Origin of the sequence: Archangium sp., assembly GCF_036277355.1 — a bacterium.
Lineage (GTDB): Bacteria > Myxococcota > Myxococcia > Myxococcales > Myxococcaceae > Archangium.
This window is the reverse complement of sequence record NZ_DASUNC010000145.1, coordinates 1-53,465: the sequence shown is the minus strand read 5'-3', so window position 1 is coordinate 53,465 and position 53,465 is coordinate 1. Positions and strand designations below refer to the sequence as shown.

Below are 53,465 nucleotides of genomic sequence, written 5' to 3'. Positions count from 1 at the left end.
CAGAGCGGCCGCCCAGTCTCTTTCTCTGTCTGCTCGCAAGTGGGGCCTCAAGCCGCGCGCGAGCGCCGCCTGCTCCGCCTGCTCCAAGTAGCGGAACACTGCAAGCTACCCGTCCCCGCCTCATTCGGCGTTTGGTGCTAGAGCAGCACCCCCGAGCGGACTTCAACCTGCGCTACCTGATCACCAGCGTGGGACATCATGGACACCAACCCCAGGTGCTGGAGGAGGAGGCGCAAGGGGGAGCCTTCAGCTACGGCAACTCCTTCACGTGCATGTCGGCCCAGGTTCCCTTCCGGCCGCCGAGGACGACGAACCGGCCCGTCGTGCGCGGAGTTCAGACAGCCACCGTCGTGGGCCCCGCAGGCGAGGAGATCCACGTCGACGAGCATGGGCGGGTGAAGGTGCAGTTCCACTGGGATCGGGAGGGCAAGCACGATGACAAGAGCTCATGCTGGGTGCGCGTGAGCCAGCCCTGGGGCGGCGAGATGTGGGGCGCCATGTTCATTCCGCGCATCGGCCAGGAGGTTGTTGTCGACTTCATCGAGGGAGACCCGGACCGGCCACTCATCACCGGGCGGGTATACAACGGGCTCAATCCCACGCCCTACCCTCTTCCCGAAGAGAAGACCAAGAGCACCTTCAGGACGAACACCTCCCCGGGTGGTGAGGGCTTCAACGAGCTGCGCTTCGAGGACAAGAAGAGCCAGGAGCAGGTCTTCATCCACGCGCAGCGCAACATGGATGTCCACGTCAAGAATGACTCCATGGAGAACATCCTGCACAACCGCCACCAGACCATCGGAAGCAACGGGAAGGATGGGAAGGTGGGTGACCAGAACGAGCTGATCTATCGGGACAAGAGCCTCAAGGTACACCGTCACAGCCAGGAGCACATTGGCGGGGATCTGAAGCTGCATGTGGGCGGTATCGACGGTGAGGGCAATCAGGACGTCATCATCGAGGCCGTGCGCAAGGAGAAGGTGGGTGCGGACAGCCACCTCACGGTGGGCGCCAACCGCAATGAGAAGGTTGGAGAGACCTGGTCCATCACCGTCGGGCAGGATCTCCAGGTGAAGGCGGGTGCCAACCATGCGCTGGAGGCGGGACAGGAGATCCACCTCAAGTCGATGAACATCATCATCGAGGCGGGCGCGGGACTGACGCTCAAAGGGCCAGGCGGCTTCATCACCATCGACGCGGCGGGGATCTCCGTCTCCGGGACGATCATCAACCTCAACAGCGGAGGCGCGGCCCTGAGCGGCAGCGGAGCCTCCCCCACCGAACCGGCGCTGCCCGCGGAGGCGCAACCCGTCGAGCCGACCCCCGCCGACAAGGGGCGTCCGTAAAACCCGGGAGGAGGCACGACAATGGCGAGGAAGAACGCGGTGGAGCGGCGGCTCGAGCTGCTGCACGACCAGTGGACGGAATTCGCCCAGCAACCCGAGGCACGCCTGCTGCGCTGGGTGGTGGAGCCGGACGAGGTGCGGATGGTGGAGGCCTTTGTCCGCAAGGAAGAGGATGAACGGACGGGGGAGTGTCCGGACCTCTTCATGCGATTTGACGAGCCCTTCGAGGACGCGGAGCGGTACGGGCACTCGCTGCGTGAGGCGATGGTGAAGCGGCTAGAGGAGAGCCGGGCCGGGTTGGAGAAGGAAGGGGCCGTGTGGCAATGCCCACCGGTGGTGGAGCGCGACACAGGCCTGGAGTCCTTCCTGCGGGCATGCGGCTCGCTGCGCCACCACTACGAAGGGGTGTGCGAGCATCTGGTGGCGGTACTGGTGCCGGCGCGGGTGGAGGAGGCGAATGCCTGGCGGAAGTGGCTCGGCGGCGCAGTGCAGCAGCTCCAGGGTCCGCACGTGCGACTGGTGGTGCTGGACGATGCGCGCACGCGGGAGCTGGAACCGCTGGCGAAGGACCTGCCGGGCAAGATCGTGACAGTGGCGGCGAGGCTGGACATGGCTCGGGCGATGGAGGAGCTGTCACAAGAAGCGGGACACCTGGACACGCCAGGAGGGCGCTTCCGCGACCTCCTCGTGCGCATGAGCACCGCGGCCACCAAGGGGGACGTGGGCAAGGTGGAGCGGCTGGGAGAGCAGGCCGTGGCACTGGCCAGGGAGCAGGGCTGGCACCCCCTCGCGGTGGCTGCGCACTTCGTGGTGGGCGGCGCGCTGCTGGGCACGAAGCGGCACCAGGAGGCGCTTGCCCACTACCAGAAGGCAGAGGATGCGGCGACCGAGGCCCAGAGCCAGGGAGACACGCAGGGAGCCATCCTCCGGCTCAAGTCGCGCATGGGGCGGGGCTGCGTGCAGGTCACGGCGGAGCAGTACCCACAGGCCGCCGTGCTGTACGAGGAATCGGCCCCCCTGGCGTGCGAGCTGAAGGATGCGCTCATGGAGCTGGAGTGCTGGCGCATGGCCAGCTGGTGCTGGGAGATGAGCAAGGAGTGGGAGCAGGCATGGGCCTGCGGAAGACGGGCCTGGGAGGTGGGCCTGGGCATGGAAGCGCGGGCTCGCGCGGGCTCGACGCTGCCCTTCCTGGGTGAGGCGCTGGTGAGGTTGAGCCAGCAGCGACAGGGAGAGAGCACCGCACGGCAGATGGAGTCGGAGGTGGTGTCGGTGCTGGGCGAGGACTGGCGGCCGAAGACGTCCGCCGTGGGAGGACAGCACGCATGATGCCCGCGGTGAAGCACCTGGATCCGGTGCTGGGAATCGATATCCACCTCATCATCACCCCGCCAGGCCCGGTGGTGCCCATTCCCCACCCCCACATCGGCCTCGTCTTCGATCCGTTCGACTACCTCCCGCTCATCGGCTCCACGGTCAACGTGAATGGCCTGCCGCGAGCGCAGGCGGGCACGGGAGGCGTCGCACTTCCGCCGCACTTCCCCATCGGTGGCGTCTTCGCCAGGCCTCCGGGCAACGAGAACGAAACCTTCATGGGGAGCTCCACGGTCGTCGTGGACGAGGAGCCCTTCACCTACATGATGCTGCCGGTGCTGAGCTGCCAGGACATCGGCATGCCCTCGCCGCCGCGCAAGAAGGGACCCGGGGCCAAGACGCTGCTGCTGCCCACGTCCATCGCGTTGTCCATTCCCGCGGGGCCACCGGTCATCGTGGGGGGACCGCCTACCATTTCCATGGCGGGCCTGCTCTCTCAGCTGGCGATCGGCGTACTGCTCAAAGGGCTGAAGAAGCTGCGCAAGTTGCAGAAGGCCAGCCGGAAGATGAAGGCCTTGTCCGAGCGCATCCACAAGGCGGCGGACAAGGTGATGGACAAGCTGGGGCTGGGTGAGCGCGCGCGCAATCGCGTTCACCGGGCCGTCTGTTCCTTGACGGGCCACCCGGTGGACATCGCCACGGGCAAGGTCCTGACGGAAGACACCGATTTCGTGCTCCCGGGGCCATTGCCCCTGGTCTGGCGCCGCGTCTGGTACAGCACCTCCACCCATACCGGCGAGCTGGGCCACGGCTGGCACCATTCCTACGATCTGGCGGTATTTCCCAGCGCGGAAGCCATCGTGGTGAGGCTCGATGACGGCCGGCACGTGCCCTTCGCGCCTCCGCTTCCGGGCGGCTCCAGCTGGAATCCGCAGGAGCGCCTCACCTTGAGGCTGGGGCCCTCCGGCTACGTGCTCCAGACCGACACGGGAGTCCGGTTCCATTTCCAATCCCCCTCCCCGAAACCACCAGAACTGGCGCCCTGGCCGCTCGTCCGCATCGAGGACCCTTGCGGCAATGCCATTTCCATCGAGCGCCAGTATGGCCGTATCTCGCAAATCATCGACAGCGCCGGACGAAGGTTGTCCTTTCAATGGGATGCCTCGTGGCGGATCTCCGCGATCCATGGCCCGGATCCCGCGAACCCGCAGCAACGCCAACCCCTGGTGCGCTACGATTACGACAAGGTCGGCGATCTCGTCGCCGTCCATGACGCGACCGGCGCCGCGCAGCGGTTCTCCTATCTCCATCACCTCCTGATCCAGGAGACCGGCCGGGACGGCATCTCGTTCTACTTCGAATACGATCGCCATGATCCCAGTGGTCGATGCATCCATACCTGGGGGGATGGGGGGGTCCTCGAGCGATGGCTCACCTATGATCTGCCGGGCCGGACCACGACCGTCCAGGACAGCCGGGGCGCGCGCACGACCTACGAATGGAACGAGCTGGGCCTCGTCACCCACCAGCTCGACGCGCTCGGAAACGAGCTCCGGTACACGTACGACCATGCCGGCGCCCACCTATCGCAGGTCAACGCCCTGGGTGAGCACACACACTACATCCGTGATGAGCACGGGCGGGTGGTCTGCATCGAGGAGCCTGCGGGAGTCACGACCCGCTTCACCTACGACGCACGCGGTGGCTTGACGGAGGTTCTCTCCCCGGACGGAAGCAAGAGGTGCCGCGCCTACGACGAACGCGGAAACCTGGTGGAGGAGAAGGAACCCGGAGGCGCCGTCTGGCGTTACGAGGTGGATGCACGCGGACTGCGCACCAAGGAGGTGGATCCCAACGGAAACACCTTCACCTACTCCTGGGACGCCGCGGGGGATCTGACTGTCATCCAGGACCCGCTCGGCCAGCGGACCGTGAGACACCACGATGCCCTGGGACGGCTCGTCAGCAGGAAGGATGCACTCGGCCAGGAGACGCGGTTCGAGTACGACGCGGCCGGCCGGCTGACACGCCTCGTGGAGCCAGGCGGCACGGTGCGGCTGTTCAGCCATGACGCCGCCGGACGCATCATCAAGCAGACGGACGCGCTGGGACACACCCGGCATCACCTGTATGGACCCCTGGGCCGGTGTGTCGCGACGCTGGACGAGACGGGCGCCCATACCCGGTTCGAGTACGACAAGGAGCTGGAACTCATTGGCATCCGCAACCCGGCCAATCACGAGTACCGGCTGCAACGGGACATCCTCGGCCGCATCGTCGAGGAGGACGCCTTCGGCCGGCGCCATCGCTACACGTACGATGGAGCCAACCGGCTCGTCTCCAGGACGGACGCGCGCGGCCTGAGTACCCGCTACGAACATGATCAGCTCGGGCGCTGCACGAAGCGGGTCCGCGACGACGGTCAGGAGGAGACCTTCAAGTACGATCTGGCCGGGCGCTTGCTCGAGGCCAGGAACTCCGCGACCCGGGTGTTGAGGAAATATGATGGAGCGGGCCGCCTCGTGGCCGAGCGCATCAACGGCGAGGAGGTCCGCTTCGAGTACGATGCGGCCGGCAACCGGGTTGCGCGTGGGTCATCGCTGGGTCACCGCCTGAAGCTGACCTATGACGCCTGTGGCCAGCTCGCCGAGGTCGCGGAAGCCAGTGGTCCCCTGCTCCGGATGCGGCATGACGCGCTCGGCCGGGAGAGCGAGCTGCGGTACCAGGGAGGAGCGGTCCGGCGCCGGGAGTACACCCCCGCGGGCCGGTTGCGCACCAGTGTCATCAGCCGGGAGAGCGAGCCGCTCACCTACTCCGCCTATTCCTATGACGCCGCCTCCCAACTCAAGGCCTTCGGGGATGAGGCCTCCGGAGGCATCCAGCTCACTCACGATGACACCGGCCGTCTGGTCCGCGCCCGCTACGCGGACCAGACCGAGGAGCTCTATTCCTACGATACCGCCGGCAACAGGCTCGGGGCGCCCGAGGGCAAGCTCCTCGCCGAGGGCCCCTGTGAGCTCACCCAGGAGGTCTTCCAGCTCCGGTATGACGAGGACGGAAACCTGACGGAGAAGCAGACGCCGAAGAGCAGGCTTTCCCATGACTACAATGCGGCGGGCCAGCTCAGCCGCACCGTGGTCACCCCTGCCTCCGGTAACAAGACGCAGGTGGAGTACAGCTACGATCCATTCGGGCGTCGTGTGCTCAAGCGCGTGCGGGAGGGCACCCAGGTCGAGGAGGTCGTGTTCCTCTGGGACGGGGACGTCCTGCTCGGCGAGAAGCGAACCGCCTGGCGTGAGGAGACGGAAGGTCCGGCGACGGGCTCCCCCCCGGCGGGAGGAACCCTCTCCCGGAGCACGCGGGAGTTCCTGTCACAACCCGGGAGCTTCGAGCCCCTGGCAGTCTTCGAAGCGAAGCAGTGCTACTTCATCGAGTCCGATGCGAATGCGACGCCGAAGCTGGCGATCGACACGGCGGGCCGCGTTGCCTGGCGGGCCGAGTTGTCTGGCTTTGGGATGGTACGCAGGCGCACGGAGCTCTCGGTGGATGTGCCGCTGCGCTTCCCTGGACAGTACGAGGATCGGGAGACGGGACTCTTCTACAACCGCTTCCGCTATTACGACCCGGCCCTGGCGATGTACATCAGCGCCGATCCGCTGGGCTACCAGGGGGGCTTGAACCTCTGGAACTATGTCCCAAGCCCGGCGGACGGCCTCGACCCGTACGGGCTGGTCCACGAGAGCACTCCCGGGTATTCCGTCTACGGCCTGTACGATCCACCCGGACCTCCCACGGAAAAGCCCTACTACATCGGCATCAGCAATGATGCCAACCGGCGATTGGATGAGCACATCGCCGACGGCCGGTTAGACCCCACGGCGCAGCAACGGGGCGGCGGACTCATCGAACTCGATGGCGGCGTCTCCTATGGTACCGCCCGTGGCTACGAGCAGGCCTATATCGATCACCATGGAACCCGGACGGGCGAGATCGGAGAACCTGTCTCCGCGAAGAACCGGGGCAACAAGCTCAATTCGTTCGTGGACAACCCAAACCGTCCTCCCGCCAGGCAGGCGCACTTCGAGCGCGCCCGCCAGGAGAAGATGGACAAGCTGGCGAAGAGCAGCACGGTGTGCAGTTGAGGAAAGGAGAGGAGTGACGATGGGATGGTTCGACTCCGCTGGACACGAAGGTGCCGTGCTGGGTGACGAGGTGCTGGATGAGACCTACGCATTCCTGCGCAAGCTGTCGCGGATGTACGAGGGGGCCCTTGGGCGGAAGATGACCTGCGAGGAGTTGCAGGTGCTCTTGGAGACGAGTCTGCGGGCCAATGCCGATGACACCCTCTTCTCGGGGTTCGAGGAGCGCAAGGTCGCCTCGGTCCAGATCAAGACCGCCAAACGTCCGAAGCGGCAGACGTACAAAGCCGGAGACGTGTTCGCCATTCCCCTGAAGGACGGGCGCTTCGCGTTCGGACGCATCATGGAGGCCGGAGGCTCCCACGGCGAGATCGTGGAGGTCTTCAAGGCCACCTCGCGCAGTGCCGTTCCCACCTCGACCATCCTTGAATCCGGACGGCTCTTCCACCCCGTCCATGCCAATGGCACACGGGCCTTCCGGGATCTGGCCTACCCGATTGTCAGCTCGGACCCGGACTATGCACCGGAGGACCTGGACAAGCTCGAGTTCCTACTGGGGGTTCCGGGTGACTACAAGATCAGGACCGGCTCCAAGTACCGCCCCGTCAGCAACGAGGAAGCAAAAGGAGTGGAGCGAGCGGGCCTCTGGACCCACGAATCCTTGACGGCGCGTGTGGAGGAGGCCCTGGACAGGAAGTGAACGGCGACTACCGGCCGCGAGCGGCGGGCAGCGCCGAGGCCCCACGCACCTGGGCCGCACCCGCCTCCAGCGCTTCAATCCGCTTGCGCTGACGGTGACGGAGGATCTTCTCGTAGGCCAGGTTCAGCTCGCGCATCTTGGCCTCGGAGCCACCGCGGTCCGGGTGGCGCTCGAGCGCCAGCTCGCGGAAGCGGGCCCGCACCACCTCGGGCGAGTCCGAGGGCGACACCCCCAGCACCCGGTACGGATCCTGGTCGTCGATGGCCGCCAGCCACGCCTCCAGCCGGTCCTTCACGGCCAGGAACTGGGCGTCCCCGTCCGTCTTCTCCTTCACCGGGTGGGTGCGCATCTTCGCGTCCGCGCGGAAGACGTCCGTGTAGACGCTGGAGACCCAGCGGTGGCACGAGCCGCAACGGAAGTACTTGACCCGTGGCCCCGAGTGGCCCGTCATGCGCACACCGCAGTGGGTGCACTCGACCTCCACGTTCTCCAGGGTCCGCCAGTTCCAGCTCGTCGCAGCCGCCGCGCTCATGGTGCTCTCGACCTCTCCGTTCAGGCGCTACAGGCCTGTAGTGGGTGTCAAGGTCCCACGATCCGATCTCCCGTCAAGAAATCTGCAACCAGACGGTCGCGCTGGTAGAAGCCGGGGGATGCTCGACAAGACGATCGCCTTCCTCGGCGCCGGCAACATGGCCGAGGCGCTCATCAAGGGGCTGCTGCGCGCCGGCAACGCGAAGCCCGAGTCCCTCATCGCCACCGGGCGCCGGGGGGATCGGCTGGAGACGCTCCAGCGCACCTACGGGGTGCGGACCACGACGGACAACCTGTCCGCGGTGCGCGAGGCGGACGTGGTGGTGCTCTCCGTGAAGCCGCAGGCGCTGGACAAGGTGCTCATCCAGGTGGCCACGGCGGTGGATCCGGGCAAGCTCATCATCTCCGTGGCGGCCGGCGTGCCCATCGCGGCCATGGAGCGGCGGCTGGGGGCCGGGGCGCGCATCATCCGCACCATGCCCAACACCCCGTCCCTGGTGGGCATGGGCGCCTGCGCGCTGTCCCCGGGCGAGCACGCCAGCGAGGCGGACCTGGCGGTGGCCACCCGCATCTTCCAGTCCGTGGGCACCACCACCGTGGTGGACGAGAACCTCCTGGACGCCGTCACCGGCCTGTCCGGCAGCGGCCCCGCCTACATCTTCCTCATCATCGAGGCCCTGTCGGACGCGGGCGTGAAGGTGGGCCTCCCCCGCTACACCGCGCTCAAGCTGGCCGCGCAGACGGTGTTGGGCAGTGCACAGCTGCTCATCGAGACGGGCGCCCACCCCGGGCAGCTCAAGGACCAGGTGACGAGCCCCGGGGGTACGGCCATCGCCGGCCTGCATACCCTGGAGGCAGGCGGGCTGCGCACCACCCTCATCAACGCGGTGGAGGCCGCCACCCGGCGGGCCAGGGAGCTGGGGGAGCAGTTCCTGGAGAAGTCCTAGGGCTGGCTTATACTGGGGGGCATGAAGATCACCCCGCTCGACATCCGGCAGAAGCGCTTCGAGACGGCCCTGCGCGGCTTCTCGAAGCGGGAGGTGGAAGCGTTCCTGGAGCTCATCGCCGGCGAGTTCGAGGAGGTGGTGAAGGAGAACATCGGCCTGAAGGAGGAGCTCAAGCGCACCCAGCTCAAGCTGGAGCAGCACCTGGAGCGCGAGCGCACCCTGCAGGAGACGATGGTCACCGCGCAGCGCATCAGCGAGGACATGAAGGCCGCGGCCAAGAAGGAAGCGGAGATCATCCTCGCGGACGCCGAGCACCAGGCGGAGAAGATCGTCCACGGCGCGCACCAGCGGCTGGTGCAGGTGGTGGAGGACATCAACGAGCTGAAGCGCCAGCGCGCCCAGTTCGAGTCCCAGGTGAAGTCGGTGGTGGAGGCGCACCAGAAGCTGCTGGAGACGTTCAGCGGCCGCACCTTCGCCGACAAGGACTACGCCCGCGTGGAGGACAACGTGGCGTACCTCACGCAGAAGAAGGCGCAGAACGCCGATTGACCCATGGGTGCTCCCTGGGTGAAGGAAGTGCCCGGCGCGGTGGAGCTGGCCGTGGTGGTGCAGCCGAGGGCCTCGCGCACGCGCGTGGTGGGCGAGCACGACGGCCTGCTGAAGATTCAGCTCGCCGCCCCACCGGTGGATGGCGAGGCCAACGCGGCGCTGCTGGAGTTCCTGGCGAAGCAGCTGGGGGTACCCAAGCGGCAGGTGAGCCTGGTGTCGGGTGACACCTCGCGTCGTAAACGGGTGCGAGTCGAGGGGCTTGGCGCGGCACACGCCGAGGCTGTTATGTCTGGAGCCACGTGAGGCTCCCATGCGCCACCTGCTCCTGCTCCTGATGCTGTTGCTGGCCCCGCTCGCGCGGGCGCAGGAGCTCACCCTCCCCACGCCGGAGGCCGGCCACGCCAATGGAGGCGTGGAGCCGGCGATGGTGCCCCTGCCCCGCCCGGCGCTGGTGGTGGGCGAGGTGGCCACGCCGCGCTTCCGGCTGCTCTACACCGTGAAGTCCGAGGGCTCCGCGCGCCAGCTGGCCGGCGGCATCGAGTCCATCCGGGACGGCTTCGTGAGCGTGCTGGGGCGGGACTGGCCGGGGGTGACGGAGATTCGGGTGGGCGTGGGCCGCGAGGAGTTCGAGGCGCTGGCGCTGCCCGGGGGAGCGCCTCCGGGCTGGGCGGTGGCGCTGGCGTACCCGTCGCACCGGATCGTCCTGCTCAACGCGCTGACGATGGCGGGCCCCGAGGGCATGGTGACGCTGCGGCACGAGCTGGCGCACGTGGCGCTGGGACAGCTGGCGCGCGGCTGGCCCCGGTGGTTCCAGGAGGGCCTGGCGCAGAACCTGACGGGCGAGAACTGGTCCATGACGCACTACGCGACGCTCTTCCGGGCGGTGAAGCAGGAGAAGGTGTTCCGCTTCGAGCACCTGTACGACGCGTGGCCGGACCTGCCGTCGGACGTGGAGATAGCGTACGCGCAGAGCGCGGCCTTCGTGGCGTGGCTGTCGGCGAAGTACGGCCCGGAGGGCATGGGCCGGCTGGTGGACGAGGTGGCCACGGGCCAGCCCTTCGAGCAGGCCTTCGGCAAGGCCTTCAAGTCGTCGCTGTGGGTGGAGGAGATGGCGTGGCGCGAGGGGCTGGCGGCGCGCTATGGCTGGCTGCCGCTGACGACGAGCTCCTCGCTGCTGTGGCTGGGGATGACGGGGCTGGTGGTGGCGGCGTACGTGCGGCGGCGCAAGCAGAAGGAAGAGCACCTGGCCGAGATGGAGGCGCGGGACGAGGCCGAGGAGGCGGAGCTGCGCGCGGCCCTCGAGGCGGAGCTGGCCCAGCAGCGCGCCCTGCAGATGCCCCCGCCGCCACAGCCGGTGGACGGGGTGGAGGGTGCGGACGCGCCGAAGCCGGCGGACGCCCTGGCCCCCGAGTGGAACGAGCCCGTGGAGCCGAGCGTGACGAACGGCCAGGAATTCGAGGACGACGAGGAAGGCGAGCCGCGTCCGCCCAAGCCGACAGTGCATTGAAACGGGGGCCGCGCCGTGTCCTTCCGGTGGGAAAAAACCTGCCCACGGAAGAGACCGCGCGCCCCACGGCCCTGCCCTTTGCGCGGGCTCGGCGAAAAAACTACAGCCCGCCGGGACTCCCGGCGCCCAGGAGCTGAGCCAAACGGCTGATTTCACTGTCCACGCGCGACGAGCGGTCGTTGGCAACCGGCTTGCTTTAGACGGCGCCACGAGAGCGGAGGGCAGCGGAATGGTGGAGCGGGCACGGCGGGGAGCAGGGGTGGCGAGGGTGTTCGCGGGGCAGCCGGAGCGGCTGGCCGCGGCATGGCGCCGGGTGCGCTTCGCCGAGGCGCGCAAGGACGGGGGGCCGCCGCGCAACCAGTTGGACAGCGTGGTGGAGCCGTTCATCCGCGAGGTGGGGAAGAAGCTGGAGGGCAAGGAAGGCAGCCCGTGGAGCCGGACGCGCGCGGTGCTGAGGCTGGCGCCGGGGCGTGGGGTGCGCGCGCTGCACGAGGAGTTCGCGGCGCTGCGCCGCTGCCTGGTGGACGCGGTGGAGGCGCTGGGGGGAGGCGACACGGAGCGGGCGGTGGTGAACCAGGCGCTGGACGAGGCGGTGGACTCGTCGGTGGCGCTGATGGAGCGCCTGGGCAATCCGCTGGCGCCGAGGCCGAGGGTGCCCTTCGCGGGCCTGGTGGTGCAGATCTTCGAGAAGCAGCCGGTGGCGATTCGCGAGCGGCCCTCGGTGAGCGAGGAGCACGAGCGGGTGGCGATGCATTGAGTTGAGGGGGGTGCCGACCCGTCCGGCTTGACTGCTCCAATGCTGGGAGGAGTCCGAGGGCCGACGGTTGAAGGGGGCGCGCTGACGGGCCAATTGGGGGGCCCGAGGCGCGAAAAGGGGGCGTGTTCCCGCGCGGGGGTGCGGTGAGCGCGCAAGGAGTGGCCGTTGGAAGCCGCGTGAATGGGGGTTCACGCGCCTCGACGGCCGGACGGGTCGGCGTTGTTCTCCGGGCGGACGCGTACGTCGGTATGCGTCCGCCCGAGTCTTTTCAGACTTCGCGGACGTCAGGCTTCACGGAGCCGGAGGCCAGTCATGCCCGCGCGCTCCATGGCCAGCTTGACGCGCTCGGTGAGGATGATGGCTCCCGTCCATCCCCAGGGACGGCAGATGCTGAGGTCTCCCATCCTGGCCGGGTCCACCTTCAATCCACTGACATTCTGATACTTGCCGACCAGTTCTGGCTCTCCATCCTCGGGCCTCCAGTACGACACCTCCTCGCATCGGGCGTCATCGATGCAACGGATGACGTTCAAGACATTGAGAATGAAGTAAGGCTCCGTGTGCCCTTCCACTTGAGCTGGAATGAATTGGACCTCGTTTCCAAGCTCCAGCTGCTCGAAGAGTGAGACGAAACGCTCGGTCACCACGGGCGTGGCAAGCTCGGTCAGACTGAAATCCAGCGGAACGCCGGGATGGGCGATGCCGAGAACGGGCCGCCCATCCAGATGAAGCAGTGTCCCTCTCTTGAATTGCCAGGGGTCCAACTTCCGCCCATGGTCATCAATGTCTGTCTGATACAACACCCAACGGCACGGCACACTCATTTCGTCCCACAGCTCGAAATAACGCGGAGGAGCGCCCATGGCTTGATCCTGACCGCTCAAACTCCCGTGAACCTGGTGCCGGTAATGGCCGCATCTTCCATCGCCAGTTTGATGCGTTCGGAAACAATGAGGGTAACCGTCCACCCCCATGGACGGAAGATGTTGGAATCTCCCACTTTCGTCGGATCCACTCTTAAACCTCTTATATTTCGATACTGGCCCAATTTGTCCGGGCGGTTGTCCTTGGGCAGCCAGTAGAGAACCTCCTCGCAGCGAGCATCGTCAATGCAGCGGATCACACGGAGGGCATTGAGCAGAAAGTAAGGCTCGGTGAAGCCATCCACTCGAGCCGGTATGAATTGCACCTCCTGCGCAAGACCCAGGTGCTCGAAAAGAGAAACGACGCGGCTATTGACCAACGGCACCGTCAAGCCAGTCAGACTGAAATCGAGAGGAGCTCCTGGGCGGACCATTCGCAGCACTGGCGCAGCCTCCAGCTTGATGACCTCTCCATCCTTGAATTGCCATGGATCTATCTCTCGCCCATGCTCATCTACGTCGGGAGCGCTCAAGTGCCACCGCCCAGGGACGTACAGGTCATCCCACAAATCGAAATATTGCATCGGAGAATTCATGGCTTTTTTGTGAGAAGCTTATTGAGCACCGATCCTGGCTTGCAGATGTCAGCTGCAATCTGATCGAGTTCCTCTACGATTTTGGCCCGGCACTCAACCTTGCCTCGGCATCTCCCAAGCGCAGTCTCCAAGCGAGTGTAGATTTCTTGGTGGTATGCCTCGGGATGTGGACCCTGATGGGCGATGAGATAAACGATATTCGCCGGGTCATCCAGGCTCATGGCAGCACGAGCGAAGAGAATCTCGAAGCGAGGCGTCCAAGGACCGCCGCTGACATCTGATATATCGTTCTTATTCGTGGCGAGGTGATGTGCCTTGGCCTCGCCTTTGTCCGAGGCATCCCGGCAGGCACCTGACGTCCGAGCGGAAGTGACTGCAGCAGAGACAGCGGTGGCCGCCGTATTCGCGGACACGCCCATGAGGACCACCGTGCCGTTCGCCACGTTCACCTGGGCACGGGTCCCCCCCCCTACTGAGAAACCGCCCCGAGCGCCCCCTCCCGCGAAAGCGAAGCGTGGAGGTGAAAAGCGTGCCCACATCCCGCCCTTTGGCACCTCCGGCAACCCCTTGGCCAGCTTCGCCCCGGCCACCGTCACCAGCACGCGCAACCCTACTCCCCCGATTGCCCTACCAAAGCGCTCGGCGGCGGCCTCGAGTTGCTCCTGCGTCCTCGCCGCCTCCGCCTCCCGGTAGAGGTTCAGGCATGCCAGACCCACGGTGTAGAGCTCCGCCGCGCTGTAAGTCAGCAGCAGGCCCAACGTGATGGCTCCAGCCAATGCCTTGCTGAACACTGGCTCGGGCGCGGCCCACGCCGCCATGTACAGCATCATGGACAACGCCATGGAATACGCGACGGTCGGTGAGCTGAGCAGTTCCACGGCCGCCGCGCGCACGCCCTCGTCCATGTAGCGAGGTGAGAGTTTGAGTGCATGGAACCACCGGCTGCTCTCGAGGGAAGACAGCAGCGGCATGGACGGAGGACCGTATAGCTGCGCGTATGCCTCACGCACACGTCTCTCCAGATCAGACAAACGTGCGCCTGGCGATGGTTCCGAGAAAAGGTCCACCGTCACCGTGGCCCGAGGACGTCCCGACTCAAAGGACCTGACCGACCGTGGCATGGGCATCTGGAATGCCGTCTCCAGGGCCTCCACGAATGCCCGTGCATCCTCCACTGCGAGCCGTGCCAGGGCCGGGTCCGGCCCGAGCGGCTTGAAGGTGAGCTCGAGCCCATGGCCATACGTGGGGCTGTGGTGTCCGCTGACCGCCACGCCCTCCAGCACGGAAAGGCGTGACTCGGATTCAGGTGAAGCGGCCCGGGCCCACCGCGGCACCAGCAACAGCAGACCCAGAGCGAGAACCAAACGCGGAGACATCAGTGCGCGTCCGCCCACGTCTTCCCCGCCCCCACCTCCACCTTGAGGGGCACCTTGAGCTGCATCACCGCGTTCATGCACCGGCGCGCCAGCTCCTTCACCTGCTCCACCTCGGCCTCCGGCGCCTCGAAGAGCAATTCGTCGTGCACCTGCAGCAGCATCTGCGTGCGCAAGCCCTGCTTCCGCAGTTCCTCGTCCACCGCCAGCATCGCCTTCTTGATGAGGTCCGCCGCCGTGCCCTGGATCGGCATGTTGATGGCGGCGCGCTCGGCCGCCTGCACCACCTGCCGGTTCTTCGCGCGCAGGTCCGCCATCGGCCGGCGCCGCCCGAAGAGCGTCTCCACGTACCCCCGCTCCCGCGCCACCCGCACCGTCTCCTCCAGGTAGCGTTTGATGCCCGCGTAGCGTTTGAAGTAGCGCTCGATGATGTCGCGCGCCTCCTCGTCCGGGATGTTCAGGCGCGTGGACAACCCGTACGAGCTCAGGCCGTAGGCGATGCCGAAGTTCACCGTCTTCGCCACGCGGCGCTGATCCCTCGTCACCTGGTCCTGCGCCACGCCGAAGATCTCCGCCGCCGTGCGGCTGTGGATGTCCTCGTCCCGGGCGAAGGCGTCGATGAGCACCGGATCCTCGGCGATGTGCGCCAGCAGCCGCAGTTCGATCTGGCTGTAGTCCGCCGAGACGAGCTGATTCCCCTCCTCCGCGATGAAGGCCCGGCGGATCTCCATTCCCAGCTCGGTGCGGATGGGGATGTTCTGCAGATTCGGATCCGACGAGGACAGCCGCCCCGTGGCGGTGGCCGCCTGGTGGAAGGTGGTGTGGATGCGCCCGTTCCTCGCCAGCTCCGGCAGCGTGTCCAGGTAGGTGCTCTTGAGCTTGGACAGCGAGCGGTACTCGATGATGGCGCGCGGCAGCGGGTGCACCTCGGCCAGCTTCTCCAGCACCTCCTGATCCGTGGAGGGGCCCGTCTTCCCGCGCTTGAGGACCGGCAGCTCCAGCTTCTTGTAGAGCACCTCGGCCAGCTGCGGGTTGGAGCCCACGTTGAACTCGGTGCCCGCGAGCGTGTGGATCTCCTTCACCTTCGCCTCGCAGTCCGCCCCCACCTTGTCGGAGATCTGCCGCAGCACCTTCACGTCCACCTTCACGCCGCGCGACTCCATGCGCGCGAGCAGCGGCACCAGCGGCAGCTCCAGCTCCCGCGCGAGCTTCGCCAGGCCCAGGGGCTCCAGCTCCTCCCACAGCCCGGGAGCCAGTTGCCGCGCCGCTTCCGCCCGGAGCGCGTACGCCAGCGCCACCTCCTCGGGTGTGTACTCCTTCAGCGCACGGGCCTTGCGGCCACTCGTGGTGGGCAGCTCGGGCAGGTCCACCTGGAGCCGCTCGCGGGCGAGGAACTCCACGCTGTGATCCCTCCGCGAGGCATCCAGCAGGTAGCTGAGCAGCTCGACGTCGTCCTCCCCTCCCCTCAGCTGGATTCCCTCGCGGTTGAGCAGCAACCAGAGGGCCTTGAGATCATGCCCGCCCTTCTTCACCGCCACGTCCTCCAGCACGCCCTGGAGCGCCGCCTTGAAGTCCGCGGGCCGCACCTGCTCCACGCCGAGCCCCTCGTGCGCCAGCGGCACGTAGCGCGTGGTGCCGTCCTTCAGCGCCACCCCCAGGCCCACCAGCGACGCGGCGAAGGGCAGACCCTCGTACGCGGGCACCAGCGTCACCGCGCCCGCCTCGCGCACCGCCGTGGCCAGCGCCTGGAGCGCCTCCTTCGTGGTGACGATCTCCGTCTTCGCCGGCAGCTTCGCGGCAGTCCTCGGAGCCTCGCTCGCGCCCGTGCCCTCCGCGGCGGCCTCTCCTCCCGTGGCGGCCTTCGGCGGCAGCTCGCGCAGCAGCGCGGAGAACTCCAGGTCGGTGAAGAGCTGGCGCAGCTGCTCGTCATGCGGCGGCTGGCGCTTCAGCTGCTCGATGGACACGTCCAGCTGCAGGTCCGTGCGGAACGTCACCAGGTCTCGCGCGCGCAGCAGGCTCTCGCGGTGCGCGGCGATGGCCTCGCGCATCTTCGGCTTCTTCACCTCGGAGAGCCGCTCGAGCATCGCGTCCACGGAGCCGAACTGCGTCAGCAGCTCCACCGCCGACTTGGGGCCGATGCCCGGCACCTTGGGGACGTTGTCCACGGCGTCGCCGATGAGCGCCAGGTAGTCGCGCATCTGCGTGGGCTCGATGCCCAGCCGCTCCTTCACCTCGGCGGGGTCCGTGTAGCGCTCGTTCTGCGGATCGTACAGGTGCACGTCCTTGTCGACGATCTGCACGAAGTCCTTGTCGCCGGTGACCACCAGGACGCAGAAGCCCTCGGCCGTGGCGCGCCGGGCCAGGGTGCCAATCACGTCATCCGCCTCCCAGCCGGCCACCTCCAGCACGGGCAGGTTCAACGCCTCCACCACCTGGCGGATGAAGGGGAACTGCTGCGCCAGGTCCTCCGGCGTCTCCTTCCGGTTGGCCTTGTAGTTGGGATCGATCTTCTGGCGCTCGGCGCGGCTCTCCTTGTCGAAGGCGAGCGCCACGTGGGTGGGCTTCAGCTCCTTGAGCGCCTTGAGCACCTGCCGGGTGAAGCCCAGGGTGGCGTTGGTGGGCACACCCTTGCGGTTCGTCAGGGGGGGAATCGCGTGATAGGCGCGGAAGATGAAGCTGGAGGCGTCGATCAGGACGAGGCGGGACGAGCCGCCCGGAGGGCTGGGAACCATAGGTCCCCGGCCATAATCGAGCCCCCGCGCCCTGTCCATGGCGGGGACGCCCTCTGGGAGCACCCGTCAACGCTCCCGGGGCGTCCCGGGGTTCAGCAGCCGTTCTCCTTCTTCGTGGCCACCACCTTCTCCTCGAGCCCGTCACCCGGCACGGCGAGGTCCAGCACGGCATCCAGATCCTCGCAGGTGGCGGCGGCCTTGAGCGCCTTGAGGCCACGCGTGGAGCAGCGGCCCACCTGGTAGTTCAGGTCCGTGTTGCCCGCGTAGAAGCGGAAGCCCAGCTTCCAGATGCGGCAGGCGCGGCGCTGATCTCCGCGCTCATCCCAGAACGTGCCCCGCGTGATGGCCTTGGAGGCCATGTCCTGCTGGATGTTGCGCTTGTAGAAGGACGGGCGGGTGTCGGCCATATCGCCCATCAGCCGCTTGTCCACCTCCAGCGCCTCCTGCAGGGGCTCGGCGGCCTTCTCCACGTCCTCGTTCTGCAGGTGGCCCTGGCCGATCTTGAAGAGCTGATCCACGTTGCTCACGTCCGTGAGCAGCTTGTCCGCGTCGTTGTGGTACTGGGCCAGCTCGTAGTTGGAGCGCAGCTTCTGCAGGGTGGCGACCGCCTCGCCCCCGCGTCCACTCCAGTAGTCCATCATGCCCGCGACCAGGAACTTGTGGGACAGGCGCTGCTTGAAGGTGTCCTCCACGATCTTCTTCGGATCCGGCGCGGCCTCGTCCTGGAAGAAGATGTCCGACACCGGGCAGAGCCACGGAGCGGCATTGGGCTCCACCTTCTTCCGGGCGATGAGGAAGTCCAGGTAGATCCTGTCCTTGGGCCGCCACTCGTTGCGCCCCAGCCGCTTCTTCTTCTCCAGCACCAGGTTGAAGCCGATGGGGGGCTCCAGCTCCTCGCGGGACATCTTCTGGCAGGCGAAGCCCATGTAGCGGCCGCACGTCTGCACCGCGGGAGCCCACTGGGCGTCGCGCAGGTAGCGCTTGCAGTCGTCCTCGGCGCGCTTCACCACCTGGGCCACCGCCTCCTGCACCTTGGGCTTGGCGCGGCGGAAGTAGGCGCTCTCCTTGGGAATCTTCTTGAAGATGTCCAGCGCCTCCTCCTCCTTCAGGCGCCCGAGGGCCTTCTGGCCCTGCACGTAGAGGTCGGCCGACTCCTTCTCCAGCTTGATGCGGCGCATCAGCGTGTTGGCTTCGGCGTTGATCGGATCGATGTCCAGCGCCTTGGAGCAGGCGGCCTCGGCCTTCACCCAGTCCGGCTCGCTGCCCTCCATGGAGGAGTAGGAACGGCACTGGCTGAGCGACTCCTGCACCAGCTCGGTGGGGCTCGGAGGCGGAGGAGCCAGTTTGGCGGGTGAGGTACCCGGGCCGCTCCCCTGGGTGCTCTTGACGATCCCCGCCACCAGCAGCAGACCCACCACGCTGGCGGCCACCACCAGCAGCCGCTTGCGCGAGGCCGGAGCACCTCCCGCCTCCGCCTCGGCCGCTGGCGCCGCCTCCGCGCCCGTGCCACGCCGCGAGGGCACGTCCCGCCCACGCCGCACGGGCAGGTGGGAGGCCCCGGCGGAGCCCTCGACCTCCACCTCCACCATGCCGAAGGTGATGACGTCGCCGGGCTGCAGCACCACCGGCTGCGTGCCCATGGGCTCGCCGTTGACCAACGTGCCGTTGGCGCTGCCCAGGTCGCGCAGCACCGCGCCCTCGGGCGTCTGCTCCACCTCGGCGTGCTTGCGGCTCACCGAGTCGTCATCCAGCACCACCGTGGCGGGCGCCTGGCGGCCCACCACCAGCTTGCCCTGCACGGGGTAGCGCTTGTTGGCCCAGGGCCCGGTGAGGCCCTTGAGCACCAGACCGCCCGTCTCCGCGCCCTCGCTCGCGCCCGGTGCCGCGGCGCCGGGGCTCCCGGGCCGGGGACGCTTCGCCAGGGCCGAGGGGCCTCCAGCACCCGGCGCGGGCCGCTTGATGGCGGGCATGGCCCGGGTGGCGGAGCGGGGCATGGGAGCGCCGCCACCCTCCTCCGCGGGCTCCGCCGGCTTGCGCGCGCCGGTGGTGCGCGGGCCCGCGGCCGCCTTGAGCCGCAGCTCGTAGTCGCCCAGCAGCACCTGGGACTTGGGCGTGAGCACCGTCATGCCGGTGATGCGCTGGCCGTCCACGAAGGTGCCGTTGGCGCTGCCCACGTCCTCCACCATCACCTTGCCGCCCTCCACGACGAAGCGGGAGTGGCGGCGCGACACACCGCCCTCGGCAAGGACCAGATCATTCTGGCCTTCCTGGCGGCCGATCTTCAGCTCACCGGAAAGCTCGTGCTCGCTCTCGCTGCCGTCGGGGTGACGGACGACCAGGGTAGGCATGGGGGCGTCAGTCCTCGCGGAAGATGCTCATGTTGACGGGGATGCCCTTGCGCTGCAGGTCATCGTAGAACTTCGGCACGAAGCCGCTGGCCACGTAGCGCCCGCGCACCTTCCCGTCTTCCGTGAAGCCTTCCTGCTTGTAATAGAAGATGTCCTGGAGGGTGACGATGTCCACCTCCATGCCGGCGATCTCCGTGATGAAGCAGATCTTCCGCGTCCCGTCCGAGAAGCGCGTCTGCTGCACGATGATGTGCACGGCGCTGGCGATCTGCTCGCGGATGGCCTTCACCGGCAGCTCCATGCCGCTCATCAGCACCATCGTCTCCAGCCGGGCGATGGCGTCGCGAGGCGTATTGGCATGCAGCGTGGTGAGCGAGCCGTCGTGGCCCGTGTTCATCGCCTGGAGCATGTCCAGCGTCTCGCCCGCGCGGCACTCTCCCACCACGATGCGGTCCGGCCGCATGCGCAGGCAGTTCTTCACCAGGTCGCGGATGGAGATGGCGCCCTTGCCTTCCAGGTTGGGCGGGCGGCTCTCCAGCTGCACCCAGTGATCCTGCGGCAGCTGGAGCTCGGCGGCGTCCTCCACCGTGACGATGCGCTCGTCCTCGGGGATGAAGGAGCTGATGATGTTGAGCGTCGTCGTCTTGCCCGAGCCCGTACCGCCCGAGATGACGATGTTCTTGCGCGCCTTGACGCACATCTCCAGGAACTCGGCCATCTGCGCCGTGACGGTCTTGTACTTGATGAGATCCTGGATCTTCAGCGAGTCCTTCTTGAACTTGCGGATGGTGATGCAGGGCCCCTTGAGCGCCAGCGGAGGGATGATGGCGTTCACGCGGCTGCCGTCCTTCAGGCGCGCGTCCACCAGCGGGCTGGACTCGTCGATGCGCCGGCCGATGGGCGCGACGATGCGTTCGATCACGCCGAGCACCGCCTGGTTCGAGCTGAACGTCTTCTCGGACAGGACGAGCTTGCCCTTGCGCTCGATGTAGATCTGGTTGGCGTGGTTCACCATGATCTCGCTGATCTCATCCGACGCGAGGAACGCCTCGAGGGGCCCCAGGCCCAGCGCCTCGTTGATGACGTCGGTGAGCAGCTCTTCCCGGTCCACCTCGGGCGGGAGCTCTCCGTCCGCTTCCATCTGATCGATGATGTCGCGGATGGCCTTCTCGGTGCGCCGCCACAGCTCGTCGTCGCCGAGCCGGTCCATGTCCATGCGGCGCAGATCGAGGTACTCGATCAACCGGTCGTGGATCTCCTTCTGGAGCCGGGTATAGGCCTCGAGCCGGGGGTCCACGCGCTTCTTGTTCTTGGCCAGCGCCGAGGCCAGCGAGGCCGGCATGCGCGCGTTGGCGGCCGGGGCCGGGGGCGGAGGCTCCGGCTCCTCCTCCTCGTAGGCGCCCTGCCCGCCGTCGTCGTAGCCCTGCTCCTCCTCGTAGTACTCCTCCTCGGGAGGCGCGGTGCGCGTCATGGAGCCCTGCTCCTCCAGGGGCTCCACGTTGATGATGTAATCGCCGATGAAGATCTGATCGGCCGGCTTCACCACCTGCGGACCGGCGATCTTCTTGCCGTTCACGAAGGTGCCATTCGTGGACTTCATGTCCACGACGATGAGCTTGCCGTCCTTTTCGACGATCTTCGAGTGGTACTTGGAGACGTTGCCCTTGGCGAGGACGATGTCATTGCCAGCGAGGCGGCCGATGGTGATCTCGTTCTTTTCGAACTCGATCTGCTCGGTACCTCCGCCCTTCTCCTCGAGCGTGACGAGAAACATGGCGCGGATGCTACCAAGCACGCACGTCCCCTCAAAGAGGAGGCAACGCGTTGGGCCAACAAAGCAGCGAGGCCGGCGCCCATCCCCTGGGGGACGAGGCCGGCCTCAAGCAGCCGAGCAGCCGTGCGGGCGCTCAGTCGAAGATGTTGAAGTTGACCTCGGAGCGGGCCTGCTTGTAGCGGCTCTTCACGTCCTCGATGATCGTCCGGATCTTGTCCGAGTCCGGGTTGACGATGCGGGGCGTGACGAAGATGACCAGCTCGCGCTTGGTGGAGTCGAACGCGCGGTTCTTGAAGAGCTCGCCGATGATGGGGATGTGACCCAGGCCCGGCAGCTTGGAGACGGCCTTCTGCTCGTCGTGGCTGAACACGCCCGACAGGACGATCGTCTCGCCGTGGCGCACGGTGACGTTCGTCTTCACCTTGCGGGTGCGGAAGCCGGGGATGGCCGAGGAGCTGCCGAAGGACACGGCCACCGAGGTGTCGATCTCGCTCGCCTCGGCCTCGATCTCCGTCTGGATGTTGCCGTTGCGGTCCGCGGTGGGGCGCAGGTTGAGGATGACGCCGTAGGGCTTGTACTCCACCGAGAACTGGTTCTGGGTGATGAGGGGGATGGGCACCTCACCGCCCGCGAGGAACTCGGCCTTCTCGCCGCTGGCGCACACCAGCTTGGGCTGCGCCAGGAGCCGGCCGTAGCCGTCGTTGCCCTGGAAGCCGATGGAGAAGTCCGAGCCGCCGACGATTCCCATCAGGCCGCTGCCCGAGCCGAACGTGCCGGGATAGAGGCTCTGGGTGAGCGAGGTGGTGGCGGACACGCTGCCGGTGATGTCGGTGGGGTACTTGATGCCGTAGCGGTCGCGCGAGTTGCGGCGGATCTCCACGAACTGCACCTCGGAGAGGATCATCCGCTTGATGCCGACGACGAGCAGGTTCTCCACCTTCTCGCCCACCGCCTTGACGATGAGCTCGGACTTCTGCAGGTCCTGCTGGCTCTCCACCGAGCCCTCCAGGAAGATGGTGGAGCCCACCACGTTCACCTGCACGTTGCGCAGGCCCGCCTTCTGGAAGGCCGCGGTGAGGTTCTGCGCCACCAGCTTCTTGGCGTTGGGCGCCACCTTCACGAAGCTCTTCACGTTCGGGTAGAGCGACACCACCTGATCGATGCGCTCGGCGTCGCCCGCGGTGTACGCCTGCCCTTCCAGGTAGATGCGGTCACCCACCATGCGCACGGACACGCCTTCAATCTCCCCGAGCAGCTTCTTGAGCTCGGAGATGACCTCGTTGGGGTCCTGCTTGCGCACGGTGACCAGGTAGCTCACGCGCTGGCCGGAGCTCTTCCAGACGAGCAGCGTCGTCTTGCCCTCGGCCTGGCCCTGCAGGAGGATCTGGTTGTTGCCGATGACCTTCACCTCGGCCACGCCCGGATCTCCCAGCGCGATGCGGGTGGTACCGGGCACGGTGATCACCTTCTGGGTGCCCACGCCGAGGTTGATGGTGCTGCTATCCTGGGCCCGAGCGGAGCCCGCGGCGAACAGGGCCAGCAGGGTGCCGAGCGCGGCCACCTGCGTGAAGCGTCCAAGCATCGTGAGAGTCCCTTCGCGTCGCATCCGAACTACCCCAGTTTGTCGTGCTGCCAGTACATGGCCCAGAAAGTACCCAGTGCGATCGCCACGCCGTAGGGGATGTGGTGCCCCGGTGCGCTGACCGCGCTCTCGTCCATCAGCCGGACCCGGACCGCCCACCGCCGCACCATGTGGCCCATGGTCTCCCAGACGGCGCCGTGCCACAGCAGCGTCACCACCGCCTGCAGCGCACCCGCCAGGGAGATGAAGGCCGCCGCCGCCATCACCGTGGGAAAGCCCAGCACCGCCCCTACCCCCGCCATCAACTTCACGTCGCCCCACCCCATCTTCCCGCCCCTCGCCGCCGGCACCAGCAGCAGCGCCAGCCCCAGCCCGGACACCACGCCACTCACCAGCCCCGTCTCCAGGCCGCCCACGCCCTCGGACCACAGGCGAACGCCCAGGGCCACCGCCATCAACGGGTACGTGACGACGTCCAGGATCCGGCGGCTCAGTACGTCCGTGGCCACCGAGATCACCAGCGCCACTCCCAGGACGGTCCAGAGTGCGATGTGAGAGGAAGTCATGTTCAATCCGCCTCTCAATCCGGAAAGAGGCGGATTTGGGAACTAAATCAGGGAGGGCCGCTCTCCGTCAATTGGCCAACAGCCCGGTCCCCGGCGCGGAAGCAGGCGCTCAGGCGTAGGAGAGCCGCACCCGCTCGCTGCAGATGAAGTACTCGTCGCCGTCCTCCACCTTGCGGCGTTTGATCCGCTGCTTGTTGAACCAGGTGCCGTTGGAGGAGCCCAGGTCCTCGATGAAGAAGTCGTCGCCCTCGCGGACGATGACGGCGTGCTCGCGGCTGACCTTGCCGGAGTTGATCATCAGGTCGCAGTGCTTGCCGCGGCCGATGACGAAGCGGTCCTTGGTGATCGTCTGCGGCTCGGCGTTGTCCATGGCGAGGATGAGCGCGGCACCGCCCGGCTCGTCCATGGGCTCGTCGTCCATGGGCTCGTCCTCGTCCATGGGCTCGTCCTCGTCCATGGGCTCGTCGGCGGCCATGTCCATGCCGGAGTCGTCCGAGTCCTCGGGGAGCGGCTCCTCGTCGATCTCCTCGCGGGGCTCGTTGCTCTTGCCCTTGATGAGGCGCTCGAGCTCGGCGGCGGTCTCCAGGACGCGCTCGGCGACCTCGCGGCGGGCGGGGTCGTTGTCCAGCGCGTTGGCGGGAGGACGCTCCTCGGCGGCGGCGGCGCGGGAGGGCCGCTGGGGGGCCGGGGCGGGCAGAGGGGTGTCGTCGCGGGGAGGAGGCGCCGCCTTGGCGGACGCGCCCCCGGCGACGGGCTGAAGCACGGGCGGAGCGGACTTGCTGGGGGCCGCGGCGGCCACGCGCGGGGCGGGCGCCTCGGAGCGGTCGTTCCGGGCCACCTCGATGAAGCCGTTGAGGCGGGCGAACATGAACAGCGCCTGGTTGATGAGCGCGTCACGATCCGAGCCCATCTGCTGGGCCATGTCTTCGTAGGTCTCCCACAAATGGTCGGCGATGCCGACCTTGCGGGCGGGGCGGGAGTTCTGGTCGATCATCTGTCTTGACTCGCTAATCCTGGTGCCCCGGACTCTAGCAGAGCCGCCCAGGGACGCGAAATCTCACCGGAACGTGGACAGGCCGTTGCTGTTGGTCACGCCCGCGGTAATGGCCGTCAGGTCCACCTCGAGCACCCCGTTGGCCGAGGGATAGGCGATGTAGGCGTAGTCCTTGTTGCCCACCGTCGCCTGCACCACGGGCCCGGGCAGCCGGAAGAAGAACAGGTCCTCCACCTGCGCCACCGAGATGAGGTACGGGAAGAAGTGGGAGTCGGTGGAGATGACGTAGCGCTCCCCGCGGACGAGGCCCCGGGTCGGATCGTCCAGGTTGGCCCGGGTGACGCGGAAGCGCAGCACCACGTCCTCGGTCTGCCCCTGATAGCCCGGGGGGTGGAAGAAGTACGGGCCCCGGATCTCATAGGGCTCACCCGCGGCCACCCGATCGATGTAGTCCTCACTGCCGCTGGAGAGCACGAGCGGCCTGGTGCCCGCGGCGCGGACCTGGAAGAACGGGAAGTCGGCGCACGCCTCCGGGAGCGCCCCCGAGGGGATGAGGGTGGCCCGGGTGCCGCCGTCGGCCGGTGGCACCACCGAGCCCACCGGCACGGCCGTGGCACACGTCTGCCCGCCCGTGCGCGCCGACAGCAGGATGATGAGGTCCCCGGGGAACACCACCTGTCCCTTGCCCACTCGCGGCACGAAGGGGACCTCGAACGCATCGTTGTTCTTCGTGTTGCGCTCCACGGCCTCCATCTCGGGCAGGAGCCCCTGGTACACCAGCACGTACGTCTGATCCCGGGTGACGCCGAACGTCAGATCCTGCTGGTCCCCCGTCGCCGTCGCGGTCTGGTTGACGAAGACGTCCGCGGAGGCATCCGAGGAGGCGCCCAGGTAGTTGATGAACGAGACGGTGGCGGTGACCGTGTTCTCCGTCTGCCCCTCGCCCCAGACGGCGTCGGTGTTGAGGTGCGTCAGCCTCACCGCGTCGAAGAACAGGATGGTCCCGTTGGAGAGCGGCACGATGCCCAGCACGGGCACGGTGAGGCCGCGTTGCCTGCGGGCGGTCACGGTGGGGTCGGGGTCCAGGCGATCCGTGGGCTCCCCCGCGTCGATCTGCAGGTTCCTGTCCGTGGCCAGCGACAGGCCCGTGGGCAGCCCGGTGCCCGCGCCGATGGGCAGCATGTCATACAGGCGCGCGGCATTGCCCAGCGCATCCCTGCCCGAGAGGTCCTTGGACACCTGGCCCGTGTCCACGTCCACGGCCAGTACGCCCGTGCACTGGAGCCGCACGCCGCAGTCGGACGGATCCAGGATGCCGAAGATGCGCGAGCCGGCTTCCACGACCTGGACCTCCGTCTTCCGCGTCGTGGCATCGAGCTGCCGGACCTCGGGGTATTCCACGCGTCCATGGGTGGCGAGCTGGAGCACCTGCGCGCCGCCGAAGTTCAGCTCCTGGACCACCGGGGAGGCCCCCTCCGTCCCCAGGTTCATCCTGTACACCCGACCCGCCCCGCCCCGCGTGGCGCGCGTGGCCACGGCGAGCACCCCGCGATGGGACACGCCCAGCGGGTTGGGCAGCACGAGGAGGGAGTTGACGGCCACGCCAGCGGGCAGCCCCTCCCCCGGCAGCGGCGTCGCCGTGACCGTTCCGGAGCCCAGGCCGTTCCGGGCCGGCAACTGCGCCGACCACAGCCGGGCCCCGGTGGTCTCCTGGGTCGCGAAGTAGAGCGTGGTGCCGCCGTTCTGCTCCTCGGGAGCCCTGGCCGCGAAGGCCGTCACCGGACCCTCCGAGGGGGAGCCCCCCGCCTTGGTGATCACCTGGGTGTCCAGCCGCCGCACCTCCTTGAGGACCTCGCGGTCCGCGTCCACGACGGAGATCAGCGTCGAGCCGCTGCTGCGCGCGAACACGAGCCGGCCGGACTGCTCCACCCCATGGCCGTCGTAGCGCACGTCCCGCGTGAGCGCCTGGGGCCGGGGCAGCACCGGGATGGCGAGCGGCTGCAGCGGATTGGGGGCTCGCAGGAACTTCCGATCCGCCAGTTCCTTCACGAGCGAGAGCACGCGCAGCTCGTTGTTGTCCGTCGAGGTGACGAACAGCAACTGCTCCGGCTCATCCCCTTCCTGCTCCGGCGGATAGCTGACCAGGGCCACGTCGTACGTGCCCGCCAGACCCGCGTTCTGTTCGAACTGCGTCTCCTCGGTGCAGGCGGACGACAGCGCCCCGGCCACCACCATCAACGACACGATCAAGCGCTTCACAGCTGCTCCTCCTGGCACTGCGCGGACTCGCCCTCGTCCTGCCGGACTCCCAGATGAGCCACCAACCGGGCCAGCTGCGGGCTGCCGAGCTCCTTGATGTCGATCACCGAGATGCGCCCATCCCCGAAGTTGCTGGCGAAGATGCGCGCCCCACCGCCCTGCTGCTGCACGGCGAGCCCGAAGGGCTGGGGCGACTGCGTGCCGTTGACCTCGCCCACCGCCACCTGCGCCACGACCTGGCCCACCTCGGGGTCATAGATGGCCACCACGCCGGCGTCGGTGCAGGACACCAGCACCAGCTCGCTGCGCGACTCGCCGCGAGACACCAGCTTCACCTGGGAGGGACCGTTGGGCAGGGGCACCGCGCCCACCACGGTGAGCTTGGGCGTGTTCGACGCCGTCTCGATGCCCTCCACGTTGACGATGAGCAGCGTATCCGGCTCGCGCACGGCCACGTACAGCCGCCGGGGGGCCGAGGGCGTCAGCGTGGACCGCGGGGTCAGTGCGAGCCCGCGCGCCTCCGACGCGGCGAAGCCCAGATCCAATCCGGGCTCGATGAACTGGTTGGCCTCCAGGTTCTGCTTGTCCAGCACGCGCACCAGCGTCCGCCGGGACAGCGTGGTATCCGAGATGCGGGTGTTGCTGAGCCGGCCCGTGAAGAAGACGTACCGCTCATCGGCGACCACCGAGTTGGTGCCGCCGATGGGGAAGCCCGCGAGGTTCAGGGGGTGGAAGTCCGCGCTGGAGAGGCCGGGCTCCTGTCCGGGCACGTCCACCAGGTACGACTCGTAGTTCGTCTGCGACCGCTGGGGCGAGTCCACGGGGTTCAGGTGGGTCACCCACACGCGCACCCCCTCCTTCCCCTCGTCGGGATCGGGGATGCCGGAGGTATCCACGGAGACGCCGAAGGGAGCGTCCGCGCGCGGCTGCCCCTCCTGGGCTCCCGCCACTCCCGAGGCGAGCGACAGGGCGCCAGCGGTGCAGTCGTTGCTCTGCGGGCTGTTCGCGCAGGTCAGCTGCGTCGGCGCCGTGATGTCCACGTAGTGGAGATAGTTTCCGTCCCCGCGGGTGGGGATGAAGAGCCGGGGCGAGGCATCCGTGCGCTCCCAGAGGGCCATCTCTCCCGCGAAGTTGTCGATGTAGCGGAACGACTCCGGGGCGACGTTGAGCTGTCCGAGCTCCGCCGTCTTGGCGGCAGGGTCGTACTCGCCGAGGGACTTCAAGCCATCGCCGCCGGAGCCCGACACCCGATCCAGGTCGACCGCCATCACGGTGCCCTGGTCGAAGCACCGGTCGAAGTTGGCGCTGGCCACGTAGAGGATGCCGTTGGTGGAGCCGGGCACCGAGCGGTGCACGAGGCCGCTCGGATAGACGAAGCGATCCGTGGGCGGCGGCCGCTCGTCGGTTCGGGAGCACGCGACGGCGGACAGGAGCGCGAGACTGAGGAGAAGGGGGCGCATGTAAGGGGGGCGGAGTGTAGAAACCGCTCCGACGCCGGGCAACTACAAAGGTCCCCGGCTATTCCCTACCTGCCATACGCCCCCACTGGAGGTTGGCTACCCTCCAGCCGAGATCATGCCTCGGCCTGGATCTTCGAGAAGTCGGCCACCTGGTTGAACAGGGTGCCGATCTCCACGAGGAGCCGGATGCGGTTCTCGCGCAGGTCCTTGTCCTCGGCCATCACCATGACCTTGTCGAAGAAGGTGTCCACGGTGGGCTTGAGGCCGGTGATCTCCTTGAGGGCGCCGGAGAAATCATCGGCCTTGACCTGGTCGGTGACGCGGGAGCGCGCCTGCACGTAGGCCGAGTGGAGCTGGCGCTCGGCCTCGTCGGTGAGGCGGTTGGAGTCCACCCCGCCGCGGGACACGTCCTTGCCCTGCTTCTCGACGATGTTGACCACGCGCTTGAAGGCGGCCGCCAGGGGCGCGAAGTCCGCCTGGCCCACGATGCTGGCGAGCGCCTGCAGCCGCTTGTGGGCGGCCACGAGGTCGTCGTAGCCGGCGGACAGCACGGCCTCCACCACGTCGGTGCGGTACTGCTCCGTCCACAGCGCCTTGAGGCGGCCGCGGAAGAACTCGAGCACCTGCTCGCGGGGCGCGGGCTCCCCGGCCTTGCGCTTGACGTTGGCGATCTTCGGCGCGAGCTGCTCCAGCGCCGCATCCACCGCCTGGGAGAGCGAGAAGCGGTAGCCGCGGCCCAGGACGATGCGGATGACGGACAGGCAGGCGCGCCGCAGGGCGAACGGATCCGCCGCACCGCTGGGGCCCTTGCCGATGGCGAAGATGCCGCAGAGCGTGTCCAGCCGGTCCGCCAGGCCGATGAGGGCGCCGGCGTCCTGCGTGGGCAGCGAGTCCTCGGCCGTGCGAGGCAGGTAGTGCTCGAAGATGGCCAGGGCCACCGCCTCGGGCTCGCCACCGGCGCGGGCGTACTCACGGCCCATGACGCCCTGGAGCTCGGGGAACTCGCCCACCATGCCGGTGACGAGGTCCGCCTTGGCCAGGGTGGCGGCGCGTTCGAGGGTGGACGTGAGGCCCGTGTGGCCCGTCCACCCGGCCAGCTTCACGGACAGGGAGCGGAAGCGCGCCACCTTCTCCGCGTAGCTGCCGAGCTGACCCTGCCACACCACGCGCCCGAGCTTCTCGGTGCGGCTCTCGAGCGGCGTCTTGCGATCCTCGTCGAAGAAGAAGCGCCCGTCGGCCAGACGCGAGCGCAGCACGCGCTGGTAGCCGCGAAGGGACAGGTTCACGTCGCGCACCGGCGTGTTGGACACGGCGATGAAGCGCGGCATCAGCTTGCCGTTGCCGTCCACCACGGAGAAGTAGCGCTGGTGGCTCTTCATCTCCTGCACCAGCACCTCGGGGGGCAGGTCCAGGTGCCGCTCCTCGAAGGAGCCCACCACCGGGTTGGGCAGCTCCACGAGGTGGGTCACCTGGTCCACCAGGGACTCGTCCTCCATGAGCTTGCCACCGGCCTGCTGGGCGGCCGCGCGCACCTTCTCCACGAGCTGGGCCCGGCGCTTGGAGATGTCCGGCACCACGTTCGCCTTCTCCAGGGCCGCCTCGTAGTCCGAGGGCTTGGAGATCTCGATGGGCGCGGGGGACAGGAAGCGGTGGCCGTAGGTGGTACGGCCGCTCTTCACGTCACCGAGCACCACCGGCAGCACCTCGTTGCCCAGCAGCGCGATCATCCACTGCACGGGCCGCGCGAAGGCCTGGTCCACGTCGCCCCAGCGCATCGTCTTGCGGAAGTTGATGCCGTGCACCGCCGCGTGGAGGATGTCCTTGAAGATGTCCGCCGCCGGGCGGCCCTTCTCCTCCACCTTGGCGCCCAGGTACTCGCCCTTGGGCGTCTGCACGCGCAGCAGCGCGTCCACGGAGAGCTTCTGGCTCTCGGCGAACTTCTCGGCCGCCTTGGTGGGCTTGCCGTCCTTGTCGAAGGCCGCCTTCGCGCTCGGGCCGAGCACCTCGCGGGTGATGTCCTCGCCCCGCTCCGCCACGTCCTTCACCCACACCGCCAGCCGCCGCGGCGTGCCGTAGGTGCGCACTTCCCCGTGCTTCAGCCGGGCCTCGGCCGCGCGCTCGGTGATGATGCGCTCGAGGTCCGCGAGCGCCGGGACGATGAACGACGCGGGGATCTCCTCGGCGCCGATCTCCAGGAGCAGATCACTTGCCACGGGCCACCTCCGCCTCGGCGGGCTTGTTGAAGGTCACCGTCTTCCAGTACTCGCTGGCGGCCTTGCCCTCGAGCACCGGCGGCTGCTCGCCCACCGTCCAGGGCGTCTTGAGCAGCGGGAAGCCGAGCTTCTCGCGCATCTTCAGGTAGCCCTCGGCGCACAGGCGCGCGTTGTCGCGCACGCGCTTGATGAAGTTGGCGCGCTCCGTCACCGAGATGGCCCCGCGCGCGTCCAGCAGGTTGAAGGCGTGCGAGCACTTGAGCGCGTAGTCATACGCGGGCAGCGGCACCTCGCGCTCGATGAGGCGCTTGCACTCCTTCTCGTACGCGTCGAACAGGCTGAACAGCATCTGCGGGTCCGACTCCTGGAAGGCGTACCGACTCATCTCCACTTCGTTGGCGTGGAAGATCTCGCGGTACTTGACGCCCTTGACCCACTCGATGTCGTAGATGTTCTCCACGTTCTGCAGGTACATGGCGATGCGCTCGAGGCCGTACGTCAGCTCCGCCGCGACGGGCCGGCACTCGAAACCCCCGCACTGCTGGAAGTAGGTGAACTGGGTGACCTCCATGCCGTCACACCAGACCTCCCAGCCCAGACCCCAGGCGCCCAGGGTGGGCGACTCCCAGTCGTCCTCGACGAAGCGGATGTCGTGCTCGAGCGGATCGATGCCGAACGCGCGGATGGAGTCCAGGTAGAGCTGCTGGACGTTCTTGGGCGCGGGCTTGAGGATGACCTGGAACTGGTGGTGCTGGAACAGGCGGTTGGGGTTCTCGCCGAAACGGCCGTCGGCGGGACGCCGCGAGGGCTGCACGTAGGCCACGTTCCAGGGCTCGGGGCCCAGGGCGCGGAGGAAGGTGGCCGGGTGCATGGTGCCCGCACCCACTTCGAGATCATAGGGCTGGGTGATGATGCACCCTTGCTTCGCCCAGTGATTCTGGAGCGTGAGGATGAGATCCTGGAAGTACATGGCGCCGCGGACCCTAGTGATGGGGTCCGGGAGCGTCAAGGACAGCCGTGACGCTCACTGCGCTTGCCAGTCGGGAAGATCGGAGATGCGCACCGTCATGTCCGTCACCTGACCTGGCTTGATGGGAACGGACAGCATCTTGTTGACGCCGTCGGGGTCAACCACCAGCAGCCGGTAGGTGTCCACGGGCAGCGGCACCTTGCGCAGCGGTGTGGTGCCGAGCTGATTCTCACCATCGAACACCGCGGCGCGAGGAATCGTGCGGAGCGTGAGCCAGCCGAGCGCCGCCTTCGCCGCGCCCTTGGCGGTGCTCGTGTCGATGATCTCGGGCTCGCCGTCGACCGGCGGCTCGGCGTCGGCGGTGGCCGGTTTCGCCGGAGCGGCGGCCTTCGGCTTGGACTCCGGCGCGGGATCGACGGACTTGCGCGTCCGCTTGGAGGTGGCTCGGGTGGGCTCCGGCGTGGGTTCCGCGGCCTGGGCCACCACCGGCGCCTGCTCCGCCGCGGGCCGCGGCGTGGGCTCCGGGGACGGAGTCTCCTGCCCTGCCGCCTGAGCCTCTGGCTGCGAGGACAGGGGTACGGGGAAGCGTTCCGCCGGAGGAGGCCCGTGAGGCGGCTCCTCCCCCTTCAGGCGCTCGAGCGCGGTGGCGAACAGGGGGGTCAACCGGGCCCGCGTCGGCGGGTGGTAGAAGGCGACGCCCACGGCCACGAGCAGCAGCACCAGGAAGAGCCCCCCACCCCAGCCCCTTCGCTGTTTCGCCAGCTCCGCCTGGGCCTCCGGGGACAGCCGGGCACGCGGGGACGGCAGGGTCACCTCGCGCTCCTCGGTCCCGGCGGCCTCGGCCTCGGGCTCTTCCGGGATGGCCACGGGCCGGAATCCTCCGGGGGCCCTGCGGACCGGCTGCGTCTTCTCGAGCGGATCCTCCTCGTCCTCCTCCGGCTCGGCGGCCACGGGACGGGAGACCGCCGCCCGGGCAGGTAGCCGCGCGGGAGCGGCCACGGCAGCGGCCCGGCGAGGAACGGGAGCGGGCGTCTTCGCCGGAGGAGCGGCCACGGACGCCATCTGCCCCGAAGGCGGCTTCGCGACACGCGGTGGAGCCACCGGGGCTGGAGGTGGGGGCCGGCGCATCCGCTCCGTGGGATCTTCCTTGTCGGGAGCACCGAGCGGCACGGCGGGTTTCTCGACCCCCGTGTCCCGCTCGAGGCCATTGGCGCTCTCCAGCAGCGCGCGCGTCTTCTGGAGCTTGTCCTCGAAGAGCTGGCGCATCACCGTGGCCAGCTGCTCCTCGTGGAAGAGCTCCGGTCCGCACGCGGCCTCGATGGCGCGGGCCATCTCCCGGCCCGAGGCGAAGCGCCGCTCCGGCTCCCGCTCCATCGCGCGCATCACCACCTGGGACAGCGCCTCGGGCACGCGTGGGTTGAGGCTCGAGGGCGAGGGCACGTCCGCCGCGGAGATCTTCAGCATCACCGCGCCCTCGTGGGAGCCGGCGAACAGCCGGCGTCCGCAGAGCAGCTCGTGCAGGAGGATGCCGGCGCAGAAGAGGTCGCTCCGGCCGTCGAGCTGCTCGGAGCCCTGCACCTGCTCGGGAGACATGTAGCCGGTGGTGCCCTTCACCATGCCCACCTGCGTGCGGCCGAGCCGGCCCTTCACCTTGGCGATGCCGAAGTCGATCACCTTCACGTGGCCATCGAAGGTGACCATCACGTTCTTGGGCGACACGTCCCGGTGCACCACCGGCCGGGGCTTGCCCGAGGGATCGGTGAAGTGGTGCGCGTAGTGGAGCCCGAGGCACGCATCCCTCACGGCTCGGGCCGAGAAGCCCAGGGGGAGCGGACGCTGCTGCTTGATGGAGGCCTGGAGGATCTGCTCGAGGTTCTGCCCGGCGAGGAACTCCATGGCCAGGTACAGCTCCTCGTCCTCCTGGCCGAGATCGAAGACCTGGGCGATGTTCGCGTGCGCGAGGGCGGCGGTGATGCGGGCCTCGTCCAGGAACATGCGGACGAAGTGCTCGTCCTTGTGGATGTCCGGGAGGATCTGCTTCAGCGCGACGAACTTGCGGAACCCACCGGGCCCGGCGGTGAAGGCGAGGAAGAGCTCGGCCATCCCGCCGACGGACAGACGGGTGACGATCTCGTACTTGCCGATGCGGCGTCCGCGGTCGGGGTCGAGACCCGCGTTTCCTGGGTCCCCTGAGTAGGCCATTGACGCCGCATTCTAGCGGTTGGGTGGAACCGGGTCGACAACGTGGCTCAAGCCGGGTCCTGTAGCCAGGGAGGCAACACGCCCGCCATCTCCTGCCGGCCGGGCAGGCCCGCCACGGCGCCGAGGTGCTCGACCACCCGGGAGCCCACCGCACAGCCGAAGGTGGCCAGCGCCTCCAGGTCCTCGCGAGAGGCCTTCGCGAGCGCCGCGTCATCCGCGTAGCGCCGCGAGAGCCCATGGAGGAAGGCCGCCGTGAAGCCATCCCCTGCCCCGGTGGTGTCCACCACGCGGACGCGGGGCGCCGGAACGCGAACCACCTCGCCGCGCCAGAGGAAGACGGCGCCGGCCTCGCCCCGCGTCACCACGGGCAGCGTCACGCCCAGTCCCGAGAGGTGACGCAGTGCATCGTCGGGGTCCGTGCGGCCGGTGGCGAAGGCGATCTCCTCCTCGGAGAGCTTCACCACCGAGCACCGGGGCAGCAGGAGCCGGAGCTGCTCGCGCAGCACCTCGAGGTCCTCCCACGCGTGGAGCCGGAGGTTGGGGTCACAGCTCACGATGCGCCCCGCGGCGCGAGCGGCCTCCACGGTGCGCAGCATGGCCGCCCGGGCCGTGGGCAGCTTCAACGAGTTGGTCCCGAAGTGCACCACGCGCGCACGGCCGAGGAAGGCCGGGTCCACGTCCCGCTCGCTCAAGAGGAACTCGGCCGAGTTCGTGCGGAAGTACGTGAAGCTGCGCTCGCCGCGCGCGTCGATGGAGATGAAGACGAGCCCCGTCCTGGCCTCGGGCGTCTGGCGCACGTGGCTGACGTCCACGCCCTCGGCGGCGAGGCGCTCGCGCAGGAAGTGGCCGAACTCGTCCTCGCCCACCACGCCCACGTAGGCCGAGCGGCCGCCCAGCCGCGCCACGCCCACGGAGACATTGGCCAGCGAGCCACCGATGCTCGGCATCCACGCCGTCACGTCGCGCACGCGCTGAGCGGACTCCGCGGGGAGGAAGTCCACCAGACTCTCCCCGACACACACCACGTCCATGAGCCGCCTCCTGGAAGCCGCCCGTCAGTCCAGCCCCACCTGGGCCATGAAGTCCACGCTCTTGAGGCGGCGGCCGAGGTGGTGGGAGATGAAGACGTTGAGCACCCCGCGCGCCCGGGCCCGGAGCTCGGCCGGCAACGGGGTGCGCTGGCCCTCCTGCAGCGCGCGGAGCCCGGACAGCAGCTCGGCGGGGACGGCCACCGCGTCGCGCGCCCGGAAGCCACAGGGCTCGCACACCGCGCCGCCATGCGCCTGGTCGAAGCGGGGCCGCTCGCCCGGCGGGCCACCACACAGCGCGCACGAGTCGAAGCGGGGCATCAGCCCGGCCTGGGCCAGGGCGGACAGCTCGAAGGCCAGCAACGAGGTGGGCCCGGCCTCCTTCGCGTCCAGCTTGCCCAGGTACTCCTCCAGCAGCTCGAAGAGCTCCAGGTGCGGCTCGTGGTCGCGCGTCAGCTCGCGGCACAGCTCCACGGCATACAGGGCGCGAGCGATGAGGGAGAGGTCCTCGCGGGCCCCGTAGTAGCCGGCGACGATGTCGGCCGAGTCCAGGCGCACCGTGGAGCCACGCGTCTCCACCAGCTGCACGCGCAGCCGCATGTAGGGCTCCAGCGCGCCGGCGAAGCGCCGCTTGCTCTTGCGGGCCCCGGCCGCGAAGGCCGTCAGCTTGCCGTGCTCGCGTGTGAGGAGGGTGACCAGCCGGTCGGACTCTCCGTAGTCCACCGTGGAGAGGACCAGCGCCTCATCGACGAAACGCTCCATGAGTCCGGTTCAACGCGCGAGGGGGTTGGGAGCCTTCCCGGTCATCACCAGGGCCACGTACGCCCCCACGCCGAGCGCCACCACCAGCAGCACGGCGAGCGCCAACCAGGCCCGCTTCCGCCGCTCGCGCTCCAGCACCACGGGGCTCGGCTCCGGCGTGGCCTTGTCCACCTCCTCGTAGCGGAGGATGGCCTCTTCCGGGGCCAGGCCGATGACGGTCGCGTAGGCGCGGATGTAGTTGACGACGAAGACGCGCGAGGGCAGCCGCTCCATCTGCCCTTCCTCGAGGGCGGCGATGAGGCTCGGGGAGATCTTCGTCACCTGCGACACCTCGTCGCGGGACAGGCCGCGCAGCTCGCGCTGCTGGGACAGGTATTTGCCGAATTCGACGTGGTCCACGGGGGTGGGACTTTCTGGTTACAAGGCCTCGAGGAGCCGGTGGCAGTCGTCCTTGAGGACCTGGCTCCTGGCCTTGGCCTCGCAGGCGGTGAAGCTCTGCCGCGCCTCTTCCATCTTCCCCTGCTTCACCTGGCAGGCGCCCTCGCGCAGGTAGGCATCGGCTACGTCCGGGCAGGCCTCACGATAACGGCCAAAGTAGCGGCATGCGTCGGAAACGTTACCCGTCTCCTCGTAGATGACACCCAGGTTCTTGTAGCCCATGCAGAAGCCGGGGTTGGTGGTCACCGCGGCCTTGATGTTCTGCAGCGCGCGCTCCGTCTCGCCCTTCTTGTAGAGGGCCCAGCCGAGGTTTCCCTGGGCGATGAAGGGCGTGGGGTAGAGCATGTCGTTGAGGGACGCCTCGTACAGCTTGATGGCCTCGTCGTAGCGCGCCTGGGACAGGTACACGTTGGCCAGGTTCGTCTTGGCCTCGGAGAAGCCGGGACGGTACTCCAGCGCCTTCTTGTAGTGCTGGATGGCCTCCTCGGGGCGGTTGAAGGCCAGGTGCAGGAGGATGGCCATGGCGTTGTGGGCCTCCGGGTACTCCGGATCCAACGCCAGGGACTTCTCCATCTCCTTGTAGGCCTCCTGCACGTTGCCGGCTGCCTGGGCCTGGAGGCCGATCTCGTAGCGGAGCTCGGCGCCGCGGCGCTCCTGCTCGGTGGGGACGTGCTTGCAGCCCACGAGGGCGAGCGCGAGGAGCCAGGCGGAGGAAAGGCGGCGGTGCATGGGGTCGGTTCTTCTCTTCACGGCGGGGTCAGGGGTGATTCAGAAGGAGGCCAGCAGGCGGCCCAGGTTCATCGAGGCGGTGCGCTTCTCGTCGGCGCGGCTCTTGGCGGCGCCCGGCACCAGCTTCGGGTCCTTGTAGAAGACGGGCAGCGTCTTGAGCAGCTCGTCCTGGCCGGCGGGCTGCAGGGAGCGGAAGTGCGCGTCGTCCATCATGAAGCCCATGGACTCCACGAAGGCGAGCGCCTCGGCCTCGTCCTGCTGGTAGTCGTCCTGGCTCGCGGCGCGGCGGCCGGGGACGTACACGGCGCAGTCCTGGGCCTCGGGGAGATACAGGTAGATGAAGACGGCGAAGCCGCCCGAGCCGCGCAGCCCCAGCACGAAGGCCTGAGCCGGCCCCGCCTGCTTGCCGGGGATGGCCAGGTGCGGCGAGTTGATGGACTGGTACAGCGCGAGGACCTGCTCGCGGCTGGCGGGCAGGCCTCGGAACCGCTCGTCGATGGAGAACACGTTCGGCGCAACCCCCGCGCTACCGCGTGGTGAGGGTGAACTCCTCGGACTGATCTTCCGTCTCCGCCGCGGTGCGCTGGTAGCGGATGAGCGGGTTGTCGATCATCACGTTGCCGCCGCCCTCGTTGCCCTCTCCGATGATGACCTTGAACACGTGCTGGGGAGATTCGCTCCGACGCGAGCCGGACGCCACTTTGTGGGCCATCATCAACACGGTGTTCTTCCCCGGCTGGAGCAGGTGGGTGATCTCCGTGATGACCTGGTCCTCGGCGCTGCGCAGCTTCCGCACCCAGCGGGAGTTGACGTAGAGGTCGATGTCGTACTCCGCCATGCCCACCACGGGCTGCTCCGTCACGAGCCAGTAACGGCGGGTGATGCGCGCCGGGGCGGTGTCCACCGGAGCGGGCGCGGGAGCCGGGGTCGCCACGGCCGGAGCGGGCGCCGGGGCGGGCGTGGGAGCCGGAGCGGGAGGCGGGGCCACGGGAGCCACCGGGGCGGGCGCGGGAGCCGGAGCCGCGGCGACGGGCGCGGGAGCCGGGGCCACGGGGGCGTTCACCAGCTTCACGGCATAGGCGGGAGCGTCGATGTAGACGTTGCCCTTGTCGTCGATGCGGACGGAAGCGACCTTCTCGAACTTCTGGTTCGTCACGCCGTCGATGCGGACGCCGTTGAGGAACACCGAGCCGGCGAGAGCCGACATGGGCAACAGCAGGGCCGAGAGGACGAGGGCGGGGATGGAGCGGCGCGGCATGATGAAGACTCCTCCGGGGTGAGAGCGATAGCGCACCCGCCCGGGACGGACAAGCGCGCCTCACCGGAGACCGGGGCAGCCGCCTGGAAATTCAGACGGCTGCCTGCTCAGGGAGACTTCTCTTCGGGGCTCTTCTCCAGGGCCTCCCGCTGGGCGAGCGCCCAGTCTCCACCCAGCCCCTCCCCTTCCCGGAACCGCTTGAAATCACGGCGGACGAGCCGGGGATAGCGCCGGAAGGTGTCCAGCTCCCCCGCCTTCTTGGCCTGCCAGATGCGGGTGGGGCCGGCGTTGTAGGCCATGAGAGCCAGGTCCAGGTCGCCGAAGCGGTCGTTCAGCTCGCGCAGGTAGCGGATGCCCAGGCGCACGCCCAGGGCCGGATCCGAGGCCACCTCCTCGCGCGACAGGCGCAGCCCCTGCTTCTCCGCGAGGAAGTGCAGCGTGCTGGGCTTGATCTGCATCAACCCCCGAGCGCCCTTCTCGGAGACGGCCTCCTCGGTGAAGTCCGACTCCACGTCGATGATGGCGAGGATCAGCAGCGGGTCATACCCCGTCCGGCCGGACTCCTCGGCGATGGCGTGGACGATCTGCCGGCGCAGGGTGAGACCGAGGTCCGGGGCCCGCTTGGCGAGCACCGCGTCGATGAGCGCCGCGTCGGGGGGCGTCACCTCGAAGCGAGAGGGCTCGGCCACGAGGGGCACCTCGGGAGGGGCGAACAGGGGCACGGCCCGGGCGGAGAGCACCAGGGCCACTCCAGCCACCAGGGGCAGCTTTCCACACCCCGAGCCGAGTGCATGAAGCCAGCGGAACAGCCCCTCCCCACGCCGCCCGCCTGGAGCGGAGGGGGTGGCCATCACTTGCGCTGCCCCAGAGCGTCGATGCGCTCGGCCAATCGGATCAGCCGTGCCTCGATGTCCTGGATATCCTCCCTGCGGGGAATCTTGATGGTGAGCAGGGCGCGCTTCACACCCTCCTCCACGTTGTGCTCCAGGTCCTTGCGATGACCCGCCAACCGCTCCGTCAGCAGACGGCCCTGGCGGATCATCTCCTCCTGGCTCCACCCGGCCAGCTCGGCCACGCGCTGCACGGTGCGGGCGGCCTCGTCCTCGGCGGTGGACACGGCCAACAAGGCCTGGCTCCACACCCGCTCGAACGTCTCGGCCAGCGGGCGCTTCTGCGGGGTCTCCACCTTGTCCATGCAACGCTCTCCAGCACGGCTCCCCGGGCCCGAGTCCCGGAAAGCGGGGTAAGGACAACCGAGGTAAGCACAGCCCTCGATTGAAGGAAACGCCTCCCACGCTCGCCCGCCTGCTCCAGGCGTCCACTGCTGGATGCTCGCCCGGTGAGCCCGGGTCGACCTCCATGGTTCCCTTCGGATTAGTGCACCAGCGCGTCACCCGTCAAGCCGTGAAACCGTAAAGAGCCGAAAAGAAAACCGCCACCCCGGAACAACCGGAGCGGCGGTGGGAACTTCAAGACAGCGGGTGCGGACTAGGCGGCACCGCTGGTCTGGGAGCCCTCGGGCCGGCCGCCGGTGGGGGGCAGGCTCGGAGCGACATCGTCCTCGTGGGCGATGGCCAGGGCGGCCTCCATCTCGGAGATCTCGTCGGCGGGGCTCTCCACCTCGATGTCGAGGTACTTGTAGTTGGGGAGACCCGTACCGGCGGGGATGAGCCGACCCATGATGACGTTCTCCTTGAGGCCGCGCAGGTAGTCCACCTTGCCGTTGATGGCGGCCTCGGTGAGCACCTTGGTGGTCTCCTGGAAGGAGGACGCCGAGATGAACGACTCGGTGGAGAGCGAGGCCTTGGTGATGCCGAGCAGCAGCGGCTCGCCGACGGCGGGACGCATGTCCTTGGCCATGACCTTCTCGTTCTCCTCCTCGAACACGTACTTCTCGACCTGCTCGTCGACGAGGAAGCTGGTGTCGCCCACGTCGGTGACGCGCACGCGGCGGAGCATCTGCCGGACGATCACCTCGATGTGCTTGTCGTTGATCTTCACGCCCTGGAGCCGGTAGACCTCCTGCACCTCATCCACCAGGTAGCCCGCGAGCGCCTTCTCGCCGAGCACCTTGAGGATGTCGTGCGGGTTGGCCGAGCCCTCCATCAGCGCCTCGCCGGCCTTGACGCGGTCACCGGCGTGCACGTTGATGTTCTTGCCCTTGGAGATCAGGTACTCCTTGGCCAGGTCGGTGCGCAGCTCGCCGTTCACCTCGGGGGTGAGGATGAGCTTGCGCTTGCCCTTGGTGTCCTTGCCGAAGGACACCACGCCGTCGATCTCCGCGATGGCCGCGGCGTCCTTGGGCTTGCGGGCCTCGAAGAGCTCGGCCACGCGGGGCAGACCGCCCGTGATGTCCTTGGTCTTCGTGGTCTCGCGAGGCACCTTGGCGATGACCTCACCGGCGTGGATCTCATCGCCGTCGTTGACGGTGATGATGGAGCCCTGGGGCAGGAAGTAGCTGGCCGGCGCCTTGGAGGACACGAGGTTCTTGGTGTTGCCCTCCTCGTCGCGCAGGGTGATGCGCGGACGGGCCTCGGGGTCCTTGGACTCGACGACCGTCTTGCGGCTGAGGCCGGTCACCTCGTCCAGCGACTCGTTCATCGTGACGCCTTCGATGATGTCCTCGAAGCGCACGGTGCCGCCCACCTCGGTGAGGAGGGGGATGGCGAACGGATCCCACTCGGCCAGCAGGGTGCCGGCCTCGAGCTTCTGGCCCTCCTTCACGAGGATGCGGGCGCCGTAGATGACCTGGTAGCGCTCGCGCTCGCGGCCGGTCTCGTCGACGATGACGAGCTCGCCGTTGCGGTTCATGGCGACCAGGCTGCCGTCCTTCTTCTGAACCGTGGCGAGGCCGGAGAACTTCACCGTACCCGCGTTGCGGTTCTCGAGGCTGGACTGCTCGGCGCGCCGCGTGGCCGCACCACCGATGTGGAAGGTGCGCATCGTGAGCTGGGTACCCGGCTCGCCGATGGACTGCGCCGCGATGACGCCGACGGCCTCGCCCACGGACACCTTGCGGCCACGGGCCAGATCACGGCCGTAGCACTCCACGCAGATGCCGCGCTTGGCCTGGCACGTGAGCACCGAGCGGATCTTCACCTTGTCGAGGCCGCTGTTCTCGATCTTCTTGACGCGGTCCTCGTCGATCTCCTCGTTGGCGCGCACGAGCACGTCGTTGGTGACCGGGTCGAGGATGTCATCGAGGGCCACGCGGCCCAGGATGCGCTCGCCGAGCGGCTCGATGATCTCTCCGCCCTCGACGAGGGCGCCGATGAACAGGCCGTCCATGGTGCCGCAGTCGTACTCGTTGATGATGGCGTCCTGCGCCACGTCGACGAGACGGCGGGTGAGGTAACCGGAGTTGGCCGTCTTGAGGGCCGTGTCCGCGAGACCCTTACGGGCACCGTGGGTGGAGATGAAGTACTGGAGCACCGAGAGGCCTTCACGGAAGTTGGCCGTGATGGGGGTCTCGATGATTTCACCGGACGGCTTGGCCATAAGGCCGCGCATACCGGCCAGCTGACGGATCTGCTGGGCGGAGCCGCGGGCACCGGAGTCGGCCATGATGTAGATGGGGTTGAACGACGGCTGCTTGCGCACCTCGCGCTTGCCGTCCTTCTCGCCCACGGCCTCGTCCTGGGAGATCTGCTGCATCATCTCGGCGGCCACCTTCTCGGTGATCTCCGCCCAGATATCGATGACCTTGTTGTAGCGCTCGCCGTCGGTGATGAGGCCCTCGAGGTACTGGTTCTCGATCTCGGCCACCTCCTTGCGCGCGAAGTCCAGGAACTCCTGCTTCTTGGCAGGAATGATCATGTCCTTGAGCGCGATGGAGATACCGGCACGGGTGGCGTTGGTGTAGCCGAGCGACCGGATGCGGTCGGCGAGCAGCACCGTCTCCTTCTCGCCGGTGAGGCGGTAGCAGAGGTCGATGAGGCCACCGAGCGACTTCTTGTCGAGCACCTTGTTGATGGCGTCGAAGCCCACCCGGCGCGGCACGATGTCCCAGAGGAGGACGCGACCGACGGTGGTCTCCTTGCGCTTGCCGAGGATGCGGCAGACGATCTTCGCCTGCAGGTGCACCTCGCCGTGGTCGTACGCGGCGCGGACCTCGTCGGGCGAGGCGAACACACGGCCCTCGCCGTGAGCGAACTCGCGGGCGCGGGTCATGTAGTAGATGCCGAGCACCATGTCCTGCGTGGGGACGATGATGGGCTTGCCGTTGGCGGGGCTGAGGATGTTGTTGGTGGACATCATCAGCACGCGGGCCTCCATCTGAGCCTCGATGGAGAGCGGCACGTGGACGGCCATCTGGTCACCGTCGAAGTCCGCGTTGAAGGCGGCGCACACCAGCGGGTGCAGCTGGATGGCCTTGCCCTCGATCAGCACGGGCTCGAAGGCCTGCATGCCGAGGCGGTGCAGGGTGGGGGCGCGGTTGAGGAGGACCGGGTGCTCGCGGATGACGTCCTCGAGGATGTCCCAGACCTCGGGACGCTCCTTCTCCACCATCTTCTTGGCGCTCTTGATGGTGGTGACGTACCCCTTCTCCTCGAGCTTGTTGTAGATGAACGGCTTGAAGAGCTCGAGCGCCATGATCTTCGGCAGGCCGCACTGGTGCAGGCGCAGCTCGGGACCGACGACGATCACGGAACGGCCGGAGTAGTCCACGCGCTTGCCGAGCAGGTTCTGACGGAACCGGCCCTGCTTGCCCTTGAGCATGTCGGACAGGGACTTCAGCGGCCGCTTGTTGGGGCCGGTGATCGTCTTGCCGCGGCGGCCGTTGTCGAACAGCGCGTCCACGGCCTCCTGGAGCATCCGCTTCTCGTTGCGGATGATGATGTCCGGGGCGTTGAGCTCCTGGAGCCGCTTGAGGCGGTTGTTGCGGTTGATGACGCGGCGGTACAGGTCGTTGAGGTCCGACGTGGCGAAGCGGCCACCGTCCAGGGGGACGAGCGGACGCAGGTCGGGCGGGATGACGGGGATGACGTCGAGCATCATCCACTCCGGCTTGTTGCCGGACATCCGGAAGGCCTCGGCGACCTTGAGGCGCTTGGCGTACTTCTTCTTCTTGGCCTCCGAGTTGGTCTCGCGCATGTCGCGGCGGAGATCCTCGGACAGCCGGTTCACGTCGATCGACTTGAGCAGCTCGCGGACGGCCTCGCCGCCCATGCCGGCGGAGAAGGACTCCTCACCGTGCTCCTCGTAGAGCCGGTGGAGCTTCTCCTCGCTGACGAGCTCGCCGCGCTGCAGCGGCGTCGCCTTGGGGTCGATGATGATGTAGCTCTCGCAGTAGAGGACCTTCTCGAGCTCCTTGAGCGTGATGTCGAGCAGGTTGCCGATGCGCGAGGGCAGCGACTTGAGGAACCAGATGTGCGCCACGGGCGTGGCGAGCGTGATGTGGCCCAGGCGCTCACGGCGCACCTTGGACTGGATGACCTCCACGCCGCACTTCTCGCACACGACGCCGCGGTGCTTCATGCGCTTGTACTTGCCGCAGTTGCACTCGTAGTCCTTCACGGGGCCGAAGATGCGGGCGCAGAACAGGCCGTCCCGCTCCGGCTTGAAGGTGCGGTAGTTGATCGTCTCCGGCTTCTTGACCTCGCCGTGCGACCACTGCCGGATCTTGTCCGGCGACGCCAGCGCGATGCGGATGGCGTTGAACGAGAGCGGATCCTTCGGCTTCTCGAAGAAGTTGAAAATGTCCTTCACGGTGCCTCCGAATTTCTTCTGAGCGCGTGAGCGCGAATTCGTTTCGCCTGGCCGCCAGCGCCCGCCCGCTGAGGGAGCGGGCGCCGGGGGTCAAGCACGCTGGGACTAGGCCTCGGTACCGGTCTTCACGCGGTCCTCGCCATCGCCACCACCACCACCGAAGTCTCCGGAGAAGGAGCGCTGGCGCTCGGGCGGAGCGCTCTCCAGCAGCTCGACGTCGAGCGCGAGCGACTGGAGCTCCTTGAGGAGGACGTTGAACGACTCGGGCAGGCCGGACTCGAGGACGTTGTCGCCCTTGACGATCGCCTCGTACATGCGCGTGCGGCCCACCACGTCGTCGGACTTGACGGTGAGGAACTCCTGGAGCGTGTACGCCGCGCCGTAGGCCTCCATCGCCCACACTTCCATCTCTCCCAGACGCTGGCCGCCGAACTGGGCCTTGCCGCCCAGGGGCTGCTGCGTGACGAGCGAGTAGGGCCCGATGGAGCGGGCGTGGATCTTCTCGTCCACCAGGTGGTGCAGCTTGAGGATGTACATGACGCCCACGGTGACGTTCTGGTCGAACGGCTCACCGGTGCGGCCGTCGAAGAGCACCATCTGGCCGGTCCGCGGCAGGCGGGCCTCGTCGAAGAGCGAGTGGATCTCCGTCTCGCGCGCGCCGTCGAACACCGGCGTGGCGACATGGATGCCCTTCTTCAGGCGGTAGCACAGGCTCTTGACCTCGTCGTCATTGAGCCCGTCCACGAAGTCGCCGAAGGCCTTGTCGTCGTAGACGGTCTTCAGCTGCTTCTTGAGGTTCTCGCCGCTGTAGTTCTCGTCGATGTAGCGCTGCAGCTGCTCGCCCACGCCCTTGGCGGCCCAGCCCAGGTGCGTCTCGAGGATCTGCCCGATGTTCATGCGCGAGGGCACGCCCAGCGGGTTGAGCACGATGTCCACCGGACGCCCGTCCTCGAGGTACGGCAGATCCTCCTCGGGGAGGATGCGGGAGACGACGCCCTTGTTACCGTGGCGGCCGGCCATCTTGTCGCCCACGGCCAGCTTGCGCTTGATGGCGACGTACACCTTGACCATCTTGATGACGCCCGGCGGGAGCTCATCGCCCTTCTTGATGCGGGCGATCTTCTCGCCGAAGGCCAGCTTCACGGCCTCGGTGGTCTCCTCCAGGTTGCGGAGGATGTCGCGCAGCTTGCCGTCGAGCGGATCGCCGACGGAGATCTCCGTCCAGTACTTGTACGGGACGGTGGCCAGCAGCTCGTCGGAGACGATGTCCCCCTTCTTCAGGAGGATCTTGCCCTTGTCGTCCACGAGCTTGCCCTGGATCTCCTTGCCACGGAGCATGATCCGCAGGCGGCCGTAGGCGCTGTCGCGCAGGACCTTGATCTCGTCGTTCTGGTCCTTGAGGAGCTTGGCCTCCTCCATGGACTCGATCTGCTTGGCGCGCTCGTCCTTCTCGACGCCCTTGCGGCTGAACACCTTGGCGTTGATGACGGTGCCCACCACGCCGGGGGGCACGCGCAGCGAGCTGTCGCGCACGTCGCCGGCCTTCTCACCGAAGATGGCGCGCAGCAGCTTCTCCTCGGGGGAGAGCTGGGTCTCGCCCTTCGGGGTGATCTTGCCCACGAGCACGTCGCCGGGCTTCACCTCGGCGCCGATGCGGATGATGCCGCTCTCGTCCAGGTCCTTGAGGGCCTCCTCACCCACGTTCGGGATGTCGCGGGTGATCTCCTCCTTGCCGAGCTTGGTGTCGCGCGCGATGCACTCGAACTCCTCGATGTGGATGGACGTGAAGACGTCCTCCTTGAGGATGCGCTCGGAGATGAGGATGGAGTCCTCGAAGTTGTAGCCCTGCCACGGCATGAACGCGACGACCACGTTCTGGCCCAGCGCGAGCTCGCCGGTCTCGGTCGCGGGACCGTCGGCGATCACGTCACCCTTCCGCACCCGGTCGCCCTTGCGGACGATGGGCTTCTGGTTGAGGCACGTGTTCTGGTTGGAGCGCTGGTACTTCAGGAGGTTGTAGATGTCGACCTCGCTGGAGATGTCGAACGCGCCCGCGGCGGAGTCCGCCTTCACCACGATGCGGCTGGCGTCCACGCTCTCCACGATGCCGTCGCGCCGGGCCACGCAGGTGACGCCGGAGTCGCGGGCCACAATGGCCTCGATGCCGGTGCCCACGAGCGGAGCGGCGGTGCGCAGCAGCGGAACGGCCTGGCGCTGCATGTTCGAGCCCATGAGGGCGCGGTTGGCGTCGTCGTTCTCGAGGAACGGGATGAGGGAGGCGGCCACCGACACCAGCTGGTTCGGGGACACGTCCATCAGGTCCACTTCCTCGGCCTTGGCCTGGACGAACTCACCGCCGCGGCGAGAGGACACGAGGGCGTTGACGAACTTGCCCTTCTTGTCGGTCTCGGCGTTGGCCTGGGCGATCGTGTGCTTCTCCTCCTCGAGGGCGGAGTAGAAGGCCACGTCACCGGTGACCGAGCCGGCCTCCACCTTCTTGTACGGCGTCTCGACGAAGCCGAACTCGTTGACGCGAGCGAAGGTGGACAGCGACGCGATGAGGCCGATGTTCGGACCTTCCGGCGTCTCGATGGGGCAGATGCGGCCGTAGTGCGTCGGGTGCACGTCGCGCACCTCGAAGCCCGCGCGCTCGCGGGTGAGGCCGCCGGGCCCGAGGGCGGACAGACGACGCTTGTGCGTGACCTCGGACAGGGGGTTCGTCTGGTCCATGAACTGCGACAGCTGGCTGGACCCGAAGAACTCCTTGATCACCGCCGTCACCGGCTTGGCGTTGATCAGATCGTGCGGCATGAGCGTCTCGATCTCCTGGAGGCTCATGCGCTCCTTGATCGCCCGCTCCATGCGCACCAGACCGATGCGGTACTGGTTCTCCAGCAGCTCGCCCACCGCGCGCACACGGCGGTTGCCGAGGTGATCGATGTCGTCGATCACACCCTTGCCGTTCTTGAGGTCCACCAGGTAGCGGATGACCTCGAGGATGTCGCGCTTGGTGAGGATCTGCCCGTCGAGCGGCTCCTCGAGGCCGAACTTGAAGTTCAGCTTGAGGCGGCCGACCTTGGACAGGTCATAGCGCTCGGGGTTGAAGAAGAGGTTGCTGAACAGGTTGGTGGCCGTCTCCGGCGTCGGGGGATCACCCGGGCGCAGGCGGCGGTAGATCTCCATGATCGCCTGCTCGGGCGACTCGATCTTGTCCAGCATCAACGTCTCACGCAGGTAGGGACCCACGTTGAGGTTGTCGATGAAGAGGACCTTGAACTCCTTGATGTCGCGCTTGAGGAGCTCGTCGATCTTCTCCTGCGAGACTTCCTCGTTGCACTCGAGGATGACCTCGCCGGTGTTCTCGTCCACCACGTCGTAGGCGGACACCTTGGTGAAGAGCTCGTCCGCGTCGATGGGGAGCGTCTTCATCTTGGCCGCCTCGAGCTTCTTGATGGCGGCGCGGGTGAACTTGCGGTTCTTCTTGACGATGATGTCGCCCGTCTTGGTCTTGATGTCGCGCGTGGCGCGCTGACCGGGCAACAGCTCCAGCTCCACGGACTTCTCGAAGTCGGTGTTGCTCTGGAGGTAGATGGTCTCCGTGGCGTAGTAGTAGTTGAGGATCTCCTCGGTGGAGCCACGGAACTCCAGCGGGTTCTTCTTGGCGGTGTCGGCCACCGCGCCCAGGGCGCGGATGAGCACCGTGGCCGGCAGCTTGCGGCGCCGGTCGATGCGGACGTACAGGATGTCCTTGTGGTCGAACTCGAAGTCGATCCACGAGCCGCGGTACGGGATGATGCGGGCGTTGTAGAGCAGCTTGCCAGACGAGTGGCTCTTGCCCTTGTCGTGGTCGAAGAAGGCACCCGGGCTGCGGTGCAGCTGGCTGACCACCACGCGCTCGGTCCCGTTGATGATGAAGGTGCCGTTCTGGGTCATCAGCGGGATTTCGCCGAAGTAGACCTCCTGCTCCTTCACGTCGCGGATGGACTGGGCGCCCGTCTCCTCGTCCTTGTCCCACACGACCAGGCGCACGACGACCTTGATGGGCGCCGAGTAGGTCATGCCACGCTGGTGGCACTCATCCACGTCGTACTTGGGCTTCTCGAGGTGATAGCTGACGAACTCGAGCGAGGACGTCTCGTTGAAGTCCCGGATGGGGAAGACCGACTTGAAAACTCCCTGAAGCCCGATGTCCTCACGCTTCTCCGGCGGGATATCAGCCTGGAGGAACTTCTCGTAGGACTGCTTCTGGATATTGATGAGGTTGGGAATGTCGATGGTCTTCGCGATCTTCGCGAAGGTCTTCCGCACTCGGAAGTTGTTCTGGATCTGCGTCGGCATTCGAACTCCGGGGCGAGCAAGCTCAGGCGGGGCGAGCTTGGGTAACGCGCAGCGGCAGCGGAAAATTTAGAGATACGGAAAGGGCAAAGCCGGCGCACCCTTTCCGGGCACGCCGGCCTGCTCATCCGGTCAGGAGGCGGCGGGAATTTTCCGAAACCCGTCGCCAACCTGAGACACAGCAAACTACTTGATGTCGACCTTGGCGCCAGCCGCGGTGAGCTGGTCCTTGATCTTCTTGGCGTCGTCCTTGTTGACGCCCTCCTTGACGGTCTTGGGAGCGCCCTCGACCAGGTCCTTGGCCTCCTTCAGGCCCAGGCCGGTGATGGCGCGGATCTCCTTGATGACGTTGATCTTGTTCGCGCCGGCGTCGGCGAGGATGACGTTGAACTCCGTCTTCTCCTCGGCGGCGGGAGCGGCGGCGCCACCAGCGGCGGGGCCAGCGGCCACGGCCACGGCGGCGGCGGAGACGCCCCACTTGGACTCGAGCTGCTTCACGAGCTCGGCGGCCTCCATCACCGTGAGGGTGGAGAGCTGGTCAACGATTGCATTCAGGTCAGCGGCCATTTCGATGTCCTTCTTTTTCTAGCGGCCTGTCTCCCCATGGGGAGGAAAAGGCCAGAGGGTTGCGGTGGGTTTGCTTCTGGGGGCTATTACTTGGGCTGCTTGTCCACGTTCGCCTGGAGCACGCGGGCCAGCTGGGAGCCGGGGGCCGCGATGGTGCGAACGAGCTTGCCGGCCGGCTGGTTGAGCATGCCGAGCAGCTGGGCGCGGAGCTCGGGCAGACCGGGCATCTTCGCCAGGGCCTTCACGCCCTCGACGTCGACGCGGCGGCCCTGCACGGACGCGCTGCGGACCTTGATGGTCTCGAGATCCTTGATGAAGTCCACGAGGATCTTCGCCGGAGCCACGACATCGTCGTAGCTGATGGCGATGGCCACGGGCCCCACGAAGTCCTGTGCAATGACCTCCACAGGCGTACCCTTCGCGGCGCGCTTGGCCAGCGTGTTCTTCAGGACCTTGTAGTCCACCTTGCCGTCGCGGAACTTCTTGCGCAGCTTGGTCACGGTCTCCACGTTCAGCTTGGAGAACTCCGCGACGATCGCAGTCTGAGCCCTCGAGAACTTCTCGTTGAGCTCCTTGATCAGTTCTTCCTTCTCGCTCTTGATCACTTGGTTTCACCTCCTCACGACACCCACCCGAAGGCGGGCTGGATTACCTGGGCCACAAGTGGCAGAGCGAGAGGAGCCCCGGAAGGCACCACACCGCACCTCCAGTCTCGGCAGGGCGACTCCACGAGTCGTTTGAACCCTGGGTGGTCTTCGTGGCTCCGACCGGTTGTCCGGTTGCCAACGGAGGGCACGAGTCCCACCCCGGGTCCCTGCTGTCTGGGACCAGGGATGTCTGAAGCGTCCCGTCTCATCGACGTGGCGCCTCAATTGCAAAAGCCGGGGCGCTATACCCGCGGCTTCGCGAAACGTCCAGCAAATTATGACTGCGGGCGTCAATCAGACGACGAAGGGGGCCTCCTGGATGAAGAGGCCCCCCTCCGTCTGAACCGACGACTCCCCTGCCCTACTTCTGACTACCGGTGGCGGGCGAGGATCTCGTTGGTGTCGATCTTGATGCCCGGGCTCATGGTGGCGGAGATGGCCACGCCCTTGAGGTAGACGCCCTTGGCGGTGGCCGGCTTGAGCTTCATCACCAGGTCCACCAGGGTGTTGAAGTTCTCGGTGAGCTTCTCCGGGGTGAAGGAGGCCTTGCCGACCTTGACGTGGACGATACCGGCCTTCTCGGCGCGGAACTCCACCTTACCGCCCTTGGCGTCACGGACGGCCTTGGCCACGTCCATGGTCACCGTGCCCACCTTCGGGTTGGGCATGAGGCCACGGGGACCGAGCACCTTACCGAGGCGGCCGACCACACCCATCATGTCCGGGGTGGCGATGACGGTGTCGAAGTCGAGGAAGCCGCCCTCAATGCGCTTGGCCAGCTCGTCGCCGCCCACCACGTCGGCGCCAGCACCCTCGGCCTCGGTGGCGCGCTCGCCCTTGGCGAACACGGCCACGCGCACCGTGGCACCCGTACCGTGCGGGAGGACCACGGCGCCACGGACCATCTGGTCCGCGTGCTTGGGGTCCACGCCGAGGTTGAGCGCCACTTCGACGGTCTGGTCGAACTTGGTGGCGCGGGTGGCCGTGGTCTCCTTCAGGAGGGCGAAACCATCGGCGATCGTGTAGCGCTTGTTGCGGTCCACCTTCGCGATGGCCGCACGGAACTTCTTACCGGTCTGAGGCATGTGAAATATCCTGTTTCAGAAGAGGTGGAGGTGGAAGGTCAGACGACGTCGATGCCCATGGAGCGCGCGGTGCCAGCGATGGTGCGCTTGGCGGCCTCCAGAGAACCGGCGGTCGTGTCGTCGATCTTCTTCTTGGCGATCTCCTCGAGCTGCTTCTGAGTGATCTGCCCCACCTTCTCCTTGCCCGGCTTCTTGGCGCCCGAGCCCTTCTTCTTCTCGGTGTGCAGGCCCGCCGCCTTCTTGATGAGGACGGCCGCGGGAGGCGTCTTCAGGATGAAGGTGAAGGAGCGATCCGCATACACGGTGATGATGACCGGGATGATCAGACCTTCCTTGGCCTCCGCCTGGGTCTTGGCGTTGAACTGCTTGCAGAACTCCATGATGTTCACGCCCTGCTGACCGAGCGCGGGGCCGATCGGCGGAGCGGGGTTCGCCTTGCCGGCGGGAATCTGCAGCTTGACCTGTCCTGTGACCTTCTTCATTTGCTGAGGACTGCCTTTCGAGACGGTGGTTCGTACGGGCCGCTTGACGGGCGGCCCTCCCACCCTGGGTATCCCCGAGCGCTCACGCGCCGGGGAAGACTGCTAGCCGGTGGTCTTCTCCACCTGCATGAAATCGAGCTCCACCGGGGTGGCGCGGCCGAAGATGCTCACGAGCACCTTCACGCGGCCCTTCTCGGCGTTGACCTCTTCCACCGTACCATTGAAGTTGGCGAAGGGGCCGTCGATGACGCGGACGGTGTCGCCGTCGGAGAACTGCACCTTCGGCTTGGGCTTGAGCGTGCCCTCGGAGATCTGCGAGGTGAGCCGGGCCACTTCCTTGTCGGAGATGGGCGTGGGCTGCTCGTTCTGCGCCGCACCGGGGAAACCGGTGATCTTCGGCGTGTTCTTCACGAGGTGCCAGGAGCGATCATTGAGCTCCATCTGCACGAAGATGTAGCCCGGGAAGAACTTGCGCCGGGATGTCTTCTTCTCGCCCTTCACCATCTCGACGACCTGCTCCATCGGGATCAGGATTTCGCCGAACAGGTCCTGCAACCCCTCGAGACGGATCCGCTCCTCCAGGCTCTTCTTCGCCTGGTTCTCGAAGTTCGAGTAGGTGTGGACCACGTACCATTTCATCGCCATTACAACTTCCCCCAGATGGCGGGTATCCACTCAACCATAAGGTTGTAGGCGAGGGTGTCGATGCAGAAGAGCAGGACGGCCGCCACGACGGAGGCGACGATGACCGCCACGGTCGACGCCTTGGTCTCCGCCCAGGAAGGCCAGGTGACCTTCATCAACTCGGAAGCGACATCGAGCGAGAGGGCGTGCGTCTTGGGATTCACGTAGGCCCCCACCGCGAGCCCCGCGGCGAGCAGGAAGCCCACCAGGGTGGAGACCTGCCAGTCGACGCCGTCGATGATGACGGGGTCGCTCCAGCCGGCCCGTGCCCAGATGAGGCCACAGACGTGCTCCAGGAAGAGCGCGAAGATGATACCCGCGATGAGGAAGAAGATGACCACGAGCCGCTTCGGGTCCATCCCCGAACGGTTCGCCTGCTGGCTGGCCTCGGATGCCGCTGCCATGATTCCTCGCTGACTGAAAACTGCCTGATCCCGGAAACACAGGGACCCCCGGTACGTGGGTACCGAGGGTCCCTGCAACTAACAACTGGCAGGCCAGGAGGGATTCGAACCCCCAACACGCGGATTTGGAGACCGCTGCTCTACCGTTGGAGCTACTGGCCTAAACACCCGACCACAACAACCGAACTAGACCTTACCTTCCTTATGGACGGTATGCTTCCGGTCGCGGGGGCAGTACTTGCTCAGCTCGAGCTTGTCCTGGCTCTTCCGCTTGTTCTTGGTGGTGTAGTAGTTCCGCTCCTTGCACACCGTGCACTCGAGCGAGATGATGCTGCGGTTACCCTTGGGCATGACTTGAACTCGATAAGCACGAGGGGAAAGCCGTTTATCACAGCTCCCCCTCGGGGTTAACCACCCTGTTGGGACGGGCAGGAAGCCCGCCAACCAACTAGGCGATGATCTCGGCCACGACGCCGGCGCCCACGGTACGGCCACCCTCGCGAACAGCGAAGCGCAGCTCCTTCTCCATGGCCACAGGGGTGATCAGCTCCACCTCGATGGCGATGTTGTCGCCGGGCATCACCATCTCGACGTTGTCCGGCAGCTTCACCGTGCCGGTCACGTCCGTGGTGCGGAAGTAGAACTGCGGGCGGTATCCCTTGAAGAACGGGGTGTGACGGCCACCCTCTTCCTTCGACAGGACGTAAATCTGCGCCTTGAACTTGGTGTGCGGCGTGATGCTGCCCGGCTTGGAGAGCACCTGGCCACGCTCGAGGTCCTCACGCTTCAGACCACGCAGCAGCGCGCCGATGTTGTCGCCCGCGCGGCCCTCGTCCAGCAGCTTGCGGAACATCTCCACGCCCGTGACGACCGTCTTCTGCGTCGGGCGCAGACCCACGATCTCGATTTCCTCGCCCACCTTGATGATGCCGCGCTCCACGCGGCCGGTGGCCACCGTACCGCGGCCGGCGATGGAGAACACGTCCTCCACCGGCATCAGGAAGGGCTTGTCCGTGGCGCGCTGCGGGGTGGGGATGTAGCTGTCCACCGCCTCCATCAGCTTCAGGATGGACGGCTCGCCGATCTCCGAGGTGTCACCCTCGAGGGCCTTGAGGGCCGAGCCGGGAACGATGGGGATGCTGTCGCCGGGGAAGTCGTACTTCTTGAGCAGGTCGCGGACCTCCATCTCCACGAGCTCACGCAGCTCGGGGTCGTCCAGCATGTCGACCTTGTTCAGGAAGACGACGATGTAGGGGACGCCGACCTGGCGGGCGAGCAGGATGTGCTCACGCGTCTGGGGCATCGGGCCGTCAGCGGCCGAGACCACGAGGATGGCGCCGTCCATCTGCGCCGCGCCCGTGATCATGTTCTTCACGTAGTCGGCGTGGCCCGGGCAATCGACGTGCGCGTAGTGACGGTTCTTCGTCTTGTACTCCACGTGGGCGGTGGAGATGGTGATGCCGCGCTCGCGCTCCTCGGGGGCCTTGTCGATCTGGTCGTACGCGAGGAACGTCGCGCCGCCCGTCTTCGCCAGCACCTTGGTGATGGCCGCCGTCAGGGACGTCTTGCCGTGGTCAACGTGGCCGATGGTGCCGATGTTGACGTGCGGCAAGCTTCT

42 protein-coding genes and 1 tRNA gene are annotated in these 53,465 nt (G+C 67.4%); 9 read left to right on the top strand and 34 right to left on the bottom strand.

Annotated elements, in window-relative coordinates:
• Positions 1-134: 134 nt before the first annotated feature.
• The 4 genes from tssI to VFZ09_RS35360 are packed head-to-tail and all read left to right on the top strand — an operon-like array spanning position 135 to position 7,496.
• Positions 135-1,346, top strand: coding sequence for a type VI secretion system tip protein TssI/VgrG (gene tssI / locus VFZ09_RS35375; RefSeq protein WP_329732165.1), 1,212 nt, complete (start codon positions 135-137; stop codon positions 1,344-1,346).
• A 21-nt stretch (positions 1,347-1,367) separates the two neighbouring features.
• Entirely contained in the window at positions 1,368-2,672 is a 1,305-nt protein-coding gene (locus VFZ09_RS35370; protein ID WP_329732164.1) for a hypothetical protein, read from the top strand.
• On the top strand, positions 2,669-6,799 hold the full coding sequence (locus VFZ09_RS35365) for a DUF6531 domain-containing protein (RefSeq protein WP_329732163.1): 4,131 nt from the start codon (positions 2,669-2,671) through the stop codon (positions 6,797-6,799). Before VFZ09_RS35370 ends, VFZ09_RS35365 begins: the two co-directional genes overlap by 4 nt.
• A gap of 19 nt (positions 6,800-6,818) precedes the next feature.
• The gene (locus tag VFZ09_RS35360; RefSeq protein WP_329732162.1) at positions 6,819-7,496 is read left to right on the top strand and encodes an Imm26 family immunity protein; all 678 of its coding nucleotides are present in this window, start codon (positions 6,819-6,821) and stop codon (positions 7,494-7,496) included.
• A 7-nt stretch (positions 7,497-7,503) separates the two neighbouring features.
• On the opposite strand, the gene VFZ09_RS35355 is transcribed toward VFZ09_RS35360, so the two are convergent.
• On the bottom strand, positions 7,504-8,028 hold the full coding sequence (locus VFZ09_RS35355; protein ID WP_329732161.1) for a J domain-containing protein: 525 nt from the start codon (positions 8,026-8,028) through the stop codon (positions 7,504-7,506).
• Between the two features lie 118 nt (positions 8,029-8,146).
• Between VFZ09_RS35355 and proC the strand changes: the two genes are divergently transcribed.
• The 5 genes from proC to VFZ09_RS35330 all read left to right on the top strand — a co-directional run bounded on the left by proC (position 8,147) and on the right by VFZ09_RS35330 (position 11,787).
• Positions 8,147-8,974, top strand: coding sequence for a pyrroline-5-carboxylate reductase (gene proC, locus VFZ09_RS35350; RefSeq protein ID WP_329732160.1), 828 nt, complete (start codon positions 8,147-8,149; stop codon positions 8,972-8,974).
• A gap of 21 nt (positions 8,975-8,995) precedes the next feature.
• Entirely contained in the window at positions 8,996-9,523 is a 528-nt protein-coding gene (locus VFZ09_RS35345; RefSeq protein ID WP_329732159.1) for a DivIVA domain-containing protein, read from the top strand.
• A gap of 3 nt (positions 9,524-9,526) precedes the next feature.
• Positions 9,527-9,826: a DUF167 domain-containing protein gene (locus VFZ09_RS35340; protein ID WP_329732158.1), complete on the top strand. Its 300-nt coding sequence runs from the start codon at positions 9,527-9,529 to the stop codon at positions 9,824-9,826.
• A 7-nt stretch (positions 9,827-9,833) separates the two neighbouring features.
• Positions 9,834-11,030 carry a peptidase MA family metallohydrolase gene (locus VFZ09_RS35335; RefSeq protein WP_329732157.1) on the top strand — a complete coding sequence of 399 codons (1,197 nt, stop codon included), beginning with the start codon at positions 9,834-9,836 and terminating at the stop codon, positions 11,028-11,030.
• A 259-nt stretch (positions 11,031-11,289) separates the two neighbouring features.
• Positions 11,290-11,787, top strand: a complete 498-nt coding sequence (locus VFZ09_RS35330) for a hypothetical protein (protein ID WP_329732156.1) — start codon at positions 11,290-11,292, stop codon at positions 11,785-11,787.
• A gap of 284 nt (positions 11,788-12,071) precedes the next feature.
• Here the strand turns inward: VFZ09_RS35330 and VFZ09_RS35325 are convergent, their stop codons facing one another.
• From VFZ09_RS35325 to tuf, 33 genes are all read right to left on the bottom strand, one after another.
• Positions 12,072-12,650 (bottom strand): imm11 family protein, encoded by a 579-nt coding sequence (locus tag VFZ09_RS35325; protein ID WP_329732155.1) that lies wholly within the window; start codon positions 12,648-12,650, stop codon positions 12,072-12,074.
• Between the two features lie 17 nt (positions 12,651-12,667).
• Entirely contained in the window at positions 12,668-13,234 is a 567-nt protein-coding gene (locus VFZ09_RS35320; protein ID WP_329732154.1) for an imm11 family protein, read from the bottom strand.
• Positions 13,235-13,242: 8 nt separating this feature from the next.
• Complete coding sequence (locus tag VFZ09_RS35315) at positions 13,243-14,622, bottom strand: AHH domain-containing protein (RefSeq protein WP_329732153.1); 1,380 nt, start codon at positions 14,620-14,622, stop codon at positions 13,243-13,245.
• The gene (gene polA, locus VFZ09_RS35310) at positions 14,622-17,351 is read right to left on the bottom strand and encodes a DNA polymerase I (RefSeq protein WP_329732152.1); all 2,730 of its coding nucleotides are present in this window, start codon (positions 17,349-17,351) and stop codon (positions 14,622-14,624) included. The genes VFZ09_RS35315 and polA overlap by 1 nt, the downstream gene beginning before the upstream one ends.
• A gap of 92 nt (positions 17,352-17,443) precedes the next feature.
• Positions 17,444-19,699 carry an FHA domain-containing protein gene (locus VFZ09_RS35305; RefSeq protein ID WP_329732151.1) on the bottom strand — a complete coding sequence of 752 codons (2,256 nt, stop codon included), beginning with the start codon at positions 19,697-19,699 and terminating at the stop codon, positions 17,444-17,446.
• Between the two features lie 7 nt (positions 19,700-19,706).
• Positions 19,707-21,473 (bottom strand): ATPase, T2SS/T4P/T4SS family, encoded by a 1,767-nt coding sequence (locus VFZ09_RS35300; protein ID WP_329732166.1) that lies wholly within the window; start codon positions 21,471-21,473, stop codon positions 19,707-19,709.
• A 133-nt stretch (positions 21,474-21,606) separates the two neighbouring features.
• Positions 21,607-23,055: a type II and III secretion system protein family protein gene (locus VFZ09_RS35295; protein WP_329732150.1), complete on the bottom strand. Its 1,449-nt coding sequence runs from the start codon at positions 23,053-23,055 to the stop codon at positions 21,607-21,609.
• Positions 23,056-23,084: 29 nt separating this feature from the next.
• Positions 23,085-23,621 (bottom strand): A24 family peptidase, encoded by a 537-nt coding sequence (locus VFZ09_RS35290; RefSeq protein WP_329732149.1) that lies wholly within the window; start codon positions 23,619-23,621, stop codon positions 23,085-23,087.
• Positions 23,622-23,730: 109 nt separating this feature from the next.
• On the bottom strand, positions 23,731-24,615 hold the full coding sequence (locus tag VFZ09_RS35285) for an FHA domain-containing protein (RefSeq protein WP_329732148.1): 885 nt from the start codon (positions 24,613-24,615) through the stop codon (positions 23,731-23,733).
• Between the two features lie 63 nt (positions 24,616-24,678).
• Positions 24,679-26,874, bottom strand: a complete 2,196-nt coding sequence (locus tag VFZ09_RS35280; protein ID WP_329732147.1) for a hypothetical protein — start codon at positions 26,872-26,874, stop codon at positions 24,679-24,681.
• Positions 26,871-28,334, bottom strand: coding sequence for a hypothetical protein (locus VFZ09_RS35275; RefSeq protein WP_329732146.1), 1,464 nt, complete (start codon positions 28,332-28,334; stop codon positions 26,871-26,873). The genes VFZ09_RS35280 and VFZ09_RS35275 overlap by 4 nt, the downstream gene beginning before the upstream one ends.
• Before the next feature lie 113 nt (positions 28,335-28,447).
• Positions 28,448-30,547, bottom strand: coding sequence for a glycine--tRNA ligase subunit beta (glyS, locus tag VFZ09_RS35270; protein WP_329732145.1), 2,100 nt, complete (start codon positions 30,545-30,547; stop codon positions 28,448-28,450).
• Entirely contained in the window at positions 30,537-31,517 is a 981-nt protein-coding gene (gene glyQ / locus VFZ09_RS35265; protein WP_329732144.1) for a glycine--tRNA ligase subunit alpha, read from the bottom strand. The genes glyS and glyQ overlap by 11 nt, the downstream gene beginning before the upstream one ends.
• 54 nt (positions 31,518-31,571) lie before the next feature.
• Positions 31,572-33,719 carry a protein kinase domain-containing protein gene (locus VFZ09_RS35260; RefSeq protein WP_329732143.1) on the bottom strand — a complete coding sequence of 716 codons (2,148 nt, stop codon included), beginning with the start codon at positions 33,717-33,719 and terminating at the stop codon, positions 31,572-31,574.
• A 47-nt stretch (positions 33,720-33,766) separates the two neighbouring features.
• Complete coding sequence (locus VFZ09_RS35255; RefSeq protein WP_329732142.1) at positions 33,767-34,750, bottom strand: carbohydrate kinase; 984 nt, start codon at positions 34,748-34,750, stop codon at positions 33,767-33,769.
• 24 nt (positions 34,751-34,774) lie between these two features.
• On the bottom strand, positions 34,775-35,509 hold the full coding sequence (gene recO / locus VFZ09_RS35250; RefSeq protein ID WP_329732141.1) for a DNA repair protein RecO: 735 nt from the start codon (positions 35,507-35,509) through the stop codon (positions 34,775-34,777).
• Positions 35,510-35,518: 9 nt separating this feature from the next.
• Positions 35,519-35,908 carry a helix-turn-helix domain-containing protein gene (locus VFZ09_RS35245; RefSeq protein WP_329732140.1) on the bottom strand — a complete coding sequence of 130 codons (390 nt, stop codon included), beginning with the start codon at positions 35,906-35,908 and terminating at the stop codon, positions 35,519-35,521.
• 18 nt (positions 35,909-35,926) lie between these two features.
• The gene (tgl, locus tag VFZ09_RS35240; RefSeq protein ID WP_329732139.1) at positions 35,927-36,676 is read right to left on the bottom strand and encodes a social motility TPR repeat lipoprotein Tgl; all 750 of its coding nucleotides are present in this window, start codon (positions 36,674-36,676) and stop codon (positions 35,927-35,929) included.
• Positions 36,677-36,715: 39 nt separating this feature from the next.
• On the bottom strand, positions 36,716-37,183 hold the full coding sequence (locus tag VFZ09_RS35235) for a social motility and stimulation tgl protein (RefSeq protein WP_329732138.1): 468 nt from the start codon (positions 37,181-37,183) through the stop codon (positions 36,716-36,718).
• A 19-nt stretch (positions 37,184-37,202) separates the two neighbouring features.
• A complete protein-coding gene (locus tag VFZ09_RS35230) occupies positions 37,203-37,934 on the bottom strand; it encodes a hypothetical protein (protein WP_329732137.1) in 732 nt (243 codons plus the stop codon).
• 107 nt (positions 37,935-38,041) lie between these two features.
• Positions 38,042-38,785 (bottom strand): lytic transglycosylase domain-containing protein, encoded by a 744-nt coding sequence (locus tag VFZ09_RS35225; protein ID WP_329732136.1) that lies wholly within the window; start codon positions 38,783-38,785, stop codon positions 38,042-38,044.
• Entirely contained in the window at positions 38,785-39,129 is a 345-nt protein-coding gene (locus VFZ09_RS35220; RefSeq protein ID WP_329732135.1) for a phasin family protein, read from the bottom strand. The genes VFZ09_RS35225 and VFZ09_RS35220 overlap by 1 nt, the downstream gene beginning before the upstream one ends.
• A 293-nt stretch (positions 39,130-39,422) precedes the next feature.
• Complete coding sequence (gene rpoC / locus VFZ09_RS35215; RefSeq protein ID WP_329732134.1) at positions 39,423-43,643, bottom strand: DNA-directed RNA polymerase subunit beta'; 4,221 nt, start codon at positions 43,641-43,643, stop codon at positions 39,423-39,425.
• A gap of 105 nt (positions 43,644-43,748) precedes the next feature.
• Positions 43,749-47,981 carry a DNA-directed RNA polymerase subunit beta gene (rpoB, locus tag VFZ09_RS35210; protein ID WP_329732133.1) on the bottom strand — a complete coding sequence of 1,411 codons (4,233 nt, stop codon included), beginning with the start codon at positions 47,979-47,981 and terminating at the stop codon, positions 43,749-43,751.
• Positions 47,982-48,164: 183 nt separating this feature from the next.
• Complete coding sequence (gene rplL, locus VFZ09_RS35205; RefSeq protein ID WP_329732132.1) at positions 48,165-48,545, bottom strand: 50S ribosomal protein L7/L12; 381 nt, start codon at positions 48,543-48,545, stop codon at positions 48,165-48,167.
• 86 nt (positions 48,546-48,631) lie between these two features.
• Positions 48,632-49,150: a 50S ribosomal protein L10 gene (gene rplJ, locus VFZ09_RS35200; protein WP_329732131.1), complete on the bottom strand. Its 519-nt coding sequence runs from the start codon at positions 49,148-49,150 to the stop codon at positions 48,632-48,634.
• 413 nt (positions 49,151-49,563) lie between these two features.
• A complete protein-coding gene (gene rplA, locus VFZ09_RS35195; RefSeq protein WP_329732130.1) occupies positions 49,564-50,277 on the bottom strand; it encodes a 50S ribosomal protein L1 in 714 nt (237 codons plus the stop codon).
• A 38-nt stretch (positions 50,278-50,315) separates the two neighbouring features.
• Positions 50,316-50,759 carry a 50S ribosomal protein L11 gene (gene rplK / locus VFZ09_RS35190; protein ID WP_329732129.1) on the bottom strand — a complete coding sequence of 148 codons (444 nt, stop codon included), beginning with the start codon at positions 50,757-50,759 and terminating at the stop codon, positions 50,316-50,318.
• Positions 50,760-50,861: 102 nt separating this feature from the next.
• Positions 50,862-51,404, bottom strand: a complete 543-nt coding sequence (gene nusG / locus VFZ09_RS35185; protein WP_043392853.1) for a transcription termination/antitermination protein NusG — start codon at positions 51,402-51,404, stop codon at positions 50,862-50,864.
• Positions 51,404-51,847 (bottom strand): preprotein translocase subunit SecE, encoded by a 444-nt coding sequence (gene secE / locus VFZ09_RS35180; RefSeq protein WP_329732128.1) that lies wholly within the window; start codon positions 51,845-51,847, stop codon positions 51,404-51,406. The genes nusG and secE overlap by 1 nt, the downstream gene beginning before the upstream one ends.
• Before the next feature lie 86 nt (positions 51,848-51,933).
• Positions 51,934-52,009 (bottom strand) — tRNA-Trp (locus VFZ09_RS35175).
• A gap of 24 nt (positions 52,010-52,033) precedes the next feature.
• A complete protein-coding gene (rpmG, locus tag VFZ09_RS35170; RefSeq protein WP_043392848.1) occupies positions 52,034-52,198 on the bottom strand; it encodes a 50S ribosomal protein L33 in 165 nt (54 codons plus the stop codon).
• Positions 52,199-52,295: 97 nt separating this feature from the next.
• The coding region (tuf, locus tag VFZ09_RS35165; RefSeq protein WP_329732127.1) for an elongation factor Tu at positions 52,296-53,465 on the bottom strand (1,170 nt) is incomplete at its 5' end.

Bases quoted from the DNA above. Each gene is read 5' to 3' on its own strand.
- VFZ09_RS35370 (WP_329732164.1), top strand. From the start codon at position 1,368: ATGGCGAGGAAGAACGCGGTGGAGCGGCGGCTCGAGCTGCTGCACGAC.
- VFZ09_RS35365 (WP_329732163.1), top strand. From the start codon at position 2,669: ATGATGCCCGCGGTGAAGCACCTGGATCCGGTGCTGGGAATCGATATC.
- VFZ09_RS35360 (WP_329732162.1), top strand. From the start codon at position 6,819: ATGGGATGGTTCGACTCCGCTGGACACGAAGGTGCCGTGCTGGGTGAC.
- VFZ09_RS35355 (WP_329732161.1), bottom strand. From the start codon at position 8,028: ATGAGCGCGGCGGCTGCGACGAGCTGGAACTGGCGGACCCTGGAGAAC.
- proC (WP_329732160.1), top strand. From the start codon at position 8,147: ATGCTCGACAAGACGATCGCCTTCCTCGGCGCCGGCAACATGGCCGAG.
- VFZ09_RS35345 (WP_329732159.1), top strand. From the start codon at position 8,996: ATGAAGATCACCCCGCTCGACATCCGGCAGAAGCGCTTCGAGACGGCC.
- VFZ09_RS35340 (WP_329732158.1), top strand. From the start codon at position 9,527: ATGGGTGCTCCCTGGGTGAAGGAAGTGCCCGGCGCGGTGGAGCTGGCC.
- VFZ09_RS35335 (WP_329732157.1), top strand. From the start codon at position 9,834: ATGCGCCACCTGCTCCTGCTCCTGATGCTGTTGCTGGCCCCGCTCGCG.
- VFZ09_RS35325 (WP_329732155.1), bottom strand. From the start codon at position 12,650: ATGGGCGCTCCTCCGCGTTATTTCGAGCTGTGGGACGAAATGAGTGTG.
- VFZ09_RS35320 (WP_329732154.1), bottom strand. From the start codon at position 13,234: ATGCAATATTTCGATTTGTGGGATGACCTGTACGTCCCTGGGCGGTGG.
- VFZ09_RS35315 (WP_329732153.1), bottom strand. From the start codon at position 14,622: ATGTCTCCGCGTTTGGTTCTCGCTCTGGGTCTGCTGTTGCTGGTGCCG.
- polA (WP_329732152.1), bottom strand. From the start codon at position 17,351: ATGGTTCCCAGCCCTCCGGGCGGCTCGTCCCGCCTCGTCCTGATCGAC.
- VFZ09_RS35305 (WP_329732151.1), bottom strand. From the start codon at position 19,699: ATGCCTACCCTGGTCGTCCGTCACCCCGACGGCAGCGAGAGCGAGCAC.
- VFZ09_RS35300 (WP_329732166.1), bottom strand. From the start codon at position 21,473: ATGTTTCTCGTCACGCTCGAGGAGAAGGGCGGAGGTACCGAGCAGATC.
- VFZ09_RS35295 (WP_329732150.1), bottom strand. From the start codon at position 23,055: ATGCTTGGACGCTTCACGCAGGTGGCCGCGCTCGGCACCCTGCTGGCC.
- VFZ09_RS35290 (WP_329732149.1), bottom strand. From the start codon at position 23,621: ATGACTTCCTCTCACATCGCACTCTGGACCGTCCTGGGAGTGGCGCTG.
- VFZ09_RS35285 (WP_329732148.1), bottom strand. From the start codon at position 24,615: ATGATCGACCAGAACTCCCGCCCCGCCCGCAAGGTCGGCATCGCCGAC.
- VFZ09_RS35275 (WP_329732146.1), bottom strand. From the start codon at position 28,334: ATGCGCCCCCTTCTCCTCAGTCTCGCGCTCCTGTCCGCCGTCGCGTGC.
- glyQ (WP_329732144.1), bottom strand. From the start codon at position 31,517: ATGTACTTCCAGGATCTCATCCTCACGCTCCAGAATCACTGGGCGAAG.
- VFZ09_RS35260 (WP_329732143.1), bottom strand. From the start codon at position 33,719: ATGGCCTACTCAGGGGACCCAGGAAACGCGGGTCTCGACCCCGACCGC.
- VFZ09_RS35255 (WP_329732142.1), bottom strand. From the start codon at position 34,750: ATGGACGTGGTGTGTGTCGGGGAGAGTCTGGTGGACTTCCTCCCCGCG.
- recO (WP_329732141.1), bottom strand. From the start codon at position 35,509: ATGGAGCGTTTCGTCGATGAGGCGCTGGTCCTCTCCACGGTGGACTAC.
- tgl (WP_329732139.1), bottom strand. From the start codon at position 36,676: ATGCACCGCCGCCTTTCCTCCGCCTGGCTCCTCGCGCTCGCCCTCGTG.
- VFZ09_RS35230 (WP_329732137.1), bottom strand. From the start codon at position 37,934: ATGCCGCGCCGCTCCATCCCCGCCCTCGTCCTCTCGGCCCTGCTGTTG.
- VFZ09_RS35225 (WP_329732136.1), bottom strand. From the start codon at position 38,785: ATGGCCACCCCCTCCGCTCCAGGCGGGCGGCGTGGGGAGGGGCTGTTC.
- VFZ09_RS35220 (WP_329732135.1), bottom strand. From the start codon at position 39,129: ATGGACAAGGTGGAGACCCCGCAGAAGCGCCCGCTGGCCGAGACGTTC.
- rpoB (WP_329732133.1), bottom strand. From the start codon at position 47,981: ATGCCGACGCAGATCCAGAACAACTTCCGAGTGCGGAAGACCTTCGCG.
- rplL (WP_329732132.1), bottom strand. From the start codon at position 48,545: ATGGCCGCTGACCTGAATGCAATCGTTGACCAGCTCTCCACCCTCACG.
- rplA (WP_329732130.1), bottom strand. From the start codon at position 50,277: ATGCCTCAGACCGGTAAGAAGTTCCGTGCGGCCATCGCGAAGGTGGAC.
- rplK (WP_329732129.1), bottom strand. From the start codon at position 50,759: ATGAAGAAGGTCACAGGACAGGTCAAGCTGCAGATTCCCGCCGGCAAG.
- nusG (WP_043392853.1), bottom strand. From the start codon at position 51,404: ATGGCGATGAAATGGTACGTGGTCCACACCTACTCGAACTTCGAGAAC.
- secE (WP_329732128.1), bottom strand. From the start codon at position 51,847: ATGGCAGCGGCATCCGAGGCCAGCCAGCAGGCGAACCGTTCGGGGATG.
- rpmG (WP_043392848.1), bottom strand. From the start codon at position 52,198: ATGCCCAAGGGTAACCGCAGCATCATCTCGCTCGAGTGCACGGTGTGC.